Source organism: Pseudomonas sp. R3-52-08 (genome assembly GCF_003851745.1).
Classification (GTDB): Bacteria; Pseudomonadota; Gammaproteobacteria; order Pseudomonadales; family Pseudomonadaceae; genus Aquipseudomonas.
Genome location: NZ_CP027730.1, coordinates 859,749 through 915,398 on the forward strand (window position 1 = coordinate 859,749; position 55,650 = coordinate 915,398).

A 55,650-nucleotide genomic window follows, 5' to 3' on the forward strand; every position below is an offset into this window, starting at 1 on the left:
GGCGTAGGCGGGGTCGAGCAGCAAGCCTAGGGCCAGGCCGGCCAGGGGCGCAAACTTTTGAGACGGCATGATAGAGCGTTCCAATGTCGGTATTGAAACAATATAACATGTCTAATGAGATAAATTGTTATGTAATATCATCTTGTAAGTGCCCGCGAACGGGCACCTGGGCGATGCCGCTTATTCCTCTTCTTTTACCGGCGCCGTGGCCGGTGGTGGGCGCAGGCCGATTTCCGCCGACAGCTTGATTTCCTTGCCGTTGCGCATCACCTGGATCGCCACCTTGTCGGTCGGCTTGATCCGCGCCACCTGGTTCATCGACTTGCGGCCATCACCGGCCGGAGCGCCGTCGATGCTGAGGATCACGTCGCCCAATTGCAGGCCGGCTTTTTGCGCCGGGCCGTCGCGGAAGATCCCCGCGACTACGATGCCAGGGCGCCCGGTCAGGCCGAACGACTCGGCCAGTTCCTTGGTCAAGGGTTGCACTTCAATGCCCAGCCAGCCGCGAATCACCTGGCCGTGCTCGATGATCGACTTCATCACCTCCATCGCCAGCTTCACCGGGATCGCAAAACCGATGCCCTGGGAACCGCCGGACTTGGAGAAAATCGCCGTGTTGATTCCCGTGAGGTTGCCATTGGCATCCACCAGCGCGCCGCCGGAGTTGCCGGGGTTAATCGCCGCGTCGGTCTGGATGAAATCTTCGTAGCTGTTAAGTCCCAACTGGTTACGCCCGGTGGCGCTGATGATGCCCATGGTCACCGTCTGGCCAACGCCGAACGGGTTGCCGATGGCCAGCGCGACGTCGCCTACGCGCAGGCCATCGGAGCGGCCGAGGGTAATCGAGGGCAGGTTCGTCAGGTCGATTTTCAGTACCGCAAGATCGGTTTCCGGATCGCTGCCCACGACGCGGGCCAGGGTCTCGCGGCCGTCACGCAGGGCTACCACGATCTGGTCGGCGCCGGTGGTCACGTGATTGTTGGTGAGGATGTAGCCTTCGGGGCTCATGATTACCCCGGAACCGAGGCTCGATTCCATGCGGCGTTGCTTGGGCCCGTTGTCACCGAAGTAGCGGCGGAACTGCGGGTCTTCGAACAACGGATGCGCCGGCTTGTTGATGACCTTGGTGGTGTACAGGTTGACCACGGCAGGGGCGGCGATGGTCACGGCGTCCGCATAGGTCACCGGGCCTTGCACCACGGTGCTGGTTTGCGGAGCCTGTTGCAGGTTCACATCAAGGCTGGGCAGGCCAACCCACTGTGGATAACGCTGAATGATCAGCATCGCGATCAGCACGCCAGCCAGCAATGGCCATCCAAAAAAACGCAGCGCCTTGAGCATCAAGTAAGTCCTGACAGGTTGCAGGGGGCGCGGGAGCGCCCATAATGACGCGCATTATACGAGGCTGCGACGCCAGCGAACGGGATATTTAGGAGTCTTTTATGGCCGTCCCCCTTACCACCCTCGTCGAGGAAGCGGACCGCTACCTTGGCAGCTTGAAAATCGCCGATTATTGCCCCAACGGCCTGCAAGTGGAGGGCCGGCCACAGGTGATGCGCATCGTCAGCGGCGTCACCGCCAGCCAAGCCTTGCTGGACGCCGCCGTCGAAGCGCGGGCCGACCTGATCCTGGTGCACCACGGGTATTTCTGGAAGGGCGAAAGCCCCTGCATCACCGGCATGAAGCAACGTCGCCTGAAAACCTTGCTCAAGCATGACATCAGCCTGCTGGCCTACCACCTGCCCCTGGATCTGCACCCTGACGTCGGCAATAACGTGCAGCTTGCCAAGCAACTGGACATTACCGTCGAAGGCCCGCTCGACCCAAGCAACCCCAAGGTCGTCGGCCTGGTCGGCTCGCTCGCCGAGCCGCTGTCGCCGCGCGACTTTGCCCGTCGCGTGCAGGACGTGATGGGCCGAGAGCCGCTGCTGATCGAAGGCAGTGAAATGATCCGCCGCGTCGGCTGGTGCACCGGGGGCGGGCAGGGGTATATCGACCAGGCAGTGGCTGCCGGTGTCGACCTGTACCTGAGCGGCGAAGCCTCGGAGCAGACCTTCCACAGCGCGCGGGAAAACGACATCAGTTTCATCGCCGCCGGCCACCACGCCACCGAGCGCTATGGCGTGCAGGCGTTGGGGGATTACCTGGCACGACGCTTTGCCTTGGAGCATATCTTCATCGATTGCCCGAATCCGATCTAAGCCACACAGCCGAGGCAAATGTGGGAGGGGGCTTGCCCCCGATAGCGGTGGATCAGTAACAGATGGATTGCCTGACATACCGCTATCGGGAGCAAGCCCCCTCCCACACTTGACCGAGTTTCAGGCCAAACTTGGGGGTATATTCATATACCGTTTCGATCTAGTTGGCGCCCTGAATAGAAGCAGGTGCTGTGCTAGCATGCCCCGCTCGAACACGGCCCGCTGGCCGTCCACACGATCGTTTTTCCGTGAGTAGCCATGGTCGACAAACTGACGCATCTGAAACAGCTGGAGGCGGAAAGCATCCATATTATCCGCGAGGTCGCTGCCGAGTTCGATAACCCGGTAATGCTCTACTCGATCGGTAAAGACTCCGCCGTGATGCTGCATCTGGCCCGCAAGGCCTTCTTCCCGGGCAAATTGCCGTTTCCGGTGATGCACGTCGACACCCGCTGGAAATTCCAGGAAATGTACAAGTTCCGCGACAAAATGGTCGAGGAACTGGGCCTGGACCTGATCACCCATATCAACCCCGATGGTGTGGCGCAGAACATCAACCCGTTTACCCACGGCAGCGCCAAGCACACCGACATCATGAAGACCGAAGGCCTCAAGCAGGCCCTGGACAAGCATGGTTTCGACGCAGCCTTCGGCGGCGCCCGTCGCGATGAAGAGAAATCCCGCGCCAAAGAGCGCGTGTACTCATTCCGCGACAGCAAGCACCGCTGGGACCCGAAAAACCAGCGCCCGGAGCTGTGGAACGTCTACAACGGCAACGTCAACAAGGGCGAATCGATCCGGGTATTCCCACTGTCCAACTGGACCGAGCTGGACATCTGGCAGTACATCTACCTGGAAGGCATCCCGATCGTGCCGCTGTACTTCGCCGCCGAGCGCGACGTGATCGAGAAGAACGGCACGTTGATCATGATCGACGACGACCGCATCCTCGAGCACCTGTCCGACGAAGACAAAGCCCGTATCGTCAAAAAGAAAGTCCGTTTCCGCACCCTTGGCTGCTACCCGTTAACGGGCGCGGTGGAGTCCGAAGCCGAAACGCTGACGGACATCATTCAGGAAATGCTCCTGACGCGAACTTCCGAGCGCCAGGGCCGGGTCATCGACCATGATGGCGCCGGCTCCATGGAAGATAAAAAACGTCAGGGTTATTTCTAAGGGGTTGTCATGTCGCACGTATCTGATTTGATCAGCGAGGACATCCTCGCCTACCTGGGCCAGCACGAGCGCAAGGAAATGTTGCGCTTCCTGACCTGCGGCAACGTCGATGACGGCAAGAGCACCCTGATCGGGCGACTGCTGCACGACTCCAAGATGATCTACGAAGATCACCTGGAAGCCATCACCCGCGATTCGAAGAAGTCCGGCACCACCGGTGACGACATCGACCTGGCGCTGCTCGTTGACGGCCTGCAGGCCGAGCGTGAACAGGGCATCACCATCGATGTCGCCTACCGCTACTTTTCCACCGCCAAGCGCAAATTCATCATTGCCGATACCCCAGGCCATGAGCAGTACACCCGCAACATGGCCACCGGCGCGTCCACCTGTGACCTGGCGATTATCCTGATCGACGCGCGCTACGGCGTGCAGACCCAGACCCGTCGCCACAGCTTCATCGCCTCGTTGCTGGGCATCAAACACATCGTGGTGGCCGTCAACAAGATGGACATCAATGGTTTTGACCAGAGCGTATTCGAGTCGATCAAGGCCGATTACCTGAAGTTCGCCGACGGTATCGCGTTCAAGCCGAGCACCCTGGCCTTCGTGCCAATGTCGGCGCTCAAGGGCGACAACGTGGTGAACAAGAGCGAGCGTTCGCCGTGGTACACCGGGCAGTCGCTGATGGAGATTCTCGAGACCGTCGAGATCGCCAACGACCGCAACTACACCGACCTGCGTTTCCCGGTGCAGTACGTCAACCGGCCGAACCTGAACTTCCGTGGTTTCGCCGGCACCCTGGCCAGCGGCATCGTGCACAAGGGCGACGACGTCGTGGTGCTGCCGTCGGGCAAGAGCAGCCGCGTCAAATCCATCGTCACCTTCGAGGGCGAGCTGGAACAGGCGGGCCCGGGCCAGGCCGTGACCCTGACCATGGAAGACGAGATCGACATCTCTCGTGGCGACCTGCTGGTGCATGCCGACAACGTGCCGCAAGTGACCGACGCCTTTGACGCCATGCTGGTGTGGATGGCCGAAGAACCGATGCTGCCGGGCAAGAAGTACGACATCAAGCGCGCCACCAGCTATGTGCCAGGCTCCATCACCAGCATTGTGCACCGCGTGGACGTGAACACCCTGGCCGAAGGCCCGGCGAGTTCGCTGCAGTTGAACGAGATTGGCCGGGTCAAGGTCAGCCTTGACGCGGCTATTGCGTTGGACGGTTATGACAGCAACCGCACCACCGGCGCGTTTATCGTCATCGACCGCTTGACCAACGGCACCGTGGCCGCCGGCATGATCATCGCACCGCCAGTCAGCCATGGCAGCGCGGCGCAGCACGGCAAGTTGGCCCATGTAGCTACCGAAGAACGCGCCCTGCGTTTCGGCCAGCAACCGGCCACCGTGCTGTTCAGCGGCCTGTCCGGCGCCGGCAAGAGCACCTTGGCGTATGCGGTCGAGCGCAGGCTGTTCGACATGGGGCGTGCGGTGTTCGTGCTGGACGGCCAGAACTTGCGTCACGACCTCAACAAAGGTCTGCCGCAGGACCGCGCCGGGCGTACCGAGAACTGGCGCCGTGCCGCTCACGTGGCGCGCCAGTTCAACGAAGCCGGCCTGCTGACCCTGGCCGCGTTCGTCGCCCCGGATGCCGAAGGCCGCGAACAGGCCAAGGTGCTGATCGGCAGCGACCGTTTGCTGACCGTGTACGTGCAGGCGTCGCCGCTGGTGTGTGCCGAGCGTGATCCGCAAGGGCTGTACGCCGCCGGTGGGGATAACATCCCGGGTGAGTCGTTCCCGTATGACGTGCCGTTGAATGCTGATCTGGTGATCGACACCCAGGCGTTGTCGCTGGAAGACAGCGTCAAGCAAGTGCTGGAGTTGTTGCGCCAGCGCGGCGCGATCTAAGCCGCGCCGCAATCAAATGTGGGAGGGGGCTTGCCCCCGATGGCGGTGTGTCAGTCAGTACATCTGTCACTGATCCACCGCTATCGGGGGCAAGCCCCCTCCCACATTTTGATCAGTTGCGGTCTGGGAAATCGGTGTGCAGCTTGTCCAGCAGCGCATCCTTCTCTTCCCACAACCGGTTGATCCAGCCCTGGAACGCCAACCGATATTCCCCATCCTGCTCATAATTCTTGCCGATAAACTCGACCGGAATCTGCACCTCTTCAAACTGCACCACCACATCCTTCACATTCCCGCACAGCAAATCCCAATAACCAGGACGCCCGCCAGGATAGTGAATGGTCACGTTGACCAGCGACTTCAGCTGTTCTCCCATCGCATCCAGCACAAACGCGATACCACCCGCCTTGGGTTTAAGCAGGTGACGAAACGGCGAGTTCTGCTGTGCGTGCTTGCCCGGCGTAAACCGTGTGCCCTCGGCAAAGTTGAAGATGCCCACCGGGTTGTTGCGAAACTTCGCACAGGTCTTGCGGGTGGTTTCCAGGTCCTTGCCTTTCTTTTCCGGGTGTTTTTCCAGATACGCCTTGCTATAGCGCTTCATGAACGGAAAGCCCAGCGCCCACCACGCCAAACCAATCACCGGCACCCAGATCAGCTCCTGCTTGAGGAAAAACTTCAGCGGGCGAATGCGTCGATTGAGCACGTATTGCAGCACCATGATGTCGACCCAGCTCTGGTGGTTGCTGGTGACCAGGTACGAGTGCTGATAATCCAGGCCTTCAAGGCCGCTCAGGTGCCAGCGGGTGCGGCATACCAGGTTCATCCAGGCCTTGTTGTTGCTGACCCAGGCTTCGTGCGTGTGGTTCATCAAGCCTTCGCTCAAGCGCTTGGCGAAGGGCAGGGCCTTGAACAGCGCCACGATAAACAGGAACGAGCACAGCAGGATCGTGTTCAGCGCCAACAGCAGCGAGGCGATCACCCCGCGTACGGCGGCAGGTAGAAAATCCAGCATTTAGATATCCATAGGTCGGTTGGCGGCTTGGATCGCGGTCAGGGCGATGGTGTACACGATGTCGTCCACCTGGGCGCCGCGCGGCAGGTCGTTGACCGGTTTGCGCAGGCCCTGGAGCATCGGCCCCAGGCTTACGCAATCGGCGCTGCGTTGCACGGCTTTGTAGGTGGTGTTGCCGGTATTGAGGTCGGGGAACACGAACACCGTGGCCTTGCCGGCGACCTGACTGTTAGGCGCCAGTTGCCGGGCCACGCTTTCATTGGCGGCGGCGTCGTATTGCAGCGGGCCGTCGATCAGCAACGAGCTCTGTTGTTCGTGGGCGAGCAGGGTGGCTTCGCGGACTTTTTCCACTTCCTCACCGCTGGCCGAGTCGCCGCTTGAATAGCTGATCATCGCCACGCGCGGGACAATGCCGAATGCCGCCGCCGAGTCGGCGCTCTGCAGAGCGATTTCCGCCAGCTCCGCAGCGCTTGGGTGCGGGTTCATCACGCAGTCGCCATACACCAGCACCTGCTCGGGGAACAGCATGAAGAACACCGACGATACCAGGGTGCAGCCCGGCGCCGTCTTGATCAGCTGCAGGGCCGGGCGGATGGTGTTGGCGGTGGAGTGGATCACCCCGGACACCAGGCCGTCCACCTCGTCGAGGGCGAGCATCATGGTGGCGATCACCACGGTGTCTTCCAATTGCTGCTCGGCCATTGGCGCGTTCAGGCTCTTGCTCTTGCGCAGTGCAACCATCGGTTCGACGTAGCGCTGGCGGATCAGGTCCGGGTCAAGTATCTCCAGGCCTTCCGGCAGTTCGATGCCCTGAGCCCGCGCCACCGCTTCCACGTCCGCCGGCTTGGCCAGCAGCACACAGCGGGCGATGCCGCGGGCCTGGCAGATCGCGGCGGCCTGCACGGTCAGCGGCTCGCTGCCTTCGGGCAGCACGATGCGCTTGTTGGCGGCCTGGGCGCGCTGGATCAACTGGTAGCGAAACACCGCCGGTGACAAGCGCATCTCCCGTGGGGTGCCGCAGCGTTGGTGCAGCCAGCGCGCATCGAGGTGGCTGGCGACGAAGTCGGTGATGATCTCCGCGCGCTCGCGGTCATCGATGGGGATTTCCTTGTTGAGGCTGTTGAGCTGGTTGGCGGTGTCGTAGGAACCGGTGCTCACCGACAGTACCGGCAACCCGGCCTGGAACGCGCCACGGCACAAATCCATGATGCGCGGGTCGGGCAGGGTGTCGCTGGTCAGCAACAGGCCGGCCAGCGGTACGCCGTTGATCGCGGCCAGGCTGACGGCGAGGATGATGTCGTCGCGATCGCCCGGCGTCACCACCAGCACGCCGGGCTTGAGCAGCTCCACGGTGTTGCGCATGGTGCGCGCGCAGATGATGATCTTGGTCATGCGCCGGGTTTCATAGTCGCCGGCGTTGAGGATCTGCGCGCCCATCAGGTCGGCCACGTCGCGGGTACGTGGCGCGTTGAGTTCGGGCTGGTAGGGAATGCAGCCGAGCAGGCGGAAATCACCGCTGCGCAATAACGGCGAGTGCTCTTTGAGACGCGCCGAGAAGGCCTCCATGCTTTCGTCGGTGCGCACCTTGTTGAGGATCACGCCCAGCACTTTCGGGTCTTTCGGGCCGCCGAACAATTGGGCCTGCAGTTCCACGCGGCCGGACAGTTCGGTGAGCACTTCGTTTTCCGGGGCCGAGACCAGGATCACTTCTGCATCCAGGCTTTTGGCCAGGTGCAGGTTGACCCGTGCCGCATAGCTGGCGCTGCGGGTCGGCACCATGCCTTCTACGATCAGCACGTCCTTGCCCACGGCGGCTTGCTGGTAAAGCGTGATGATTTCTTCGAGCAACTCATCGAGCTGGCCGTCGCCGAGCATGCGCTCAACATGGGCCAGGCCCAGGGGTTGCGGCGGCTTCAGGCCGTGGGTGCGCGCCACCAGTTCGGTAGAACGCTCGGGGCCGGTATCGCCAGGGTGTGGCTGGGCAATCGGTTTGAAGAAACCGACTTTCAGCCCGGCCCGTTCCAGGGTGCGCACCAGCCCAAGGCTGATGGAGGTCAGACCCACACCAAAATCGGTGGGCGCGATAAAAAAAGTCTGCATGCGAATTCTCTGGAGGTGCATGGCTGGGGTGGCACTCTATGCGTGAGTGCCTACCGCGAATCAGGCGCCAAGGTTATCGTTATTCGGGGTGTTGCGCACACCAGCCGCACGCAAAGGGCTGGCCGATTTTTTCAAGGCGCTGCGCGGGGTCGAGCACCCAGGCGCGCGACTGCCATGGCGGCTGGTGGCGCAGATGCTGGGTGTGGCCGCAGGTCAGCTCGACGACCCAGTGCAGGTCGTCGTCCTGGTGGAATCCGCTGATCGTCGAGACCGTTGGTCGGCCCCGTCTGTCCGGGTTCTGTTCGCTTTCGGGCAAATCCTTGTTTAGACTTGTCCGTTCTTCATTCTTATGCAAAAGGTCTCGCCCCATGACGATCGCCGCTAACAAGGCTGTCTCCATCGACTATACCCTGACCAACGACGCTGGTGAGGTCATCGACAGCTCCGCCGGCGGCGCGCCGCTGGTCTACCTGCAAGGCGCGGGTAACATTATCCCAGGCCTGGAAAAGGCTCTGGAAGGCAAGGCAGTTGGTGATGAACTGACCGTTGCCGTAGAACCTGAGGATGCCTACGGCGAATACTCCGCCGAACTGGTCAGCACCTTGAGCCGCAGCATGTTCGAAGGTGTTGATGAGCTGGAAGTGGGCATGCAGTTCCACGCTTCCGCCCCGGACGGCCAAATGCAGATCGTGACCATCCGCGACCTGGACGGTGACGACGTGACCGTTGACGGTAACCACCCGCTGGCTGGTCAGCGCCTGAACTTCCAAGTGAAGATCGTTGCCATCCGCGACGCTTCCCAGGAAGAAGTGGCTCATGGTCACGTCCACGGTGAAGGCGGTCATCACCATTGATTGTGGTTTGATCAAGCGGTAGCAAAAACGCCCCGACTGGTTCGGGGCGTTTTTTTATCTGAAATTCACCGCGATCCAAATGTGGGAGGGGGGCTTGCTCCCGATAGCTGAGTGTCAGCCACTGCATCTGGTTACTGGTCCACTGCAATCGGGGGCAAGCCCCCTCCCACATTTGGATGTTTAGATTCCAGAAAACAAAAATGCCCCGCACCTTTCGGTACGGGGCATTTCTTAACTGTTTCGCAACCTGGGCTGCGTAGCAGTTGTTACCACTTAGGCTGCAGCAGGAACGCTCAGAGCCTTGATGTGGCCATTCAGGCGGCTCTTATGACGAGCGGCCTTGTTCTTGTGGATGATGCCTTTATCGGCCATACGGTCGATAACTGGCACGGCCAGAACGTAAGCAGCTTGAGCTTTTTCAGCGTCTTTGGTGTCGATGGCTTTAACTACATTCTTGATGTAGGTACGAACCATGGAACGCAGGCTGGCGTTGTGGCTGCGACGCTTCTCAGCCTGTTTTGCACGTTTTTTGGCGGAAGGTGTGTTGGCCACCGTCGAGCTCCTCGAAAGACTTTTTAGGAAATAGCAAACAAAATAGGCCGCGAATCATGCCGATGACTTGATGGGTTGTCAAGGGCGGCTGATGCGAACTGCTGAGTGGTCGATCTGAAGAGGCGGGTGATTTATTTCCGGCGCTTGACCTGTAAACTCGCGAGCTTTGGCTCTGTGCTGTTGCAGGCGCGCAGTATCGCATAAGTAGGCGCTTTGTTCGCCTGCTCTTTATCTATAGGCGCAAACTCTTTCAATGAATCTGCTCAAATCGTTGGCTGCCGTCAGCTCTATCACGATGATCTCCCGGGTTTTGGGGTTTGTGCGTGACACCCTGCTGGCGCGCATTTTTGGCGCCAGTATGGCCACGGATGCCTTCTTTATTGCCTTTAAATTGCCCAACCTGCTGCGCAGAATCTTCGCCGAAGGCGCGTTCTCCCAGGCCTTCGTGCCGATCCTGGCCGAATACAAGACTCAGCAGGGCGAGGAGGCAACCCGCACGTTCATTGCTTACGTTTCGGGCCTGCTGACCCTGGTGCTGATGCTGGTGACCCTGGTCGGCATACTCGCCGCGCCCTGGGTGATCTGGGCCACGGCGCCGGGCTTTGCCAACACCCCGGAAAAGTTCGCGCTGACCACCGACCTGCTGCGCGTGACCTTTCCTTATATAGTGCTGATCTCGCTGTCATCCCTCGCCGGGGCAATCCTCAATACCTGGAACCGTTTCTCGGTGCCGGCCTTCGTGCCGACGCTGCTCAACGTCAGCATGATTATCTTCGCGCTGTTCCTCACGCCGTACTTCGACCCACCGGTGATGGCCCTCGGCTGGGCAGTCCTGGCCGGCGGCCTGGCGCAATTGCTCTACCAACTGCCGCATCTGAAAAAAATCGGCATGCTCGTGCTGCCGCGCCTGAACCTCAAGGACACCGGCGTCTGGCGCGTGATGCGCAATATGTTGCCAGCAATCCTCGGGGTGTCGGTCAGTCAGATTTCCCTGATCATCAATACGGCGTTCGCTTCGCTGCTGGTGTCCGGTTCGGTGTCGTGGATGTATTACGCCGACCGCTTGATGGAATTGCCGTCCGGCGTACTCGGGGTGGCCCTTGGGACGATCCTGCTGCCGACGCTGGCGCGCACCTACGCAAGCAAGGACCGCCAGGAGTATTCGCGCATTCTCGACTGGGGCCTGCGCCTGTGCTTCCTGCTGGTGTTGCCCTGCGCCTTGGCCTTGGGAATCCTGGCTGAGCCCTTGACGGTCTCGCTGTTTCAATACGGCCAGTTCGACGCCCATGACGCCTTGATGACCCAGCACGCGCTGGTGGCTTACTCCGTCGGCTTGCTCGGTATTATCGTGATCAAGGTGCTGGCGCCGGGCTTCTATGCCCAGCAAAACATCCGCACGCCGGTAAAGATCGCGATTTTCACGCTGATCGTCACGCAACTGCTCAACCTGGTATTTATCGGCCCGCTGGCCCATGCCGGCCTGGCGTTGGCGATCAGCGCCGGTGCGTGCATCAATGCCGGCCTGCTGTTTTATCAACTGCGCAAACAACAGATGTACCAGCCGCAGCCAGGCTGGGGAGTGTTCACCCTCAAGCTGCTCGTGGCGGTCGCCGCGATGTCCGCCGTGTTGCTGGGCCTGATGCATGTCATGCCGGCCTGGGACCAGGGCCATATGCTGGAGCGCTTCATGCGCCTTGGCGTGCTGGTGGTGGCGGGCGTGGTGGTGTACTTCGGGATGTTGCTGCTGCAGGGTTTCCGCCTGCGCGATTTCAATCGCAAGTCCCTGGGGTAGAGAGTTTGTCGCGATAAAACGGCTGTTTTATCGAATCGATCCATTTGGCCTGTGCTGTTGCCTGTCGTCCGGGGCCGGGTGTGGTTATAATCGACCACTTTATGAGCAAGAAGCGCGTTATGCAGCTGGTTCGAGGTCTCCACAACCTGCGCCCCGAGCATCGGGGCTGCGTCGCCACTATTGGCAACTTTGACGGTGTTCACCGTGGTCACCAGGCTATCCTGGCCAGGCTGCGCGAGCGTGCGGTCGAGTTGGGCGTGCCCAGCTGCGTGGTGATTTTCGAGCCGCAGCCGCGGGAATATTTCACTCCCGAGACCGCGCCAGCCCGTCTGGCCCGCCTGCGCGACAAGCTGCAACTGCTGGCTGAAGAAGGCGTCGACCGTGTGCTCTGCCTGGCCTTCAACCAGCGTTTGCAAAGCCTGAGCGCTGCCGAGTTCGTCGACCGCATCCTCGTCGATGGCCTGGGCGTGCAGCATTTGGAAGTCGGCGACGACTTCCGTTTTGGTTGCGACCGCGTCGGAGATTTCGATTTCCTGCAACACGCCGGCGTCAACCAGGGGTTTACCGTCGAAGCCGCGCAAACCGTCGAACTGGACGGCCTGCGCGTGAGCAGTACCCAGGTGCGTAACGCCCTGGCCGCTGCCGACTTCGCCTTGGCCGAGCGTTTGCTCGGTCGCCCGTTCCGCATCGCCGGGCGGGTATTGCACGGCCAGAAGCTGGCGCGCCAACTGGGCACGCCAACCGCCAACGTGCAACTCAAGCGCCGTCGTGTGCCACTCACCGGGGTTTACCTGGTGAGCGTCGACATCGATGGCCAATCGTGGCCGGGAGTCGCCAACATAGGCGTCAGGCCCACGGTTGCAGGTGATGGCAAGGCCCACCTGGAAGTTCACCTTCTGGATTTTGCCGGTGATTTATACGACCGGCGTTTAACGGTGGTTTTCCACCAGAAGCTGCGTGAAGAGCAGCGTTTCGCCTCCCTTGAGGCGTTGAAAACGGCGATCAATGCGGATGTCGCCGCCGCCCGTGCACTAGCCGCACCTAGCGCCCATCGCTAACCGAAGAGCCTTAAATGACCGACTATAAAGCCACGCTAAACCTTCCGGACACCGCCTTCCCAATGAAGGCCGGCCTGCCACAGCGCGAACCGCAGATCCTGCAGCGCTGGGACAGTATTGGCCTGTACGGAAAGTTGCGCGAAATTGGCAAGGATCGTCCGAAATTCGTCCTGCACGACGGCCCTCCTTATGCCAACGGCACGATTCACATCGGTCATGCGCTGAACAAGATTCTCAAGGACATGATCCTGCGCTCGAAAACCCTGTCGGGCTTCGACGCACCGTATGTCCCGGGTTGGGACTGCCACGGCCTGCCGATCGAACACAAAGTCGAAGTGACCTACGGCAAGAACCTGGGCGCGGATAAAACCCGTGAACTATGCCGTGCCTACGCCACCGAGCAGATCGAAGGGCAGAAGTCCGAGTTCATCCGTCTGGGTGTGCTGGCCGAGTGGGACAACCCGTACAAAACCATGAACTTCAAGAACGAGGCCGGTGAAATCCGCGCCTTGGCCGAAATCGTCAAGGGCGGTTTCGTGTTCAAGGGCCTCAAGCCCGTGAACTGGTGCTTCGACTGTGGCTCGGCCCTGGCCGAAGCAGAAGTCGAGTACGAGGAAAAGAAATCCTCGACCATCGACGTGGCCTTCCCGATCGCCGACGACGCCAAGCTGGCCGAGGCCTTTGGCCTGGCATCGCTGGCCAAGCCCGCTGCCATCGTGATCTGGACCACCACGCCATGGACCATCCCCGCCAACCAGGCACTGAACGTGCACCCGGAGTTCACCTACGCGCTGGTCGATGTTGGCGATCGCCTGTTGGTGCTGGCCGAAGAAATGGTCGAGTCGTGCCTGGCGCGCTACGAGCTGCAAGGTTCGGTGATCGCCACTACCACCGGCTCCGCGCTGGAATTGATCAACTTCCGTCATCCGTTCTATGACCGCCTGTCGCCGGTATATATGGCTGACTACGTCGAGCTGGGTTCGGGCACGGGCATCGTTCACTGCTCGCCTGCCTATGGCGTGGACGACTTCGTGACCTGCAAGAAGTACGGCATGGTCAACGACGACATCATCAACCCGGTACAGAGCAACGGCGTGTATGTGCCGTCGCTGGAATTCTTCGGCGGGCAGTTCGTCTTCAAGGCCGACCAGCCGATCATCGACAAGCTGCGTGAAGTCGGCGCGCTGATGCAGGCCGACACCATCAAGCACAGCTACATGCACTGCTGGCGCCACAAGACCCCGTTGATCTACCGCGCCACCGCGCAGTGGTTTATCGGCATGGACAAAGAGCCGGCCAGCGGCGAAACCCTGCGCATACGCTCGCTCAAAGCCATTGAAGACACTCAGTTCGTCCCGGCCTGGGGCCAGGCGCGCCTGCACTCGATGATCGCCAACCGTCCGGACTGGTGCATCTCCCGCCAGCGTAACTGGGGCGTGCCGATCCCGTTCTTCCTGAACAAGGAAAGCGGCGAACTGCACCCGCGCACCGTCGAACTGATGGAAGAAGTGGCCCAGCGCATTGAACAGGAAGGCATCGAAGCCTGGTTCAAGCTGGACGCCGCCGAGCTGCTGGGCGATGAAGCGCCGCAGTACGACAAGATCAGCGACACCCTCGACGTGTGGTTCGACTCCGGTACCACCCACTGGCACGTATTGCGCGGCTCGCACCCGATGGGCCACGACAGCGGCCCGCGTGCCGACCTTTACCTGGAAGGTTCCGACCAGCACCGTGGCTGGTTCCACTCGTCGCTGCTGACTGGCTGCGCCATCGACGGCCATGCGCCGTACCGCGAACTGCTGACCCACGGCTTCACCGTCGACGAAAACGGTCGCAAGATGTCCAAGTCGCTGAAGAACGTGATCGAGCCGAAAAAGATCAACGACACCCTGGGCGCCGACATCATGCGCCTGTGGGTAGCGTCGACCGATTACTCGGGCGAAATCGCCGTGTCGGACCAGATCCTGGCCCGCAGCGCCGATGCCTACCGTCGCATCCGTAATACCGCACGCTTCCTGCTGTCGAACCTGACCGGCTTCAACCCGGCCACCGACCTGCTGCCGGCCGAAGACATGCTCGCCCTCGACCGTTGGGCCGTGGACCGTACCCTGTTGTTGCAACGCGAGTTGCAGGAGCATTACGGCGAGTACCGCTTCTGGAACGTCTATTCGAAGATCCACAACTTCTGCGTGCAGGAGCTGGGTGGGTTCTACCTCGACATCATCAAGGATCGCCAGTACACCACCGGCGCCAACAGCAAGGCGCGCCGCTCGGCGCAGACCGCGCTCTACCATATCAGCGAAGCGCTGGTGCGCTGGATCGCACCGATCCTGGCGTTCACCGCCGACGAACTGTGGGAATACCTGCCGGGCGAGCGTAACGAGTCCGTCATGCTCAATACCTGGTACGAAGGCCTGACCGAACTGCCGGCCGACTTCGAACTGGGTCGCGCGTACTGGGAAGGCGTGATGGCCGTGAAGGTTGCGGTGAACAAGGAGCTGGAAGTGCAGCGCGCGGCCAAGGCCGTGGGGGGCAACCTGCAAGCCGAAGTCACCCTGTTTGCCGAGGACGGCCTGACCGCCGACCTGGCCAAGCTGAGCAACGAACTGCGCTTTGTGTTGATCACCTCCACCGCCAGCCTGGCGCCATTCGCCCAGGCTCCGGCAGACGCCGTGGCGACTGATGTACCGGGCCTGAAGCTCAAAGTGGTCAAGTCGGCATTCCCTAAATGCGCGCGTTGCTGGCACTGCCGTGAAGATGTCGGCGTGAACCCGGAGCATCCGGAAATCTGCGGTCGTTGCGTGGATAACATCAGCGGTGAAGGCGAGGTTCGCCACTATGCCTAGTAAAAGCATGCCTGACGCCAGCCGTTTCGGACGTCTTGGCTGGCTCGTACTGAGCGTGCTGGTCCTGGTCATCGACCAGGTCAGCAAGGCTCATTTCGAAGGCACCCTGGAAATGTTCCAGCAAATCGTGGTGATCCCGGATTACTTCAGCTGGACCCTGGCATACAACACTGGCGCGGCCTTCAGCTTCCTCGCCGATGGCGGCGGCTGGCAGCGCTGGCTGTTCGCACTGATCGCCGTGGTGGTCAGTGCAGTGCTGGTGGTCTGGCTCAAGCGCCTGGGCCGTGATGACACCTGGTTGGCCATCGCTCTCGCCCTGGTGCTGGGCGGCGCGCTGGGCAACCTGTACGACCGCATTGCCTTGGGCCATGTGATCGACTTCATCCTGGTGCACTGGCAGAACCGCCATTATTTCCCGGCGTTCAACTTCGCCGACAGTGCCATCACCGTTGGTGCAATCATGCTGGCGCTGGATATGTTCAAGAGCAAGAAAACCGGAGAGACCGTCAATGACTGATCAGGTATTGGCTGAGCAACGCATCGGCCAGAACACGGAAGTCACTTTGCACTTTGCATTGCGCCTGGAGAATGGCGACACGGTCGACAGCACTTTCGATAAAGCCCCGGCGACCTTCAAGGTCGGCGATGGCAACCTGTTGCCGGGTTTTGAGACGGCGCTGTTCGGATTCAAGGCTGGCGATAAGCGCAACCTGCAGATCCCGCCGGAAAATGCCTTTGGCCAGCCCAACCCGCAAAACGTGCAGATCATCCCGCGTTCGCAGTTCGAAGGCATGGACCTGTCGGAAGGCCTGCTGGTGATCTTCAATGATGCGGCAAATACGGAATTGCCCGGCGTGGTCAAAGCCTTCGATGACGCGCAAGTGACCATCGACTTCAACCATCCGTTGGCCGGCAAGACACTGACCTTCGACGTCGAGATTATCCACGTCAAGGCGCTGTAACTGACCGTACACGGTCTAAAATGTGGGAGGGGGCTTGCCTTAATGCCAGTCAGTTAAGGCTTTTTGTAGGAGCGAGCTTGCTCGCGAAAAACGTCAACGATAACGCGTGCTTCCTGAATAAACGCGGTGCCTGTGAGTTTTTCGCGAGCAAGCTCGCTCCTAGAGAGGGTGGTGTACGCTTAACTGACTGGCATTAGGGCTTGCCCCCTCCCACCTTTGATCCCCATTGTCCTTTAGGTCAGCACAAACCTGGCCAAAAGTGGCTGCAAGACACGAGGCACAGCATGCAAATCAAACTCGCCAACCCCCGTGGCTTCTGCGCCGGCGTGGACCGGGCGATCGAAATCGTCAACCGCGCCCTGGAAGTCTTCGGCCCGCCGATTTATGTGCGGCATGAAGTCGTCCACAACAAGTTCGTGGTCGAAGACCTGCGTGCTCGCGGAGCCATCTTCGTCGAAGAGCTCGACCAGGTGCCCGATGATGTCATCGTTATCTTCAGTGCCCATGGCGTGTCCCAGGCAGTACGCACCGAAGCGGCCGGCCGTGGCCTGAAAGTGTTCGACGCCACTTGCCCGCTGGTGACCAAGGTGCACATCGAAGTGGCGCGCTACAGCCGTGATGGCCGCGAATGCATCCTGATCGGCCACGCCGGCCATCCGGAGGTCGAAGGCACCATGGGCCAGTATGACGCCAGCAATGGCGGCGCGATCTACCTGGTGGAAGACGAAAAAGACGTTGCCAGCTTGCAGGTGCAAAACCCTGAACGCTTGGCCTTCGTCACCCAGACCACCTTGTCCATGGACGATACCAGCCGCGTTATCGACGCACTGCGCACGCGATTCCCGGCCATTGGCGGCCCGCGCAAGGACGACATCTGCTACGCCACGCAAAACCGCCAGGATGCAGTCAAGCAGCTGGCCGATGAGTGTGATGTGGTGCTGGTGGTCGGCAGCCCTAACAGCTCCAACTCCAACCGTTTGCGCGAGTTGGCTGAGCGCATGGCGACGCCGGCGTACCTGATCGACGGCGCCGAGGACATGCAGCGTAGCTGGTTCGACGGCGTAGAGCGCATCGGCATTACGGCAGGGGCCTCGGCCCCGGAAGTTTTGGTGCGCGGCGTGATCCAGCAATTGCACGCCTGGGGTGCCACCGGCGCCGACGAATTAGCGGGCCGGGAAGAAAACATTACGTTTTCAATGCCCAAGGAATTACGGGTTCGCTCGCTGCTCTGAACCCCTGGAGGCTGGATTAACTTTGGCATAACGCCTGCTCGGTCTTATCACTTCGCAGGCTGATACGCCCGCTGGGGGCGAGCACGACCTGATACAGGCTCTGGGCCTGTTGTGTGTCGCACACATGCACGGTGCCGGCACGAAATCCCCCGCCCGCAAACACCGGTTCCCCCAAACCGCTGAAACGAACCTGGCTGCTGACTGGGCCATTGCCGGCAACCGGTACTTGCCCGCTGTCCTGTCGCTCCAGTAGCACCGGATTATCGTCGTCCAGGTGGCCGCGCCCACTGATATCCAGTATCACCCGCCATCCTTGGCTCCAGTCTTCATCCCGCGCATGGATCACCACCGCACGATTGCGTGCAATCGCCTCGGTGCGCGCGTAACGCAGCCCGTCGGCCAGTGCCTGGGCCACGCTTTGTCGCTGCTGCGATTCCAGCAAACCTTTGAAGTTGGGTATGGCCAGTTGCGCCAGAACACCCGTCACGATCAATCCCAGCAGTAATTCGATCAGGGTAAAACCTCGTTGTGTCATGTGTGCTCCCTCCGTGGATGCGAGTGATCGTCAAGTGGCAGGCATAGGTATAGCGCCTGGTTCCTGGTGCTGAATGATGGCCTTTACGTCCAATGTATTTCCCTTTGTTCCGGTAGCGGCAGCGGCCGAAAACCGACGCTAGGCTTGGGGCACACAGCAGGTTTTTCCTGTTTTCCTAAGGCCTTCGACATGGATGACGACGGTATGCCTTTCTGCCGGAATACATTTTCTCTACGCGCTTTTTATCGGCTCCAATCCGGCATGACGCTGATCGAGGTGCTGGTCGCGGTGCTGGTCCTGGCGCTCGGACTGCTGGGGGCCGCGGCGATCCAGCTCAACGCGCTCAAGACCACCGACAGCGCAAGGATAACCAGCCAAGCCAGTTTTATTGCCTACGACATGCTCGACCGTATTCGCGCCAACGCCGCTGTCGATTACTCCCAGGCTCGCACCGGCAGCACCTCGGCTACCAGCGTGCGTGACCTGGACCTGCGTGACTTCGAGGCCAATATCACTGGTTTTGCCGGCAAGGACGCCAAGGGTGCGATAGCGGCCAGCGGCGATGAGGTCACTGTCAGCATCAGTTGGGAGGATGTCAGGAGCAGACTGGGTGAGCGGCAAACCTTCACCCTGACCAGTCGGATCGCCAATGGGCAAGGGCGGTTGCAATGATCCGCCCTGCGCGAGGTTTCGGGCTGGTGGAGTTGCTGCTGGCGCTGGCCGTCGGGCTGGTGGTAGTGCTCGGGGCGAGCCAGGTGCTGATCGGTTCGCGGTTGACCCAGGCCAGCCAGCAGGCCGCCATGGTGCTGCAGGACGATGCGCGGTTCGTCCTGAGCAAGATGACCCAGGATATTCGCCAGGCGGGCATGCTGGGGTGTCTGGCCACGGCTTTTATCGACAACGCCCCGGCGGCCTTTGATCGGCCGATTGGCTGGGAAGTGTCGGCAAGCGCAAAGTCACTGACACTGGTGACCGCCAATGCCAGCGACGGCGCAGGCAAGCCTGACTGGACGGTGGTGTCCGACTGCAAGGAGGCCGCTCAGGCCTTCACCGGGGCGCCGTCTGGGATTGCGCCCGGGCAGATTCGTTTCGCCATACGCGAGCTCACCTACACCTATGAGACGGGCCAGTTGAAGATCAGTACCCCGTCGGCACCGGCCAAGGCCGTACTGATGGATAACGTACGGGCCTTCGAGATCAGTTTTGGTGTGGCGGCCAGGCCTGAATCGACCGGCGTGGTGCGTTACGACAGCCATCCGGCCGACGCATCGTTGATACGCAGCGTGCGCATCCTCATGACCCTGCAAGACCCCACCGGGCGGGTGAAAGACCAGGCCTACGCCGTCGTGGCGGCACTGCGCAACCGGCTGGAGTAGGGCGATGACAATGATGCGGTGTAGCCAGGTGCGGCAGGCGGGGATGGTATTGCTGATCAGCCTGGTATTTCTGCTGTTGTTGTCACTGGTGGGGTTGTCATCGATGCAGGGCGCGCTCGCTCAGCAGAAGGCGGCTAATAGCCTGTGGCAGCGTAATCAATCGTTCCAGACGGCCGAAAGTGGCCTGCGGCTGGGGGAGTCGGCGGTGCGCAGGGGCGGGCAGGTGATGCCGGTTTGCCAGTCGATCATCAGTTGCGCGCCGCCCGACGAAGCTTCATCGGTGGTGGGCGCCGGACATAATCCGGTCTCGGCGGTGACGTGGGTGAAGTTCAAGGACGGGGTGTATGGCGTTCAATCCCTGGGCGTGGGTTCGGGCCAGGCACATTTGCCGCCGTATGCCGCAGGCGCGCTCTTTCGGGTGACGGCCGTCGGGCTTGGTGGCCGATCGCGCACCGTGCTGGAGACTGTGTATGCGCGGGTGGAGGAGGGCGACGGCGAACGGTTTCGGCGAGTCTTATGGCGGCAACTTCAATAAGGAGCAATCGAATGGGCATGGATAGCCAGGGCTTTACCCTGATCGAATTATTGATCGCCGTGGCGATCATTGCGTTGCTGGGCGGGATCGCTTACCCCGCCTATATCGTCCAGGTGAAAAAGGTCTACCGGGTGCAGATCGTCGCGCTGCTGGCCGAGCAAGCTCAGTACCTGGAGCGCTTTTACACGCGCAACGGCACTTATATTGACGCAAGCGGCGTCAGTACGGGCAACGATCACTATAGAATCAGCGCAGTCTTGAACCCTCAGGATTTTGCCTTGCTGGCCACGCCTGCCACGGGCTCTGTCATGGCGGACGACGCCTGTGGCCGGTTCAGCTTGACCAGCACCGGCATGCGGAGCAATCCGGGAGCGCCGCCAGAGATGTCGCTCAAGGCATGCTGGGGGCAGTGATGAGAGTACTGGATGAATGGGCGCCGGGCGCGCTTTTCCCTTTTTATCGGCTGGATCAAATGATGGCTAAGCAACAGCGAGTAGTGATTGTCGGCGGCGGAGTGATTGGCTTGTTGACGGCATACAACCTGGCGAACCGGGGGCTGGCGGTCATATTGCTGGAGCGCGCCGGGCTTGGGCAGGAATCATCCTGGGCCGGCGGCGGAATTGTTTCGCCGTTGTATCCGTGGCGCTATAGTCCGGCGGTGACCGCTTTAGCCCACTGGTCCCAGGATTTCTACCCGCAACTGGCGCAACGGCTGTTCGCCGCGACCGGGGTTGATCCTGAGGTTCACACCACGGGCCTGTATTGGCTCGACCTGGATGACGAAGCCGAGGCTCTGGCCTGGGCTGCGCGTGAAGGCCGGCCCTTGAGTAAAGTGGACGTGTCGGCCGCCCATGACGCGGTCCCGGTGCTGGGCGGCGGTTATTCGCGGGCGATCTACATGGCCGAAGTGGCCAATGTGCGCAATCCGCGCCTGGTCAAATCACTCAAGGCGGCGTTGTCGGCGCTGCCCGGTGTGACGATTCACGAGCAGTGCGAGGTCGCTGGATTTATTGTGGAAGGCGGCACTGTGGTGGGCGTGAATACGTCTGCTGGCGCCATCACGGGTGATCAGGTGGTGCTTGCGGCCGGTGCCTGGAGCGGGGCCCTGCTGGGAAAACTGGGTCTGGCGCTGCCCGTGGAGCCGGTAAAGGGCCAGATGATCCTCTACCAATGCGCGCCTGATTTTTTATCGAGTATGGTCCTGGCCAAGGGGCGCTATGCGATCCCGCGACGTGATGGGCACATTCTGATTGGCAGCACCCTGGAGCATGAGGGGTTCGATAAAACGCCGACCGAAACCGCACTGGAAAGTCTCAAGGCTTCTGCGGTGGAGCTGCTTCCCGCCCTGGCGGACGCCGAGGTGGTGGGGCATTGGGCGGGGTTGCGGCCCGGCTCGCCGGAAGGCATCCCTTATATCGGCGAGGTGCCCGGCTTCAAGGGCCTGTGGCTCAATTGCGGGCACTACCGCAATGGCCTGGTGCTTGCCCCGGCGTCCTGCCAGTTGTTTGCCGACTTGTTGCTGGGGCATGCGCCGATCATCGACCCGGCACCTTACGCGCCCGCCGGTCGACTCAACGCTGGATAGACTTCGGCCCTTGCTGCAGGTGCGCCTGGGTGCAATACCATTGCTGGCCCGAGCTCAGCGCGCGATCCTGCGGCACATGCACGCCGCAATGGGCGCAACGCACCATCAGTGCGGCATTGGGTTCGCCGGTACGGGGTTGGCCGGCCGCGGGGCTTTTAAATTTGCGCCAGAGCCATACCGCAGCGGCAATGACGGCGATCCAGAACAATAGACGAAGCATGATGGGCAGTTTCTCGATGAGGAATGCGCCAGTTTAGCCAAGGTCGTCATGGGCGCACAGCGCAATAAATACTCGCCCATGAAAAAGGGAGCTCCTGAGAGCTCCCTTTTGCGTTGCGTCGAACGATCAGTCGAACACACCGAAGGTCATGTAGCTGAACCACGAGCGGTCCTGGTTGTTGCCCAGGGCTTGCGGCTCTTCCTCTTCGATCACGTCGCCGTTCTCGTCGTGCGGCTTGAGATCCGAAGGAATCGCGTCCTTGGCGTCCTGGTACTGCTTGATCACGTCCTGGTTGGCGCGTGTTTCACCCGGTGGCAGCGGTGGACGGGACTCGATCAGGCCCAGGGTGTACTTGCTCAGCCACGAACGGTTGTCGGCTTCGTCAACCTGAGGCACGAACTGGCCGTCTTTCAGGCTTGGGTGGTCCGGGTAGTTGAGCTTCAGGGTTTCCAGGCTGGTGCTTGCCAGTTCGTCCAGATGCAGGCGCTGGTAAGCCTCGGTCATCACGGCCAGGCCGTCGCCCACCGAAGGGGTTTCCTGGAAGTTCTCCACCACGTAGCGGCCACGGTTGGCGGCGGCCACGTAAGCCTGACGGGTCAGGTAGTAGTGGGCCACGTGGATCTCGTAGGAAGCCAGCAGGTTGCGCAGGTAGATCATGCGCTGCTTGGCGTCCGGCGCGTAGCGGCTGTTCGGGTAGCGGCTGGTCAGCTGGGCGAACTCGTTGTAGGAGTCGCGGGCAGCGCCCGGGTCACGCTTGGTCATGTCCAGCGGCAGGAAGCGCGCCAGCAGGCCGACGTCCTGGTCGAACGAGGTCAGGCCCTTCATGTAGTAGGCGTAATCCACGTTCGGGTGCTGCGGGTGCAGGCGGATAAAACGCTCGGCAGCGGACTTGGCAGCTTCCGGCTCGGCGTTTTTATAGTTGGCGTAGATCAGCTCGAGCTGGGCCTGGTCGGCATAGCGTCCGAACGGATAGCGCGACTCCAGGGCCTTCAGCTTCGCTGTGGCGCTGGTGTAGCTATTATTGTCCAAGTCAGTTTGAGCTTGCTGGTACAGCTCGACTTCGCTCAGGTTTTCGTCGACGACGTCCTTGGTTGACGAGCAAGCAGCAGTCATGGCGAGGATGGCGATCAGCAGCAGGTGTTTCACTTGCATGGCGGCTTGCGTCCCTATGACGGCCGCTGTCTTGGGCGGGGCCGTCCTGTTATGATGAGCGCCCCGTTGAAAGCCTCGGGGCAAAAGACGCCGTATTTAACCACAAGCGCGCAGCCGAAACCAAAGGCTGTGCCACGCCTAGTCTGAGCATGTCCGATAAAATTGAACTTCGCGCAGAGGTGCCGTCCGAATTGGGCGGCCAACGCCTCGATCAAGTCGCCGCACAATTATTCGCTGAGCACTCGCGCTCGCGCCTTTCCGCCTGGATCAAAGACGGCCGCCTGACTGTGGATGGAGCGGTTATCCGCCCGCGAGACATAGTGCATGGCGGTGCGATTCTTGAGCTGACTGCCGAGCAGGAAGCCCAGGGAGAATGGGTCGCCCAGGACATCGAGCTGGATATCGTCTATGAAGACGACGACATCCTGGTCATCAACAAACCCGCAGGCCTGGTGGTTCACCCGGCTGCCGGGCACGCTGATGGCACCTTGCTCAATGCCCTTTTGCACCACGTGCCGGACATCGTCAATGTGCCGCGCTGCGGCATCGTGCACCGTCTGGACAAGGACACCACCGGCCTGATGGTGGTGGCCAAGACCATTCAGGCGCAGACGCAACTGGTTACTCAATTGCAGAGTCGCAGCGTCAGCCGGATCTACGAGTGCATCGTGATCGGCGTCGTGGTGGCCGGGGGCAAGATCAACGCACCTATCGGTCGCCACGGCCAGCAGCGCCAGCGCATGGCGGTGATGGAAGGCGGCAAGCAGGCCGTCAGCCACTATCGCGTGCTGGAGCGTTTCCGTTCCCACACGCACGTGCGGGTCAAGCTGGAAACCGGTCGTACCCACCAGATCCGCGTGCACATGGCCCACATCAACTTCCCGTTGGTCGGTGATCCGGCCTACGGTGGTCGCTTCCGCATTCCGCCGGCGGCCAGCCAGACCATGGTTGAATCGCTCAAGACGTTCCCGCGCCAGGCGCTGCATGCACGCTTCCTGGAACTGGATCATCCGACGAGCGGTAAGCGCATGAGCTGGGAATCGCCGCTTCCAGACGATCTGGTCTGGTTGTTGTCGCTGCTCAAGCAGGATCGCGAGGCGTTTATCGGATGAGTGACTGGCTGATTCCTGACTGGCCCGCGCCGTCTCAGGTCAAAGCCTGCGTCACTACCCGTGCGGGCGGCGTCAGTGTGGCGCCGTTCGACAGCCTCAACCTGGGCGATCACGTCGAGGACAGCCTTGAGGCCGTCCTGGAAAATCGTCGCCGTCTTACCGATGCCTTCGGTATCCAGCCGGCCTGGTTGCGCCAAGTCCACGGGACCACTGTGGTCGAGGCCGACCCGGGCCGTATCGCCGAAGCGGATGGCAGTTGGACCAGCACCCCTGGTATCGCCTGCACCGCGATGACGGCCGATTGCCTGCCTGCATTGTTCTGCAATCGAGCGGGCACCCATGTGGCGGCGGCGCATGCCGGTTGGCGTGGGCTCGCGGCCGGGGTGCTGGAGGCTGTCTTCGACAGCCTTGGTTGCGACCCCGCCGACGTGCTGGTATGGCTCGGCCCGGCCATCGGCCCGCAGGCCTTTGAGGTCGGACCCGAGGTGCGTGAAGCCTTCATGCAACAACTGCCTGCGACTGCCCGAGCCTTCGTGCCCAGCTGTAATCCCGGCAAGTTCATGGCCGATATCTATCAGCTCGCCCGTCTGCGCCTGTCTGCGCGGGGCATTAGCGCTGTGTATGGTGGCGGTTTGTGTACCGTGACCGACCCGCGCTTCTTTTCCTATCGCCGCAGCCCACGCACGGGCCGATTCGCCTCCCTTATCTGGCTCGAACGCTAGACTGTCCTGATCTGTATCAACCATCCGCTGCTTGAATCCCCCAGAATCCACCCCATCTATAGGGGTATCTGGCAGGTTTCTTCATTCAGGATGTTTCTACAGCTCCGGCCTGCTCATAAGGAAGGTGACTCATGCGTATTGATCGTTTAACCAGCAAATTGCAGTTGGCCTTATCGGACTCCCAATCCCTGGCGGTCGGTCTCGACCACCCGGCAATTGAACCTGCGCACTTGATGCAGGCGCTCCTGGAGCAACAAGGTGGTTCTATCAAGCCCTTGTTGATGCAGGTGGGTTTTGACATTAACAGCCTGCGCAAGGAACTGAGCAAAGAGCTCGACCAACTGCCGAAAATCCAGAATCCTACCGGCGACGTGAATATGTCCCAGGACCTGGCGCGGCTGCTGAACCAGGCCGACCGCTTGGCCCAACAGAAAGGTGACCAGTTCATCTCCAGCGAGCTTGTGCTGCTCGCCGCCATGGACGACAACAGCAAGCTTGGCAAATTGTTGCTGGGCCAGGGCGTGAGCAAGAAAGCCCTGGAAAACGCCATCAATAATCTGCGCGGCGGCGAGGCGGTAAATGACCCCAACCACGAGGAGTCGCGCCAAGCCCTGGATAAATACACCGTTGACCTGACCAAGCGCGCCGAAGAGGGCAAGCTTGACCCGGTCATCGGCCGTGACGACGAAATTCGTCGCACCATCCAGGTGCTGCAACGCCGTACCAAGAATAACCCCGTGCTGATCGGTGAGCCTGGCGTGGGTAAAACCGCCATCGCCGAAGGCTTGGCCCAGCGCATCATCAATGGTGAAGTGCCGGACGGCCTTAAAGGCAAGCGCCTGCTGTCCCTGGACATGGGCTCGCTGATCGCCGGCGCCAAATTCCGTGGCGAGTTCGAAGAACGCCTCAAATCCCTGCTCAATGAATTGTCCAAGCAGGAAGGGCAGATCATTCTGTTTATCGACGAACTGCACACCATGGTTGGCGCCGGTAAAGGCGAGGGCTCCATGGATGCTGGCAACATGCTCAAGCCTGCCCTGGCGCGAGGCGAGTTGCATTGCGTCGGTGCCACCACGCTCAACGAATACCGTCAGTACATTGAAAAGGACGCGGCTCTGGAGCGGCGTTTCCAGAAAGTGCTGGTGGAAGAGCCCAGCGAAGAAGACACCATCGCCATCCTGCGTGGCCTTAAAGAGCGCTATGAGGTCCACCATAAAGTCGCGATCACCGACGGCGCGATCATTGCGGCGGCCAAATTGAGCCATCGCTATATCACGGATCGTCAATTGCCCGACAAGGCCATCGACTTGATCGACGAAGCGGCCAGCCGGATTCGCATGGAGATCGACTCCAAGCCGGAAGTGCTCGACCGCCTGGATCGCCGCCTGATTCAACTGAAAGTCGAATCCCAGGCGCTGAAGAAAGAAGAGGATGAGGCGGCGAAGAAACGTCTGGAAAAACTCCAGGAAGAAATCGTCCGCCTGGAGCGAGAGTATTCGGACCTCGAAGAAATCTGGACCTCGGAAAAAGCCGAAGTGCAGGGCTCGGCGCAGATCCAGCAGAAGATCGAGCAGTCGCGTCAGGAGCTGGAAGCCGCGCGCCGCAAAGGCGATCTGAACCGCATGGCCGAGTTGCAGTACGGGGTGATCCCGGACCTGGAACGTAGCCTGCAGATGGTCGATCAGCATGGGCACAGTGAGAACCAGTTGCTGCGCAGCAAGGTGACCGAGGAAGAGATAGCCGAGGTGGTCTCCAAGTGGACCGGCATTCCTGTGTCGAAAATGCTTGAGGGCGAACGCGACAAGCTGCTGAAGATGGAAAGCCTGTTGCACCAGCGCGTTATTGGCCAGGAAGAGGCCGTGGTGGCGGTGTCCAATGCGGTGCGGCGTACCCGCGCCGGGTTGTCCGACCCGAATCGCCCGAGTGGTTCGTTCATGTTCCTCGGCCCGACCGGCGTGGGTAAGACCGAGCTGTGCAAGGCCTTGGCTGAATTCCTCTTCGATACTGAAGAGGCGATGGTGCGCATCGACATGTCCGAGTTCATGGAGAAACACTCGGTGGCGCGCCTGATCGGCGCCCCACCAGGCTATGTGGGCTACGAGGAGGGCGGTTACCTGACCGAGGCGGTGCGGCGTAAGCCTTACTCGGTGATCTTGCTGGACGAGGTCGAGAAGGCGCACCCGGATGTGTTCAACATCCTGTTGCAAGTGCTCGAGGACGGCCGCCTGACCGACAGCCACGGCCGTACCGTGGATTTCCGCAACACGGTGATCGTGATGACTTCCAACCTGGGCTCGGCGCAGATCCAGGAGTTGGTGGGCGATCGCGAAGCTCAGCGGGCAGCGGTGATGGATGCGCTGACCTCGCACTTCCGGCCGGAATTTATCAACCGGGTGGATGAAGTGGTGATCTTCGAGCCTCTGGCCCGGGATCAGATTGCCGGCATCACCGAGATTCAGTTGGGACGCCTGCGTGCACGCCTGGCCGAGCGCGAACTGGCGCTGGAGCTGAGCAGCGAGGCGTTGGACAAGCTGATCGCGGTGGGTTACGACCCGGTGTATGGCGCACGGCCGTTGAAGCGCGCGATCCAGCGCTGGATCGAAAACCCGCTGGCACAGCTGATCCTGTCGGGCAGCTTTATGCCCGGCACCCCCGTCAAGGCGACGGTGGAGAACGACGAAATCGTCTTCCATTAAGCCTGGCAGCCAGTGCTGTAAGAGGAGGTCCCGCATTGCGGGGCCTTTTTTTTCGATAGGGCGTTGAACTGTAAGGCAAAGGCTTGTAAAGTGCGCCCCGCAGCAACGTCAGCCCACGGGTTTCTTCTCCCCAAGAAGAAATCAGAAAGAAGCGCAAATCATTGTCTTAAAAGCAATTTAAAGGGTTGACAGGGGTTTTTAAGATTGTAGAATAGCGCGCCTCAGAGACGCTAACGTAGCGATACGGACAGGGTCGAAGAGAAGGTTGTAACGCAGTAGAAGTTGTACTTTGAAATATGTAGTTCCGTGATAGCTCAGTCGGTAGAGCAAATGACTGTTAATCATTGGGTCCCAGGTTCGAGTCCTGGTCACGGAGCCAATTTCAAACCGGGGTATAGCGCAGTCCGGTAGCGCGCCTGCTTTGGGAGCAGGATGTCGGGAGTTCGAATCCCCCTACCCCGACCATATTTGGGTCGTTAGCTCAGTTGGTAGAGCAGTTGGCTTTTAACCAATTGGTCGTAGGTTCGAATCCCACACGACCCACCATTTTTGAGACCAGTTGACGCTGGAATCAAATCTTAGAATCAGAGGTTCTAGCTCTGATAGAGGCGGTTTTACGGTTTTGGAAAGTGTTACAGCACTTAGATATCGCCGTAGACATGCAGCCGTCTGAGGCGAACAGTAGTTTCGGTTCGTCATGATGTCAATGTGCATAGGCTTTGCGATGCGCATTCCGGGGTATAGCGCAGTCCGGTAGCGCGCCTGCTTTGGGAGCAGGATGTCGGGAGTTCGAATCCCCCTACCCCGACCATATTTAATGAAAAAGGCGTCTTTATGACGCCTTTTTTTGTGCCTTGAGCAAAGTCGTACCGTTCGTCTGGAAAAAATCCGGATTTCGACCTGGTTCTTTATTCCGGGCATGCGAAAGCCTCTGGCCAACCAGAATTCCCTATAGCCAGTGCGCTTTGATTATGAGCGTACTAGGGCGATGCTCTGGAAAATGATGAGCTTCGCATTGAATGCTCAGTTGAGGTGCGTTTCCTGAATGTGCCGACACCAAGCCCGCTCGCCATTAGCGTCAATAGTAGACTCTGCTCTACTTGATCTACTGGTGGGTCCATAGAGCATGTCATTGACTCGCGATGCAGTTGCGCAGATGCGAGCTCGAGAGCCTTCTGTAGCGCGCTTCGGCCAGTCGACTTGGTCCGCCGATCAATACTGACCTCTGTGCTGCTAGATTGTTGTGGAGCTGGCAGCTTCTTGGGCTCTGGTTGAGCGGTTTCCTGTGAATGCACACCTATTTTGGCGGGTAAGGGGGCAGAGGGTTTGCCACTTGGATCAACCCGTGTCACTCGGCTCAGAGCGCCCTGAGCCCGACTCCGCTCATGTAGAACAGCACGCATATGGTCGTAGTCCGCCTCTATGTAATTCATCGTTGTCGCTAGATTCGAATGATTCAGCAGGCTTTTCGTGAGATGAATGTTTCGCTCAGGCTGCTTCATCAAGTCTGTTGCTAATGTGTGCCTGAAGCGGTGAGGGGTCATGCGCACGCCGATCTTATCGGTGAGCTTGCCGTACATTGACTCCACCTGGTCGATGTTCATTTCCTTGCCATGGAAGTGACGAGAGAATCTGTTGACGTTGAACAGCTGATCGTCTGGTGAAAAACCGATTTTCTCGGCCTCCCCCAAGATCCTGGATAAGTGTGGAGCGAGTCCTTCCATAATGGGGAGGAAAAACTCCCGATGGGTCTTCTCTGTTTCACCGCGGACCAAGATCATCTGGCTGTCCCAGTCGATATCTTTGTAACGCAGGCACAGCAGGGCATTCAGACGTATGCCTGTGTAATAAAACATCTCGAAGACGCTGAGCCAGAACCAGGCAGGTGTGATCTGGCTACGTTCATGCGTACAACGTTCTTGGCCTACAAGGGATATGAGCCAGTTGCGTGCTCGTTGGATGGCGTCTCCATTGATTGTCTTGCTGGCTCGCTTTGGTGGGATAACGCTGGTTTTCTTGAATGGGTTGATCGTGGTATGGGTCATCAGGCCGTGTTCTATGGCGTAGCCCCAAACAGTTCGAAGGTGATTTGAATAGGTGTTCCAGCTGCGTTTGGATAATCCGTTCTCAAGGACTTTTTTTCGCCATGTCAGAACCGCACGATGATCGATCTCCTCAACTGAGGCCGTTCGGAAATGCTTGAGTAGTGCTTTGGTCGAGGCGCGATAGATCTTTGCACTGGCAGGCCGCAGATCATGGGCAAAGATGTATTCCTCCGTCAGATTCGAGGGCGTCGTCATTGTGGCGGCTCCGTTGCTTCTGACTTCAAGGACAGGCTGATATTGTCGAAAGGGACCTCAGAGAAGATTGTTCGCGGGTCTAGTAGTAAGTACCCCTTGAGCTGCTTGGATTTTCGAGGTCCAACAACGTCACAGGTCCAAATATTCAAACTCTTATGCGTTTTTCGATGAAGTTTCTGTTTCTCGAAACTACGTTGAACCAGCTGCCAGGCGCTGACTTGCTGTACTTTGGCTTGCTGTTCGATATGGGGGAATTCAAGGACGTAGCGTTTGAAAATTCCAGGCGTTACCAGCATAGCGGTCCCTGCTACGGTATGAACCAGCGCTTTGGTATCGTTGATAATGATGGTCCGGGATGCGATGCCTTTCTTAAGCCATTCAACAAATCCCTGACCGATCTCGGTGTTATTGCTAGGCATCGGAGTGACTTCTTCGATTATTGCTAAAGGCGCACCTCCTTGATTGGAGGTTTGGGAAGGCTGGATTTCATCCAGTTTCGGAGGCGCGGTATGTGCCGCTGAGACCGCTTTGTTTTTGGTGTCTTCTGATGGCTCATTGATGTTACCAAGGAGCGCCAGTAGCTCGTCAAATTCATCTGTACTGCTCGAGGAATGCTGAGGTAGTTCGAACGGTGATGGCTGTGCCGGTGCTAAAGGCGCCGGCACAGGGCTGGATTGAATTTCCGAAGGCAACTTTTTGGCCGGTGTGGCGACGGTATTTTCAGCTGCAGAGTCTTCTACCGGGTTGCCAGCTTCTACCTCAAGAGTCCCAGCGTAAGCTGTGGGCCGATCACTTGGATCATTCCAGATCAGTGCCGGTGAGAGCTTCAGCAGGGTGAAGGTGTTTCGCCAGCCACGACCATTGTCTATCGTGGCTTTCCAGATTGCCTTGTCTTGGGCATTGGTTTGGATTACCCCCTGATCTTGCAGCATGTTGAAGAAAGGCGCATTCGTACTGGGTACACCTTCAACGCCTTTGGTCAGCAAATAGGCTCGCAATTGATCAGCAATAGGCTTGCTAACCAGCCAAAGAGCATCCTGTGTCAGCCATCCATCTGACGGTCCATCGGGTTGATTCAGTTTGAATGTATCTCGGACCAGGTGACGCAACCCATCTGCTAATTGACGCTGCAAAGACTGTTTGGGCGCGGACAGCGCGCGGGCTGGATTTCCACCGAGCTCCTGTGCGACGGACGCCTGATCGGCCTTGACCACGATCTCTCCCAAAATGCCGGCATGTTCGTACTGACCAGCCAAAATGAAGATTAACTGCGACCACACTTCGGGGAAATTACTGAGCCAATCTAAGATTTCTGAGGAGAGGATCTGCGCGTAGATCAGTGCGGCAGCGGCTCCGTGAAGTTGGTAGTTGCGTCCTTTCACGTAACGGAATCGATAGGGACGATCGATTGGGCCGTGCCACGGGTGCCAGGTTTTACCTCCTGCCAGCTCGACGTGCACGTCGACGGCGATCTTGCCGAGGTCGTGTATCAGAGCGCCGTAAGCCGCGGCGGCAGTCCAGGCCTCAGCCTGTGCTGATTGAGACTCCGGCGGTGCGCCTATAGGAAGCAGGTAGCTCTGTCGAATTTTCAAGGCATAGGCGACGATTTCAAGCCCGTGATCCAGCATGCCGCCAGGGTGTGCATGATGGTGGTTTTGCGAAGCAGGGAGCTGCTGGACCAACTCCGCGTAGCGCTCAAGTGGACGCCTATAGAGCTCGACAAACTGTGAGCGAGATAACGATGCGCGCTGCCAAATGTTCTCCAGTAGTTTCTGACGGCGCGGCGATGCCAGTAGTGCTTGGCTAGAGGCCGGCTGTATAAAACCGTTAGGGGAGGGGCTTTGGGCGGGTAGCGCTTTATTGCGGCGGAAAATAGAGAACATCGCCTGCTCCGTAAATGATTCATGGGGCAGGCTTTTCTCCTATCAAAGGGGGGGCGAGCAAGGGGAAAGGATCACTGGTTGCCTCGGGTATTTCTTTTGGCGAAGAGCCATCTTTCTATGGTGGTGACGGAGAAAGGAATGCAGAATTATCGTCGTTTCGGTCTAAGGGCACGGGGCCGCAGATCGACTATGTGAGGAAAAAATGATGGTTTCACTTCGCTACGCTACGAAATCAACCTCAGATAATGTTTGGGCACTTTGTGATTTGATACGTGACAATAAGTGTGATGAGATCATTCTTTTTGCTAGTGTAGGGAATGATCTTGATGATGAGGAAGCAAGGTGGGACAACAACCTTCCTCTGGTTGTCGCCTTAGCTAAATATATTATTCCTCACGTTGATAGCGTCTTGGTCATTTTTGATGGAGTGTTTCTAACCGCTGCGCGTTCCGCTCGTTATGGTGAAGTACGTGAACTGCTGGATGTAGCTATTGCGTCTGACAAGGTTTATTACTCTGGGCAGAGAGCCCCACTTACTAGCGAAATGACTCCTGACGAGGCTGTTTCAACTCTTATTAATTTAGGTTCTATCCAACCGTTGACGGTTGAGTCCAGAGCTGAATACTTTTCTTTGCTTAGTAATTTTACAGAAGACGAGTTAGTTGAAGTTTATTCGACTCGCGAGATGCGTTGATGAGATTGGACCTTTTTCCCGCTGAAAGCGGCCCTTTCGGGTAAGGCTTTTACCCTTGTGAACCATTCCATTCGCTTCTACAAAACCTTTTACCTTTTGGGCCATTTTTGTTGTGAAAGGGGGGCATCTGGTGCTGAAGGCAAAGGCCGTTTGTCTCATGATCTTGCAGCATAGAAAAATCGGTATTATAAGTAATGTCAAATCGCCCCTAGACCGGGTAAGAAGGAGACGCACCATGACCGCACAGACCTCTCAGGGAGTAGCAAGTCGCTTAGGCTATGGCCTGGGTCAGGCTGCGCGCCTCGTTTGGTGCAGTCAGAACCGTACCCTGCGTTGGGTCAAGCGTCTGGTTGTGGCTGCCGTACTCCTATATTTTTCTGCAGACATTTTCAGCGGGATTATCAGCGTTGCAGTATTTACCTTGGTTTTGGGTGGAGGGCTCTGGGCGTTGAATCACAGACCTACGCCTCGCAGAAACCAGATAGAGTATGGTCAATGCTATGGCCCCGATGGCTATGGGTACTATGTTGCTGGTCAACGTGTAGACGACGATGATTAAGGGTCTCATATCAATGATATGAGACCCTTACGTTACATAACGCTACGTTTGACAGTATTCACCCCTTCCTGACCTGCCTTTTGAACATCTTTTGTTCCGCTGGTAAGGCCTTCCAATGCTTTTCCTGCGCTCACCCCTGCCCATCCCAGCGCGCCCATCCAAAACACTGGCAGGATGATGAACATCGAGCCCATCACGAAGTTTAAGATTGCGTCCTGGGTGGCAGTGTTCAAACCCATCACAGGATCAAATGATAAATGCGGAGAACCGGCTCCATATAAAGCGTCCAATATCGTGGTATCGACCCATCTAGCCAGTTGAAACCAAAAGTCCACGAATATCAGAGCGAAAAAAACAACGGACATAGTCATGGCCACTTTTAGTTGGTAAGCCCCGACGATTAGCACCAAGGGAATGCAAATCACCATCGCCATTTTCAAGAACGCCATGACCATCGGTAGCGCCTGGCGAACCATGTCCATCGCTGGAAAATAGGCCATAGATCCTAATGCAACCCCGAGAGTCCCCGCTGCCCGGGCTGCACCATTCCACACAGTTCCGTCGATTTGTCCCCCGTAGTCCGTATAAACATCCCCTTTCACCTGGTTCGACGGCGAGACCAGTTGCCGGACAAGCGAGTCAGTGACTTCGTCCGGGGACAACCACTTTGCCCAGCCGAGCATTTTGGTCATGAGGTCCGGCGACACTTGAGCCTTGATACGGTCCCGCAGTCCCACTCCGCTATCTGACCACCATTGTTTGCAAGTTGGATAGCCCCCACCTCCACCCACTTGTGGTAAACCCACATCACGAGATGCGTTATAGGGCCATGATGCCCTTGGAGTTTTGGAGTAGTCCGTGTCGTAATAACCCGAGGTGTTCAATAAATAGTGCGAACCAATCCAGCTGAGTTCCTGCGCAAAACGAGGGTCATTCCCTTGCGCTCCCAATTCGGGTTGGCGCATGAATAATCTGGCACGGGAGGGTCCATAGCAATCGTGCGTAAAGTCGCCAATTTCCTGAGCCAATAGCGGGTTGTTGATCTTGGTGTTGCTAACTTCCATGCGTACTTGCCGTAAATCAGTCCCGCAGGGAATTGCTGCTACAGCGCCATTGGTTAATCCCTTTGATAATGCATGCATTAATGCCCACCACATGGGCATCTGGGCACTCTTTCCTGCCAGTGAGCTGAATGTTGTGTTCCAGCCTGTGTCTGTGGGTTTAGGTAAGTTGTATTGACATTGCTGAGCTCTACTCTGGTCAAATGCCAAGGTATCAAAACTCACATTGACGGCTGGTACAGCGAAGAATGCGACTACGATGTAGCCAACGTAGATATTGGTTTCGATACGTGCCAGTGAGAGAACGCCTTTGTTGCCCTCATCGGCCCCCTCACCACGGACTTTCAGCCACTCTCGAATAACGATGATGCAGAAGGGGAGGGCGAATAGACCGGTATCTGAAATCATCGCCCAGATACCATTGTTGATGATCCAACCGACCAACGTCAGGTAGTACTCTAAATAGTCATTGGTGTAGAGCGTCACAGAACACCCCCTGCCTGATACAGCACCTTGCTCAGTTCAACCATCAGAAATAATAAGATCACCATTATCTCGATCTTCAACAGGCCTTTGCGCCGTTTCGAGCGTTCTGAGTTCGATAACCGTACCTTGAATTTGAACCAGGCAACGGTCAGTGCGATATAAAGCATTAGGCGCCAGGTAAAGAGCGGCCAATAGTGGTCGGTGCGCCAGGCTTGCCATTGCTCGGCGCTGTCGAACATGTTCATCAGGACAGCGCTGAGTAGGACTACGAGGGCGGCAGTCGCGAGCAAAACACCCAGAACAAGCAGAATGCTCCTCCCGGTTCGTCGAACCAGCGAACGGTTGGGAGCGGCGACAGGCTCCTGTATTTCGGTCATGGCCTTTCTCACTGTTTGTTCTGGGCGGGTGACTGCAACTGGTCCAATCGATTCGTTTCTGGGGCTCCCGGGGACACGCCACGAGAGTCTTCTGCCCGTGCTTTGCTGCGTTCAATGATGGTCAGAGGCGAGTTCTTCGCGAGCTGCTGACGCATGTCCAGTTCCATTTTGAGGTTGCCGATCTCCTGTTGCAGCGAGGAGCTCTGCTGGCCGACTGCCTGGACGGCGAGGTCATTAGCCGCGACGTTCGGTTCCCGACTGCCTGCCATCAAGGTGCGCTGTAGGGTCAGAGCTTTCTCCAACACATCGGACAACGCGACTTCGGAGGCAAGCCGGCGAGCGAGTACGTCCTGGTCGCGCTCATCCTTGAGTGCTGCTACAACGCCTCGGGTGATGGGTAACGAGTTGCTGCTCGCTGCTTCCAGGTTTTCTAGCGACAGCGTTTTGCTTCCGCTCAGCAGTTCCTGCAGGGCCTTCAGCTTGGTGTCGTACGTTTCCTGGATCAGCGGCGTGAGGCCGACGCCTGCGGCTGTCACCGTTTTAGGGCAACTGTCACAGGTCTGCTGTTGTTGTTCACCCAGGACACGATTGGCAAAGGTGGTGGCTTCCTGGGGCGATGACCAGACATTGCACACCATGCCGTTGTTGCAGTTCGCTTTACTGATGGATGCGGTGTCGCCGGCCGCGCGCTTGTTCAGAAGGTTGTAGCCCGCCTTGGTGACGTCGCCTACGATACGAATTGGCTTCTGACCGGAACCACCTGCTCTATCACCACCAACCCAAGTGACGCCATCGTTTCCACCTTTCTTTTCGACTTGTTCCACCGCCGACACTGCGTCTGTGTTGGATGTTAGCGCCTGACTCATAGCCTGACCTTCAGCAAGCTTGCCCCAGCCCATTTGGTTACCGGCGATATCCGCCATCTTTTCGCCAATGGCGCGGCAGGTGCCTTTGGAGCGGTCGAAGTCCAGGCGGGCCTGCAAAATGCCGTTGGTGATGAGGTTGTATAGCGCCGGGTTCGCACGTTGAAGAATCAGTGCCGGCAGCGAAGCCACGGCGCTGGTGGCGCTCTGTACCACCGAGCTCATGATGTTTTTGAAGCCGGAAGTGGCACCATTCAATTGGTTTTCAAGGGTTGTGCTCAGGCTCATGTTTCCGCAGATTAGATTGGTATTCCAACCGCCTCCCACAGAAATACTATCCATGTTGCCTGCGCTCCCCATGGTGACTGCGTTGCCGCCGCCAATGCTATACAGCACGTTGTCCCCAATGACGCTTCCGGAGGAGGAGACGTTGATTGGATCAGCAGAGAGCGCTATTGCACTGCTGAGGCTGCAGGCGAGCCCTATCGCCAAGGTAGTGAGTTTCATGCTTTGCTCCGATCGCTGTTTCATTGGAAGTCCGTACTGCCGAGGAAGGTCTGTCCTCGACGCTGGCAACACGAATAAGGGCGCCAGAGTGCCCAGGCGTAGCCGCCATCCTGCGCATCGATGTTCGGATCGATGGTGGGAAAGGTTGCGCAAGTCGGGTTGAGGACTGGGGTGAGCTCTTGCCACTTACCAGTGGAGGCGTCACCTTCGCGTAGCGGCCCTGCGGGCCAGTAACCGGGGTAGGGAAGGGCGAGCATCGGCAAGTAGACATGGACCTGGCCTGGGCGGGTAACCACGTCGCCGGCACGCTGCGCAATAACTGCGCCCGTTTTGTAGTCGTCAGTCTGGTTAAGGAAGCCGCTACGCGGGTAGACGTTCCCCCAGCTGCTTGCTGAGAGCAGGCTACCGACTTCGCGCATGCCCGGAATGAGTGCTTCGGGGTATACGGATTCCGGGACGCCGTATCGCCAAGCAATGGGGTCAAGGGTGCTCAGAAAGTAAGGCACAAGCGGTAAGGTTGCGCCTTTGCATACATAGCCCGAGGCGCTGGCAAACTGACTCAACGCCGCACCACCTGGATGGCCGATGACATCGGCTTCCTTAAATTTGATGATGTTGTTCTCTGCAACGTGATTGGTAGTGCCGTCGTTGCCCGCTTGGGCCATCGGATTCGGGGTGCCAAGAGGTGACATCTCTATCCAAGGGTTCATCCCGGTATTCGCATATGCAGACACCACAGCGTCCGGTACGTAGTGACGAACCTTGGTCGAGGTTTTGACTTTGCATCCGAATGGCGTGCAGAGCAGCCAATAGCAGATGCCGACCACTTTGTACTCCAGGCAGGTTGGTGACAGGGTCGAGGCAATAATCGCTGCCGAGTTGATCGCAGCCGATGCACTGAATGACAGGCTGAAAGTGATAGCCAGCGACAAAGGCCGGATCGCAAAACGTGAGCGTCTCATCGTGACAGGCTCCGTGCTCGTTCAATCAACGCGACGGCTTTAGCTGCGTCAGGCTCGCCGTACACGACGTAGCGACGATCTACGACCACGGCTGGGAGTTTTTCGACTCGCAGGCTCCAGGCGTCTATGACGCCCTGCTGGGCTTGGGCCAACTCGTTTTGCAGATGCTTCCCTGCAGGGCTGACAAGGTAGCGTTGAATGGCCGCTTCTGCCTGGCGTGGATCGGCGGGTAGTTGGTTGGAAAGTTGTTCTTCAAGGCGCTGCTGATCATCCAGGAAGATGACGCGAGCGCCAGAAGGTGCGGATACTGGATGTGCTCGGTTTGTAATGACCCACGTCTCCGCGTGGGACGCAGTTGACAAGAACAGTAGCAGTGAAAACAGCCAGCGCCGCGTTTCGCTAATGTGGGTAAGGATCTGGAGCATGGCACCGTACCTGATATGGATTCAGGTACAGAAGACCGGATGGCTGTCTTGAGCGCAGTAAGAAATAGGAATTTGGAAGCTTTGGGTATTTGAGAGCGACGAATTCGTGTGGGTTGGATTAGAGATGGCACTTGGTCGGCTCAAATTGACGACGCAGTGAGTACGCAGTTAACTGGCTATCCACACAGCAAGAGTTCAAGCCAAGTTTATGAGGCGACCCTTCTTGGCCCCATCGCCGCCGATGGTCCACAGTACGCCAGTCGGACGAGTCTCGCCACCGCCCCACGACATAACGAAAAATCACTTCTATTGAAGCTTCGGGCGACATCAACGGCAAAATGCTCGCCCTGCCGATATCGTCAGCGGGTTTGGTCGTGCTGGAGAAAACAACCTCAAGATTCGAAGGCTTTATCTTTATCCTTGGGCAGGCAGTAGTTTGTGCTGTCCTGCTTGAGATCCTTCACGATCAAATGTTGCAAACGGAGCGCCTGCTGCACAGCTTCAATGTCATCTTCGATGACGTTAAGGATAAGATAAAAACCTATCCTCCGAGACCGTATTGCTGTTAAAGACCATCCTGCCGATTGCGTTTTCGGTGCTCTACGTAGTGCCTAATTTCCGCAGCCCATGAGGCTTTTGTGACACGTTCGTAGTCTCATTTAGCTACGCCCAAACGATTCATCCGCCTGTAGCGGTCAAAGCCGCTTTTCATAATAGGAAGATATGCATTTTTATAAAAAATCTCTAGATGCTCCAGGTGGGATACGAGTTGATTTCTGATGGTCGTATGATGCATTCAGCGTGCTCTGCCAATAAAGCTAAACTTTAAATAGTTGAACTCACGAGCTCTACGAGAGGCCTTACAGATATGTAATATTCGCGGCAGCTTCCTGAAAGGCATCACTGGTTATCCTCTAGTCAGAAGTAAGTGAGCACTAGGAGAAAATCATGAAATTATTAAAAGTTGTTTTTGCCGCTTCCATCTTGACCATGTCTTCTTTGGCCATGGCTGAAGGAGGTGGTGACCGTGTTTATGGTCGAATGATGCAAGAGAACCAGAAGGCGATGGAGCAGTACGCCTTAGAAAACGGAAAGGCGACACCTGAAGTTGTTCATTATGAATACGGAATGAACCTCGATGTCCAGAAGGTAATCAGTACCACTCAAGCCAATAAAACCTGTGGCGTAGCCCCTTCGCGCATGACCTATGAAGATTCGGCGGGCAAGCTCAACACCTTGGAATACAAGGTTATGGGTACTAACTGCCCTCACGGAAGTTAATTAGCGTTAGCCCTGACTGCGCAAGGTTGTTCGGTATGTTTTGAGCCTGCTTGCTGTTCGCTGACACAGAAGTAATTTTCAGGTCACGCTGGAGTTATCTATTGTATGAAATTATGTCTGCCGGCACGTAGGAGAAATCCTCACGTGCTGGTGGCTTTTATAATTATAAAAAATATTTCATAAAGAAACTCTGCCAAGCTAAAGCCTGGAGTGTTAAATGAACAATAAAAGCATTTATGGTCTTTCTCTCATTTCCCTTGGCATGAGCATGGGGCAAGTTGCAGTAGCTGTGGAGCAAAAGCCTGAAGGGTTCATTGAGGGGAGCACCTTTAGTATTCTCAATCGGAATCTCTATCTCAATCGTGATTATCGAAAGGGTCAATCAAGCCCCACGGGCAATGGTTACTCAGCCGAATGGGCTCATGGCATCATTGGCCGATTCGAATCAGGCTTTACTCAAGGTACCGTAGGCTTCGGCATTGATGCGTTTGCAATGGAAGGCCTCAAGCTCGATTCAGGTGATGGTCGCTCGGGAGCCCGTAGCTCAGTCGATGTCTTGCCGCACAATAGCAAAGGCCAACCTGAAGACTCCTACTCAAAAGTAGGCGGGGCCGCAAAAGTGCGTTTCCTGGATACAGTCGTCAAGGTAGGCGACGTATTTCCATCGACGCCTGTCGTTGCCTATGGGGATTCCCGACTTCTCCCGGAGAGTTTCCGGGGTGCAACGTTCACTAATACCAGCATCAAAGGCCTGACCCTTCAGGGGGGCCGGCTGCATGCGATGAGCCAACCCAATTCCAGTAGCATGCGTGACGGCTTTTCAACTTTTTACGCCGGTGTAGTAGATGCTCCATGGATCGCTTATCTAGGGGGCGATTACACGGTCAATGAACACGTAGGTGTGAGTCTTTACACCAGCCAATTCAAGGATGTGTGGAACCAATACTACGCGGGCACCACATTGAGCTATCCACTCTCAGAAAGCGTATCGCTAATTGGCGGCTTTAATTACTACCGAGCGGTTGATGAGGGTGAAAAACTTCTGGGAAGCTTCGATAACAAGATCTGGAGCGGCAAGACCGGGGTCAAATTCGGAGCGCACGCCGTGACCGTTGGTTACCAGCGCAATAATGGTAACGACGACTTTGACTACCTTCGCCAGTCCGACTCAATTTTTTTGGATAACTCCATTCAGTACAGCGATTTCAACTCACCGAAAGAGCAATCCTTGCAGCTGCGCTACGATCTAGATATGCAGGCTTTCGGCATCCCCGGTCTGAGCTTCATGACCCGCTACGCTAAGGGTTGGGATGCGGACTATTCCAACGCAAACAGCGTGTACATGCGTCGCGGAGCGGACGGTGCCCCATTGCAGGACCAAAAGCGTTGGGAGCGAGACATCGAGGCTAAGTATGTCATCCAGTCAGGCTCACTGAAGGACATGTCTTTACGTGTCCGCCAAGCAACGACACGAGCTACCGATTTCGAATCTGATTTGGACGAGGTCAGACTGATTGTTGAATATCCACTGCAACTCCTTTAACGGGCATTAGCCATCGGCATCAACTGTCCGGTATCCCCGATACACCCCGTCTCCTTGTTTCTCCTTTGGTTTGGAGACGGCTTAGGCGCCCTAGTGGCGCCTTTTTTTGTGGATTGAAGAAACTGTTGGTATATCCATCCCGGCGGCGAGCGTCCCTGGGGTTGTATGGCTGATTGGAACGTGTGAACATACTCTCAATATAGGTAGGGGGGGTATGGTATGGGTCATATGAGATCAAGCAAAGACAATCTTCTTAAGCGTGTAAAGCGAATCGCTGGGCAAGTCCAGGCGATTGAGCGAGCACTCGACTCTGATGATGACTGCTCGAAAACCCTGCTTTTGGTCGCTTCTGCCCGTGGCGCTATCAATGGGCTGATGGATGAAATTATCGAAGACCACGCTCGTGAACACGTTGCGAATCCGACACTCAGCAACGAAGAAAGAGCGAAAGGCGTCGATGAGCTTCTCGAAGCCATTCGCCGCTATTCCAAATAGGATTTGCCCAGATGAGTAATTCGTACACCGACTATTCCCACGACCATATGTTCCTGGGGAAATCACATGAAGAAAACGCCAAGCGAACCTTGTGGGTAGTGGCTCTGACCGTCGTAATGATGGTTGCTGAAATCACCGCAGGTTATCTCACTGGCTCAATGGCGTTGCTTGCTGATGGATTTCACATGGCAACACACGCTGGAGCACTTGGCATAGCCGCAGCTGCTTACGGTTACGCAAAAAGACATGCCTCAAATGCTCGCTACAGTTTTGGAACTGGCAAGGTTGGAGACTTGGGTGGCTTCGCATCTGCTCTGATTTTGGGACTGGTCTCTTTGGGAATTGCCGGAGAGTCGCTATTTCGTCTCTTTCAACCGACTCAAGTGCAATTCGGGACAGCGACTCTTATCGCAATTGTCGGATTAGCAGTGAATGTGGTGAGCGCGCTTTTGCTGTCTGGCGGTCATAATCATCACCATGGGCATGACCACGGCCAAGATGAATCTCACCATGCACATGGTCATGACAATAATCTGCGCTCTGCTTATATTCACGTCATTGCAGATGCACTGACTTCGGTTCTGGCCATCGCAGCACTGCTTGCTGGTCGTTACCTTGGTTGGGTCTGGCTCGACCCTGCAATGGGGATTGTGGGTGCAGTTGTCATCGCACGCTGGGCTTGGTCGTTGATGCGGGTGACTGCGAGTGTATTGCTAGACCAGACAGATGATCATGTCGCTGAAGAGATTCGTGAACTGGTTGAGCGACAGGGAGATGCTTCGATCATAGATCTTCATGTCTGGCAGGTAGGGCCGCAAGCCCGCGCCGCTATTGTGAGTGTTCTAGGCAGCCCAGCAGTGAATGCACAAAACATACGAGAACGGCTTGCGACAGTTCATGAGATCACTCATCTGACAGTTGAGTACCGCACGAAGCCGGGCGCTGTTTCACCCGATCAGGTCGCCGTTCAGGCTTAGCAATGAGCCCGTAGTTCGCATAAGTTCGCCGAGGAATTGACCAATGGCCAAGGACATCGAGAATCCGTGTACTTCTGTCTGCCAGTTGAACAGCGAACTGTGCGTCAGCTGCGGTCGCACCAAGGAAGACATCAGAAAATGGAAACGAATGAAGCGTCCAGAAAAAATGGCCGCTGTACAACGCGCGACCCTGCGTCTGAAAAGCCTGCAAAAAAAGAACTCTCAAACCACTGTAATTTAACTTTTCTACGCTTTCAGCCGAGACAGATGTCCAGATTCGGAAAGGCAAGCTGAGTGGCAACGCCACCCGAACTTAGCACTATCGTGGTCAGATGCGCAGTGCTTGTCAGCAGACGGAGCATGGCGTCATCTCAAATTGTTATTGAGGACAGCGGTACGGGGTTATCCGATTCGGCGCAGGCGCGCCTTTACAGCTTGTTGCTGATCGTCCTTTGCGTATTGCTTGAGAATGAAATCAACATAGCATGTCCCGCTGCATGGCCATGAGCTGGGACCATGCTGTGGCCGAATGGATGAGGTGGGATTAGTTTGCGGGGTATTCAGCAATGACCTGATCTACGCCGGCTTTGGTCAGGCCGATTATTTGGTAGGTCTCATGTACTCCGTCGACTTCCATTCCTGGAGAACCTGCTGGCATTCCAGGAGCAGCGATCCCGAGAAGGTCGTCACGCTTACTCATCGCAATTATTTGCTCAACTGGCACATGACCTTCAACAAACTTCCCGTTGATCATCGCAGTGTGACAAGACGAGAGTCGTGGAGCGACACCTAGATCTTGTTTGACAGCACTCATGTTGGTTTCTACATGATCAATGACGGTGAAGCCATTGGCCTCAAGATGCTGAATCCATTTTTTGCAGCATCCGCAGTTTGCATCTCGATGCACATCGATGGTCAGGGCCTGCGCCGCTTGAGCCGTTGAGCCGATGAACAGCGCAGCGAATGTTGCAATACGCAGAAATCGACTTGAAAGTCGGAAGCTACCTGTCATGAATATTTCCTTTTCCCTTGGAGACGGCGAGATGTTCTACGAAGCAATAGAACCCCACTCAAGCGTTCATGCCGCTGCAAAGGTTACATTGAAGGATCTACTTTAGAGTCGGGGAGCCAACTCCCCGATCATTTGAATTCGTAGGGCTAGTGCTCAAATCGCTCAGAACCACATCCGAATACCAGCTACAAACCGGGCCTCGTTTGTCTTTTCCCCTTCATCGCTGGCTAGGTCAGCCGTCTTACCATATGAGCGATTCCAGCTAACACCAATGTAGGGTGCGAATTGACGAGTAATTTCGTAGCGCAACCGCAGGCCTAGTTCGGTGTTGGCCAATCCAGATCCTATGCCGCGCTGAGGATCATTTTTCCCGTACAAGTTTACTTCGGCGGTCGGCTGCAAGATCAGGCGATTGGTCAACAGGATGTCGTAATCGCCTTCAAACCGAGCTGCGGTTTGACCGTTCTCACCAATATAAGCAGTCGCTTCAGCTTCAAAGTTATAGAGGGCCATGCCCTGAATACCGAGCGCTCCCCATGTTTGAGGTGACCCAGGTTTGAAGTCTTGTCGAATGCCGGTGACGACATCCCACCAAGGACCGATGGCGTGTCCCCACAGAGCCTGAAGTTCAGCGTTCTCGGTTACGCCATTGGTACGTTCGCCTTCCGAACGCAACCATAGGCGATCGACGTCACCGCCGATCCACCCTTTTGCATCCCAAGCCAGCGCACTACCGTTGTCAGCGTCTTGGTACTCAAATTTATCCAGGAGGATGAACGAGTTAATTTTTTTATCGTGCACACCATGGCCTGGTAAGTCTGGAAAAGCGGCGGCCCGGTCAGCGTCGGTAAGTACGGGGATTGGGGTTCGGCTTGTGGTAGTCGCCCCTCCATCCATGCTTTCCATACCGTCCATTTGCCCGTTATCGCTGTGATCCATAGCCCCCATCTTGCTATGGTCCATGGCTCCCATTGAGCCGTGGTCCATCTTGGAGTGATCCATCGCGGCATCTTTCGGTTTGGCGGGTTTGGATTTTTGTGCAGTTGAAGACTTTGCGTCCGCACTTGATGGCATCGCCATCGACGGATCCATCTCTTCAGCGGCTTGAGCCATGAAAAAGAATGCTGGACCGGTAGAGACTGCAAGTGCCATCAGCGTTGGGCGTAAAAACTTACTGGTCATGATCTCAATCTGCCTTTTTGGTTTTTTGGTCATGATCCATCGACTCATGGCTCATCTGGCTATGGTCCATCGCCCCGTGATCTAGCTTCGAATCGTTTGCCGTTGCTGGCTTGTCCGTTGCTGTAACAGGAACAGTGGTTGAATGGTCGCTGCCATTTTCCTCTGCCAGCACCGTGGACGAGAGTCCACCCAGCAGGACAGCGGCAAAGAGGCAACCCACGAGGGAATTACGATTTCGGTATGTGCTCACAGATCGTCTCCTTTACTCATCAACCCGTACTTCACGGAACATGCCCATTTCCATATGGAAAAGCAGGTGACAGTGATATGCCCAACGGCCTAAGGCATCAGCGGTGACTCGATAGCTGCGTTTGGTACCTGGTGGCATATCGATCGTGTGCTTGCGCACCATGAACTTGCCGTTCTCGTCCTCAAGGTCACTCCACATGCCGTGAAGGTGGATGGGGTGTGTCATCATGGTGTCGTTCACCAAGGTGATGCGCAGACGCTCGCCATACTTCAGGCGCAGCGGTTCGGCGTCAGAGAATTTGATGCCGTTGAACGACCACGAAAACTTCTCCATGTGACCGGTCAAATGAAGCTCGATGGTACGATTTGGCTCGCGGCCGTCAGGGTCTTGGAAAGTGCTTTTCAAGTCGGAGTAAGTGAGCACTCGACGACCATTGTTCCGCAAGCCTATGCCCGGATCACTTAGCTTTGGCGTTGGATTCATGGCTTGCATATCAACCAGGGGATTGTTGGTTTCAGAGGCAGGGTGTGTCTGCATTTCTCCACCCATACCACCCATGCCAGCCATCCCTGACATATCACCATTGCCCATCCCAGCCATCTTGCTGTGATCCATGCCCGCCATGTTAGTCATGTCACCGCTGTCCATGCCGGTCATCCCGGTCATGTCACTTTGGTCCATACCGGTCATCTTGCTGTGGTCCATGCCCGCCATGCCCGCCATGCCGGACATGTCACCTGGTGTCTTCTCTGCGCCGCCCATACCAGCCATGCTGCCATGGTCCATACCAGCCATACCGCCCATCCCCATGTCATCCATAGTGACGATTGGACGTGGATCTATAGCAGGTACCTGAGCAACTAGCCCTTCACGAAGAGCGAGGGTTCCGCGTGCATAACCCGTCCGATCCATAGACTGGGCGAAGATGGTGTAAGCCTCTTCACTGGCAGGCTCTACGATCACGTCATACGTTTCAGCTACGGCGATGCGGAATTCGTCAACACTCACTGGGTTGACGTGTTGGCCGTCGGCGGCCACAACGGTCATTTTCAAACCAGGAATGCGGACGTCGAAATAGCTCATCGCCGAGCCGTTGATAAAGCGTAGTCGTAGCTTCTCACCCGGCTTGAAAATACCGGTCCAGTTACCGTTTGGCGCCTGGCCATTCATGAGATAGGTGTAAGTATCTGCGCTGACGTCTCCAAGGTCGGTTGGGCTCATGTTCATTTCAGCCCACATCTTCCTGTCAGCTACTGTAGCTGACCAACCTTGCTTACTGACATCGTCGATAAAATCACCAACGGTGCGTTTATGGTGGTTGTAGTAGCCCGACTGTTTCTTAAGCTTGGCCATGACGCGACTAGGATCTTCATCGGTCCAATCAGTCAACATCACCACATAGTCGCGGTTGTATTGAAAAGGTTCAGGCTCTTTCGAGTCGATAACGATTGGCCCGTAAACCCCTGCCTGCTCCTGTAAGCCCGAGTGGCTGTGGTACCAGTACGTACCATTCTGATGAACCTTGAACTTGTACTCGTACATGCCGTCGGGTGCGATGCCATGGAAACTCAAGCCAGGTACACCGTCCATATTGGCCGGCAGAATGATCCCGTGCCAATGGATTGAGGTGTCTTGGTCCAGGCGGTTTTTTACACGCAGGGTGACTGTCTCTCCTTCGCGCCAACGCAGCAAAGGTCCTGGCAATGATCCATTGATGGTCATGGCTGTTCGCGGCGAGCCGGTAATGTTTACAGGTGTTTCACCAATAAACAGATCAAATTCATTGCCGGTGAGTACGCTCGGCAGACCTGGACTTGTCACCGCCCATACTGGAGTGCGCCAAAGGCCAAAGCCGCCGAGAATGCCACCAGCGGCCAAGCCTTTTACGAATGTCCGTCTAGAGGTTTTGGAATGCATGCCGTTTATTTCCAATCAGTCAAAAGGGAAGCCGTGCGAAACAACCGATCATGAGTTGCCCGGATCAGCTTTGCCCACCGTCACAAAAGACAAACTCTTACGGCAAGCGAGCTCAGAAATTGCCACATTTAAACCACCGCAGTGATTACATTTCTGTCAGCTTGGAGGGCTAGCTATTTAGCAATTCTTGTGATCCATCGCCTTGGCTTTGCTTTCAGCGACGGGATGTTGGGCATTTTGCGTTTGAGCTACTCGGTACGATTCCATCGAATTATTCCTGGCCACTTCCATGCGTGCGAAAGTCCGGTCACCACCCCCTTCAGCCATAGCCAAAGAAGAGACGGTCAGAGCCGCGATGACGAACAAGGTTTTGATAGGGTTCATTTGGGGGGCCTCGGATGATTATTGGTGACCCCTGAATCCACATCAGTCGTTGACTCTAGGGGGTGAGCTTGAGGCTCAATAGGACTATAAGACTCATCCCCTGTCAGGAAGCTTAGGCCAATATTACAGTTGTGTCAGGTTGCGATATTTCTCTTGAGATGCAGAGTGATTAGTCCGTAAGGTCTAAGCTATCCAACGACACATAACCTCCATCCACCATCTAAAATTTACCTGTGCGGCGTTGTAAGTTTCCGGTCACTGCACGATGGCGTGGCGTTTTTTGAGTTTTTCGCTGAAATCATACATCGGCTCGGACGCACTACGTTAAGCACTTGAGTGTTCGATAGGTGGGAATTAAATGGCAGCGTAACTAAAGGTGGCCACCGGTGAGTATTAATTTTGACAAAGCGCTTGGCTCCGCAGAAAGAGCATTACGTTTTCGCAGCCAACGAGCTGAGGTACTTAGCAATAATATCGCTAATGCCGACACTCCTAACTTTAAGGCCAGGGACTTGGACTTTTCTGCTGTACTGGCTAGCCAAACAAAAGGAGGTTTGGCTACTCCGTTCTCTTTAAAAACAACAAACCCAAAACATATTGCCGTAAACGAATTAGTAAGTGATATTCACGGCGGTGCTTTGCTTTACAGTACGCCGAACCAACCTTCCATTGATCAAAATACTGTGGATCAACAGGTCGAGGTCGCAAAGTATACGGAAAATGAAATTCATTTCGAAACCGCCTTTACTAGATTAAATGGAGCATTTAAGGGGCTACTTAAAGCTCTGCGAGGTGAATAATAAACTTTACCCAGCGAGGGAATCAGCGCCTCAGGCGCTGATTTGGGAAGGGAAACCGAGTGCTTCGACAGTTTTACGGACTTGCTCTGGGTTTTCACTGCTTTCAACGCTTACCTTACCTGCTGCGCGATCCACGGAAATCATAGCCTCGCTGTCCAGTGACTGAATTGCTTTGGTGATTTTGCTGACGCAGCTACCGCAACCAATGCCTGATACGTTTAAGACGAACATGGTTATTCCTCTTGTGCTGAGCAGTCTATTTTCACCGCAACAACAAGATCAACGTTGACACCACGGTAAGGTCAAGAGTTATGTATAGCGGGCTGTGAGCATCGGTTACGCTCATTCAATTCGGGTATTCCTCAGCCTCAAAGCATTGAAAACTACAGACGCAGAACTGACGCTCATGGCTAACGCAGCAATCATTGGAGACAGAAGGTGCCCCGTCAGTGGATAGAGCAGGCCTGCGGCGAGGGGAATACCCATTGAGTTGTAAAGGAAGGCGAACCCCAAGTTTTGCCGCATGTTTTTTACCGTTGCAACCGAAAGTGCCCGTGCCCGTAAAATCCCCATCAGGTCGCCTTTTACCAGCGTGAGCTGCGCGCTATTCATCGCGACGTCAGTCCCTGTACCCATGGCAATGCCCACATCTGCTCGCGCCAAGGCCGGTGCGTCGTTGATACCGTCGCCGGCCATGGCAACCTTTCGACCGGATTGCTGGAGGTCCGCCACCAGGCGCTCCTTGTCCTGAGGTTTCACTTCACCATGAACCTCTTCAATACCCATCTCCTTGGCGACAGCACGTGCGGTGGTGAGCCCGTCTCCCGTGGCCATGATGATTTTTACGTTATCAGCCTTAAGCTTGGTGACTGCTTCTTTAGAGGTCGGTTTTATCGGGTCTGAGACCGCTAGTAATCCTGCCAAGACCCCGTCAACTGCTAGATAGATGATGCTGATGCCTTCAAGGCGCAACAACTCTGCACGTTCTTGTAAGACCTTTGTGCTCACGCCGGCAGCTTCCATCAGTGCAGTGTTGCCCAGCTGTACTTTCTTGCCATCAACGAGACCACTCACCCCAATCCCTGAGCCGGACTCAAACGATTCAGGCTTGGTGAGCGCAATATTTTCAGTTCGGGCGTGATCGACGATGGCGTGTGCCAAAGGATGTTCGCTGCCTTGATCAAGGCTAGCGGCCAGTTGAAGCACATCGCGTGGGTTGAAATCTGGTGTGGCCTCCACACTGTGAAATACCGGCCGTCCCTCTGTCAGGGTTCCCGTTTTATCGACAATCAGTGTGTCGATCTTGCAAAGGTTTTCGATGGCACTGGCATCTCTGAACAGCACACCCATACTGGCGGCTTTACCCGTCGAAACCATGATCGACATGGGCGTTGCCAGACCCAGAGCACAGGGACAAGCGATGATAAGCACGGCGACAGCGTTGATCAGGCCGAAGACCCAGCTGGGTTCCGGGCCGAACAGTCCCCAACCTATGAGGGTCAGCAACGCAATCGCGATAACCGCCATCACAAAGTAGCCGGCGATCGAGTCGGCCATTCGTTGCATGGGCGCTTTGGAGCGTTGGGCTAGTGCGACCATTTGTACTATCTGCGACAGCATGGTGTCAGCGCCGACCTTTCGCGCCTCCATCACCAAGCTTCCATGAGTATTAAGCGTGGCACCGATCAGACTATCCCCTGCTCTTTTCATGACCGGCACAGGTTCACCAGTGAGCATGGATTCATCCACCGCACTTTCTCCCTCGAGTACAGAGCCATCAACTGGCACTTTTTCACCAGGTCTGACCCGCAAATGGTCTCCCAAGTGAACATGGGTAAGAGGAATGTCTTCCTCCTGACCATCGGCGTTGATCCTGCGTGCAGTCTTGGGAGATAGGCCAAGAAGGGACTTAATGGCGGCGGAGGTTTGTGACCGTGCTTTGAGCTCAAGAATCTGCCCAAGCAAGGTGAGCGAGATGATGACCGCAGCGGCTTCGAAGTAGACGCCGATGCGTCCATCTTGCATGAAGGTGGTGGGAAAACTTTGGGGAAATAGGGTTGCCGCGACGCTGTAAAGATAGGCTGCGGCAGTACCTAAACCAATCAGAGTCCACATGTTTGGACTGCGATTTCTAACGGATGCTATGCCTCTTACAAAAAAGGGCCAACCTGCCCATAAGGTGACCGGAGTGGCAAGAGCGAACTCGATCCAGTTTTGAACCGAACCATGGAAGATTTGTAATGAGTGACCCGCCATGGCTAGAAGGGCCACCATTACGGTTAAAGGCAGCGACCACCAAAAGCGGCGGGTGAAATCCAGGAGCTCGGGTTTGTCATCGTCATCAAGCGCGGGCATGACGGGCTCTAATGTCATGCCACATTTAGGGCAATTGCCGGGCCCTGGCTGTCTTATTTCCGGGTGCATAGGACAGGTAAACTCAGTGGCTACCTGTAGCGTGGGCTCTATAGCGGCGCTGCTGGGTTCAGCGCTGGGATGATTACCAATGTAGCGTTCTGGATCTGCCCGAAATTTCTCTTGGCATTTCTGGCTACAAAATTGATACGTCTGTCCTTGGTAAGACTCGCCAAATTTACTTGGAGGTATAACCGCCATACCGCACACCGGGTCGCGTAGACCACCGTCATTGGGTGAGGCAGCGTGGGCGGGACCGTGATCGTGGTGGCTCGGTGGAGTGGGCATAGCTATTTCTCTTCCTTGTTGGTTCCTGCCTGATCGCCATGGTCATGTCCGCCATGTCCATGTCCAAAAAAATGCATCAATGGACAGATCAACAGGATGAGGTAGGGCAAATACGGATAAACGTGGGTGAAATGTTCCCGCACCCCGTAAAAGGCACCGATCGCAATGAGCATGATCAGTACAACGCCTGTTTTGCGCCTCCAAAATGGTGGGGAGGTGCTTCCAGCCGGATGCTGATGCTTATCCATGATCTAGACCCCGTGTGTGAGCGTGTTGCTCTGATCTCTGCCTCAGAGCATAGCGAACTCTTGCGTCGACGCGGTTTTAGCGGTCGGTTCAGGCTTACTTCAAGTCAAATTGACCGACCATCCCCGACTGGTAATGACCTGGCACGTTGCAGGCAAATTGAAGTCCAGTTGTGTTGTTGAAGGTCCAGATCAACTCCTTGGTTGCCCCTGGCTCGATCAGCACGCTATTCGGGTCGTTGTGTTCCATTCCAACCATCTTCATGCCTCCCATGCTATGGCCCATGTTGCCCCACATTTTTCCAGTTCCGGTGGGTGTAAGCGTTCCATTCTGGAACATGCTCGCCATTTCTTTTTGGTGCGCCGCGTGAGCAGCGGCTTGGCCGATATTGAACTCGTGCAGCAACGCCCCTTTGTTGTGAAGTACAAAGCGAACCGTTTCACCGGGCTTTACGTCGATGCTTTTAGTTTTGAAGAAAATATCACCCATCTCTACATCAACCGTGCGAGTGACCTCTGAGGCGACTCCAGGCTGACCGATATCCTCTTTCCCATGACCTACGCTGGCCATCGCCGTAGCGCCGAGGAGTAGGGTGATTGCCGCAATAACTGGAGTAATGAGCTTAGTTTTCATGGTGACCTCGAGAGCCAGTGGAAAATACTAGCTATGCTAAAGGGATAGAGCTGAGCGTTAACTGACTTGAACACTACATTTCTGTCAGTTTTCCTGAGAAAACACGGCGCCCAGATGACGCCGTGTCTAGTGGGCGGTTCAGAGAGCCCCGTAGGAGTTATTCGGTTACTGATGGTTCTCAGAAAGCATCAGTTTGTGCTCGCGCTGCATTTGGTTCAAAACGTCATCAACCATGGCGTCGTGTTTTTCCATCCAGGCGAGATGTTCCTGAGGTGACATTGATGCTTTTGGATGATCTAGATGAAGCTGGCCCATGATCTCGCCCAGTATTTTCATATGCTCGGCCATGTGAACATGGCGCTGCCCTTCAGGAGCTTTTTCAGCTTGTACCAAGGTCGCTTCGGCTTTATCGCGCAGGCTTTCCATGCGCTCCATAATCCGATCTGCACCACCTTCAGCCAACGCAGATGCTGAGATGAGTATCGAACTAGCAAAGAATAGGACTTTTAAACGGTTCATGAGGAAGCTCCTTTTTGATTTGTTTTCCGGCTCCTCTAGCTTTCATGGTTAAGAGTCGGTCGAGCACCAGAAAGTACTCATGCTCGAACCCTAGACAGCACTCGCTGACATCTACCTGAAGCCAATATTACTTTTCTGTCAGTTGCTGGTTGGCAGAGGCATTTCATTGCAGACTCAGCCTCACAATTATTCGAGAGCCATCCCCATGAGACTTCTGGTTGCGGAAGACGAACCCAAAATAGGTATTTATTTGCAGCAAGGACTCACCGAGGCGGGGTTCAATGTTGATCGTTTTACCAATGGCAAAGACGCGCTTCAGCACGCCTTGAGCGAGGCGTATGACCTGCTGATTCTCGATGTGATGATGCCTGGGCTGGATGGCTGGGAAGTACTTCAGAAAGTGAGAGCATCCGGAAAAAATGTCCCTGTGCTTTTCCTCACGGCGCGAGACCGAGTTGAGGATCGGGTAAAAGGACTTGAGCTGGGGGCTGACGATTACCTGATCAAACCCTTCGCATTTTCTGAATTGCTGGCTCGCGTCAGAACGCTGCTGCGTAGAGGTACCACTGCCCCCTCCCAAACCCATATGAAATTGGCTGATTTGGAGGTGGACCTCCTCAAACGCAGGGTTATCCGCGCAGGCAAACGTATAGATCTAACGGCCAAAGAGTTTGCGTTGCTCGAATTGCTGCTCCGTCGTCGAGGTGAGGTTCTGCCCAAGTCGCTTATTGCTTCCCAGGTCTGGGACATGAACTTTGACAGCGATACTAACGTCATCGAGGTTGCTGTCAGGAGGCTCAGAGCAAAGATTGATGATGATTTTGAGGTCAAGCTTATCCACACCTCTCGAGGCATGGGGTACATGCTGGATGCGCCGGATTCGGGGACGGGGTCGGAATGAAGCGAATGTCCCTGACTACGCGCATGAGCCTGATGTTCATGCTAGCTGTAACGGCTGTGCTCACCGTCGCTGGACTCAGTTTTAACAACCTCAGCCGGCATCATTTCAAGATGCTGGATCAGCAGGCGCTGAACGAAAAGCTTCACTCGACGCAAAGAATTTTGACTGGGTTGAACAGCATTGATCAATTCAGTGATGTTAAGCCTGAGCTGGAGGCACTGCTTGGTGCTCATCGTGATTTGACAGCTCTTATCATCGATGGTGACGGTAAGCTCCTGTTTGCTGACCCAGGTCCGATCGTAGTTCCTGAAGACTTCCGAACGGTCACAAACAGCAATGTCTGGGAGTGGCGAGACCAGGAGCAGATATTTCGAGGCGTGACGGCGCAAGCCATAGTGACGGGGCAGGACAAGCCATTGACAGTGATGTTGATCTTTGATGTTACTCAACATATGGCCTTCTTCGAGACGCTTGAACGATGGTTTTGGATAGGACTGGTGATAAGCGCGCTGGTCAGTGCTGCACTGGGCTGGATGGTAGCGCGTAGTGGACTACGACCTATTCGCCTAGTCACTCAGGTAGCAGCTTCGATGTCAGCTAAATCGCTCAAAGAGCGTATTCCATTAGGTCCCGTTCCCCAAGAGCTCCAGCAGATGGTGCTCTCGTTCAACGCAATGTTATCTAGACTGGACGATGCGTTTGTTCGTTTATCGAACTTCTCTGCGGACATTGCTCACGAATTACGGACACCCGTTAGCAATTTGATGACTCACACTGAAGTGATTTTATCTAGAAAAAGAAATATTGAGGACTACGAGGACAATCTGTACTCAAATCTTGATGACTTGAAACGTATGGGACGTATGATTGATGACATGCTTTTTCTAGCGAAATCAGATAACGGTCTAATTACACATGAAAACAAACCGATTGACCTGGTAGCAGTAGTAGAGAAATTACTCGAGTACTACCGTTTGCTGGCTGATGAGCGAGGGATCGACCTGAAGGTCACAGGCAGGGGTAGCGTCCGAGGTGACGTACTCATGCTCGACAGGGCCATCTCTAATCTGCTCTCAAATGCGCTCCGGTACACCCCCGAAGGAAAGTGTATTACTGTCGATATTCGGCAGAAAGGAACTTCAATATCAGTCTCTGTGGAGAACCCGGGAGAGCCCATTGCGTCCGAGCATCTTGAAAAGCTGTTTGATCGATTTTATCGCGTGGACCCAGCTCGCAGAGAAGGAAGTCCAAGTAATGCAGGGCTAGGTTTATCGATTACTCGATCTATCATTGAAGCGCATGACGGAAAAATATGGTGTACGTCGTTAAACGGAATAACAGCCTTTCATATTGAACTCCCATGTGCTGATGCAAGAAAGGTCTAAGACACCTTGTTCATATGTATGCAGGCAACATGTGGTTAGCTCAATAGGATCGTTTTTGGATGAGAGAAAACTCTTGGAGCGTTCCAAAGAAAGTCGCGTATTTGGCGCCGTATCCGGGCAGATCAGTGCCAAAAACCCGCCCCAAGCTGACTGAAATGTAATCGAACAGTTTGCGTTCATGTGGCATCGTGTACTCGCACTGTGACGTTGGAAATCTTGTGATTCCTCCCTGTCCAGCCGGCCCTAGAACACGGAATTTGCTAGGTATTCGTCAGTGGTTTTAACGAGCGTCAAAAAGTAAAAAACTAGATATTCCCTAAAAACCTAGAACCAACAGCTTTTGCTGTCAGGAGTCTTGCATGTCATTCCTTAAAACTACCACCGTAGCTGTTGCGCTGACTGCGGGTTTGCTTCTGAGTGCAGTTGCTCAGGCGCATCCAAAGCTGGTTTCTTCTACTCCCGCTGAAGGATCGGATGCGGCGGCTCCGTCTAAAATCGAACTGCACTTTTCTGAGAATCTAACGACTCAGTTCTCTGGTGCAAAGCTGATTATGACCGATATGCCTGGTATGCCGAATTCACCTATGGGCGTAAAAGCTAACGTGGCAGGTGGCGGTGATCCGAAGACGATGGTTATTACACCCGCATCGCCATTGACCACGGGTACTTACAAAGTCGAATGGCGTGCCGTTTCCTCGGACACTCACCCGATTACCGGCAACTTTTCTTTCAAAGTGAAATGATTCATGAGCGACTCATTAAATATCGTTGTTCGCTTTGCTCTTTATTTCGACCTGATGCTGTTATTTGGACTGGCAATTTTTGGTCTTTATAGCCTCAGGGGAAAAGAAAGAATATCGGGAACAGTTTTGAATTTTGAGTCGCTTCTTTACAGTACTTCTGCTGTAGGTGTAGCTCTGTCCCTTGCCGCCATGTTGTTACTTGCGAAAGCAATGAGTGGCGTGTCGGGTTTCATGGAGCTACATCACCATATCTTTCAAATGGTTCTCATGGGGACTGACGTCGGTTTGACCTGGATGGTCCGTATAGGGGCGTTGGTGACGGCCATTATTGGCGTTTCCCTGAACAAGCGCTTTCCAACACTGAGTCTTTGGATTGTCACTGTCTGTGGCGCGATTGCGCTAGCGACGCTGGCATGGACAGGGCACGGAGCAATGGACGAGGGGAGCCGTCGCTACTGGCACTTTATTAGCGATATCTTCCATCTTTTGGCCGCAGGCGGTTGGTTGGGTGCGCTAGCGGCATTTGCCCTGCTGCTGCGTTTGAAATCACTGAAAGGTGAGCGAGAAGCACGAATTCTTGCTCGGGTACTGACAGGGTTTGAATCGGCCGGCGCGGTGATTGTAGTGATCATCAGCATTACGGGAGTGGCGAACTACCTATTTATCGTTGGGCCAAATCTCGATGAGGTGATGCTCAGCACTTATGGCGAGTTGCTATTTTTGAAGGTCCTGCTCTTTGCCGGGATGATCGTATTAGCGACGCTCAACCGTTTTCACCTAAGCCCGCTCTTGGAACGTTCTGTTCGAAATGGAGACTATGCTGTCGCGGTCAATGCCTTGCGCCGTAGCATGAAGCTCGAATTTTCAATGGCAGTCATCATTATTTGTCTAGTCGCATGGTTAGGTACTTTAAGCCCGGTCATGGAAATGAGCGCGGCA

Annotated in this window: 56 protein-coding genes and 4 tRNA genes (2 of these 60 running past the window's edge); 34 read left to right on the forward strand and 26 right to left on the reverse strand. The window is 56.3% G+C overall.

What is annotated here, in order from left to right:
* Both C4J91_RS03745 and algW read right to left on the reverse strand, forming a co-directional pair.
* On the reverse strand, positions 1-69 hold the 5' end (the start) of the coding sequence (locus tag C4J91_RS03745; RefSeq protein ID WP_124361217.1) for a TonB-dependent siderophore receptor. The gene continues 2,025 nt to the left of window position 1, outside the view; 69 of the gene's 2,094 nt are visible here — the first part of the coding sequence; its start codon is at positions 67-69; the stop codon falls past the left edge of the window.
* A gap of 111 nt (positions 70-180) precedes the next feature.
* A complete protein-coding gene (algW, locus tag C4J91_RS03750; RefSeq protein WP_124361218.1) occupies positions 181-1,341 on the reverse strand; it encodes a Do family serine endopeptidase AlgW in 1,161 nt (386 codons plus the stop codon).
* A 101-nt stretch (positions 1,342-1,442) separates the two neighbouring features.
* Here algW and C4J91_RS03755 point away from each other — a divergent pair, with 101 nt between their 5' ends.
* The 3 genes from C4J91_RS03755 to cysN all read left to right on the forward strand — a co-directional run bounded on the left by C4J91_RS03755 (position 1,443) and on the right by cysN (position 5,285).
* Complete coding sequence (locus C4J91_RS03755; RefSeq protein ID WP_124361219.1) at positions 1,443-2,201, forward strand: Nif3-like dinuclear metal center hexameric protein; 759 nt, start codon at positions 1,443-1,445, stop codon at positions 2,199-2,201.
* Positions 2,202-2,459: 258 nt separating this feature from the next.
* Positions 2,460-3,377 carry a sulfate adenylyltransferase subunit CysD gene (gene cysD / locus C4J91_RS03760; protein ID WP_003171640.1) on the forward strand — a complete coding sequence of 306 codons (918 nt, stop codon included), beginning with the start codon at positions 2,460-2,462 and terminating at the stop codon, positions 3,375-3,377.
* A gap of 9 nt (positions 3,378-3,386) precedes the next feature.
* Positions 3,387-5,285, forward strand: a complete 1,899-nt coding sequence (gene cysN, locus C4J91_RS03765; protein ID WP_124361220.1) for a sulfate adenylyltransferase subunit CysN — start codon at positions 3,387-3,389, stop codon at positions 5,283-5,285.
* Between the two features lie 112 nt (positions 5,286-5,397).
* Here the strand turns inward: cysN and C4J91_RS03770 are convergent, their stop codons facing one another.
* The 3 genes from C4J91_RS03770 to C4J91_RS03780 form a co-directional block, all read right to left on the reverse strand.
* Positions 5,398-6,297: an acyltransferase gene (locus C4J91_RS03770; RefSeq protein ID WP_124361221.1), complete on the reverse strand. Its 900-nt coding sequence runs from the start codon at positions 6,295-6,297 to the stop codon at positions 5,398-5,400.
* Complete coding sequence (gene pta / locus C4J91_RS03775) at positions 6,298-8,397, reverse strand: phosphate acetyltransferase (RefSeq protein WP_124361222.1); 2,100 nt, start codon at positions 8,395-8,397, stop codon at positions 6,298-6,300.
* A gap of 79 nt (positions 8,398-8,476) precedes the next feature.
* Entirely contained in the window at positions 8,477-8,767 is a 291-nt protein-coding gene (locus C4J91_RS03780) for a DUF3565 domain-containing protein (RefSeq protein WP_164484577.1), read from the reverse strand.
* Between C4J91_RS03780 and C4J91_RS03785 the strand changes: the two genes are divergently transcribed.
* Positions 8,766-9,251: a peptidylprolyl isomerase gene (locus C4J91_RS03785; RefSeq protein ID WP_003171645.1), complete on the forward strand. Its 486-nt coding sequence runs from the start codon at positions 8,766-8,768 to the stop codon at positions 9,249-9,251. The two genes, C4J91_RS03780 and C4J91_RS03785, sit on opposite strands and share 2 nt — an antisense overlap.
* A 273-nt stretch (positions 9,252-9,524) precedes the next feature.
* On the opposite strand, the gene rpsT is transcribed toward C4J91_RS03785, so the two are convergent.
* Entirely contained in the window at positions 9,525-9,803 is a 279-nt protein-coding gene (rpsT, locus tag C4J91_RS03790; RefSeq protein ID WP_003188401.1) for a 30S ribosomal protein S20, read from the reverse strand.
* A 253-nt stretch (positions 9,804-10,056) separates the two neighbouring features.
* Here rpsT and murJ point away from each other — a divergent pair, with 253 nt between their 5' ends.
* The 6 genes from murJ to ispH all read left to right on the forward strand — a co-directional run bounded on the left by murJ (position 10,057) and on the right by ispH (position 17,693).
* A complete protein-coding gene (gene murJ / locus C4J91_RS03795) occupies positions 10,057-11,595 on the forward strand; it encodes a murein biosynthesis integral membrane protein MurJ (RefSeq protein WP_124361224.1) in 1,539 nt (512 codons plus the stop codon).
* 119 nt (positions 11,596-11,714) lie between these two features.
* Entirely contained in the window at positions 11,715-12,653 is a 939-nt protein-coding gene (ribF, locus tag C4J91_RS03800) for a bifunctional riboflavin kinase/FAD synthetase (protein WP_010213269.1), read from the forward strand.
* Positions 12,654-12,667: 14 nt separating this feature from the next.
* Positions 12,668-15,499, forward strand: coding sequence for an isoleucine--tRNA ligase (gene ileS / locus C4J91_RS03805; protein WP_124361225.1), 2,832 nt, complete (start codon positions 12,668-12,670; stop codon positions 15,497-15,499).
* A gap of 7 nt (positions 15,500-15,506) precedes the next feature.
* Positions 15,507-16,016: a signal peptidase II gene (gene lspA / locus C4J91_RS03810; RefSeq protein WP_124365100.1), complete on the forward strand. Its 510-nt coding sequence runs from the start codon at positions 15,507-15,509 to the stop codon at positions 16,014-16,016.
* A 7-nt stretch (positions 16,017-16,023) separates the two neighbouring features.
* Positions 16,024-16,461, forward strand: coding sequence for a peptidylprolyl isomerase (locus C4J91_RS03815; RefSeq protein ID WP_177412845.1), 438 nt, complete (start codon positions 16,024-16,026; stop codon positions 16,459-16,461).
* A gap of 284 nt (positions 16,462-16,745) precedes the next feature.
* On the forward strand, positions 16,746-17,693 hold the full coding sequence (ispH, locus tag C4J91_RS03820) for a 4-hydroxy-3-methylbut-2-enyl diphosphate reductase (protein WP_124361227.1): 948 nt from the start codon (positions 16,746-16,748) through the stop codon (positions 17,691-17,693).
* 16 nt (positions 17,694-17,709) lie between these two features.
* Here the strand turns inward: ispH and C4J91_RS03825 are convergent, their stop codons facing one another.
* Positions 17,710-18,228: a GspH/FimT family pseudopilin gene (locus C4J91_RS03825; protein WP_124361228.1), complete on the reverse strand. Its 519-nt coding sequence runs from the start codon at positions 18,226-18,228 to the stop codon at positions 17,710-17,712.
* Positions 18,229-18,432: 204 nt separating this feature from the next.
* Between C4J91_RS03825 and pilV the strand changes: the two genes are divergently transcribed.
* The 5 genes from pilV to thiO all read left to right on the forward strand — a co-directional run bounded on the left by pilV (position 18,433) and on the right by thiO (position 21,724).
* Positions 18,433-18,900, forward strand: a complete 468-nt coding sequence (pilV, locus tag C4J91_RS03830; protein ID WP_124365101.1) for a type IV pilus modification protein PilV — start codon at positions 18,433-18,435, stop codon at positions 18,898-18,900.
* On the forward strand, positions 18,897-19,604 hold the full coding sequence (locus tag C4J91_RS03835) for a prepilin-type N-terminal cleavage/methylation domain-containing protein (RefSeq protein ID WP_124361229.1): 708 nt from the start codon (positions 18,897-18,899) through the stop codon (positions 19,602-19,604). Before pilV ends, C4J91_RS03835 begins: the two co-directional genes overlap by 4 nt.
* A gap of 43 nt (positions 19,605-19,647) precedes the next feature.
* A complete protein-coding gene (locus C4J91_RS03840) occupies positions 19,648-20,139 on the forward strand; it encodes a PilX N-terminal domain-containing pilus assembly protein (protein ID WP_124361230.1) in 492 nt (163 codons plus the stop codon).
* A gap of 11 nt (positions 20,140-20,150) precedes the next feature.
* Positions 20,151-20,552, forward strand: a complete 402-nt coding sequence (locus C4J91_RS03845) for a type IV pilin protein (protein ID WP_124361231.1) — start codon at positions 20,151-20,153, stop codon at positions 20,550-20,552.
* 62 nt (positions 20,553-20,614) lie between these two features.
* On the forward strand, positions 20,615-21,724 hold the full coding sequence (gene thiO, locus C4J91_RS03850; protein ID WP_124361232.1) for a glycine oxidase ThiO: 1,110 nt from the start codon (positions 20,615-20,617) through the stop codon (positions 21,722-21,724).
* Here thiO and C4J91_RS03855 read toward each other — a convergent pair.
* Together C4J91_RS03855 and C4J91_RS03860 are read right to left on the reverse strand one after the other, a co-directional pair.
* A complete protein-coding gene (locus C4J91_RS03855) occupies positions 21,711-21,944 on the reverse strand; it encodes a PP0621 family protein (RefSeq protein ID WP_124361233.1) in 234 nt (77 codons plus the stop codon). The two genes, thiO and C4J91_RS03855, sit on opposite strands and share 14 nt — an antisense overlap.
* Before the next feature lie 126 nt (positions 21,945-22,070).
* A complete protein-coding gene (locus C4J91_RS03860; RefSeq protein WP_124356980.1) occupies positions 22,071-23,096 on the reverse strand; it encodes an outer membrane protein assembly factor BamD in 1,026 nt (341 codons plus the stop codon).
* A 149-nt stretch (positions 23,097-23,245) separates the two neighbouring features.
* Between C4J91_RS03860 and rluD the strand changes: the two genes are divergently transcribed.
* The 7 genes from rluD (at position 23,246) to C4J91_RS03895 (ending at position 28,437) form a co-directional block, all read left to right on the forward strand.
* Positions 23,246-24,208 carry a 23S rRNA pseudouridine(1911/1915/1917) synthase RluD gene (gene rluD, locus C4J91_RS03865; protein ID WP_076951100.1) on the forward strand — a complete coding sequence of 321 codons (963 nt, stop codon included), beginning with the start codon at positions 23,246-23,248 and terminating at the stop codon, positions 24,206-24,208.
* Positions 24,205-24,930 carry a peptidoglycan editing factor PgeF gene (pgeF, locus tag C4J91_RS03870; protein WP_124361234.1) on the forward strand — a complete coding sequence of 242 codons (726 nt, stop codon included), beginning with the start codon at positions 24,205-24,207 and terminating at the stop codon, positions 24,928-24,930. Before rluD ends, pgeF begins: the two co-directional genes overlap by 4 nt.
* 131 nt (positions 24,931-25,061) lie before the next feature.
* Positions 25,062-27,626, forward strand: a complete 2,565-nt coding sequence (gene clpB, locus C4J91_RS03875; protein WP_124361235.1) for an ATP-dependent chaperone ClpB — start codon at positions 25,062-25,064, stop codon at positions 27,624-27,626.
* 303 nt (positions 27,627-27,929) lie between these two features.
* Positions 27,930-28,005 (forward strand) — tRNA-Asn (locus C4J91_RS03880).
* Positions 28,006-28,014: 9 nt separating this feature from the next.
* Positions 28,015-28,091, forward strand: a tRNA-Pro gene (locus C4J91_RS03885).
* 5 nt (positions 28,092-28,096) lie between these two features.
* A tRNA-Lys gene (locus C4J91_RS03890) sits at positions 28,097-28,172 on the forward strand.
* Positions 28,173-28,360: 188 nt separating this feature from the next.
* Positions 28,361-28,437: transfer RNA gene (locus C4J91_RS03895), tRNA-Pro, on the forward strand.
* 169 nt (positions 28,438-28,606) lie between these two features.
* Here the strand turns inward: C4J91_RS03895 and xerC are convergent.
* Both xerC and mobH read right to left on the reverse strand, forming a co-directional pair.
* Complete coding sequence (gene xerC, locus C4J91_RS03900; RefSeq protein ID WP_008432853.1) at positions 28,607-29,926, reverse strand: tyrosine recombinase XerC; 1,320 nt, start codon at positions 29,924-29,926, stop codon at positions 28,607-28,609.
* Positions 29,923-31,809, reverse strand: a complete 1,887-nt coding sequence (gene mobH, locus C4J91_RS03905) for a MobH family relaxase (RefSeq protein WP_008432854.1) — start codon at positions 31,807-31,809, stop codon at positions 29,923-29,925. Before mobH ends, xerC begins: the two co-directional genes overlap by 4 nt.
* A 205-nt stretch (positions 31,810-32,014) precedes the next feature.
* Here mobH and C4J91_RS03910 point away from each other — a divergent pair, with 205 nt between their 5' ends.
* On the forward strand, positions 32,015-32,503 hold the full coding sequence (locus C4J91_RS03910) for a hypothetical protein (RefSeq protein ID WP_019821334.1): 489 nt from the start codon (positions 32,015-32,017) through the stop codon (positions 32,501-32,503).
* Positions 32,504-32,738: 235 nt separating this feature from the next.
* Positions 32,739-33,062 (forward strand): hypothetical protein, encoded by a 324-nt coding sequence (locus C4J91_RS03915; protein WP_008432855.1) that lies wholly within the window; start codon positions 32,739-32,741, stop codon positions 33,060-33,062.
* Between the two features lie 32 nt (positions 33,063-33,094).
* On the opposite strand, the gene C4J91_RS03920 is transcribed toward C4J91_RS03915, so the two are convergent.
* Genes C4J91_RS03920 through C4J91_RS03940 form a run of 5 tightly spaced genes read right to left on the reverse strand, consistent with a single transcriptional unit; the run spans position 33,095 to position 37,743 of the window.
* The gene (locus C4J91_RS03920) at positions 33,095-34,609 is read right to left on the reverse strand and encodes a conjugal transfer protein TraG N-terminal domain-containing protein (protein ID WP_008432856.1); all 1,515 of its coding nucleotides are present in this window, start codon (positions 34,607-34,609) and stop codon (positions 33,095-33,097) included.
* Complete coding sequence (locus C4J91_RS03925; RefSeq protein WP_008432858.1) at positions 34,606-34,986, reverse strand: hypothetical protein; 381 nt, start codon at positions 34,984-34,986, stop codon at positions 34,606-34,608. Before C4J91_RS03925 ends, C4J91_RS03920 begins: the two co-directional genes overlap by 4 nt.
* An 8-nt stretch (positions 34,987-34,994) precedes the next feature.
* Positions 34,995-36,356 carry an integrating conjugative element protein gene (locus C4J91_RS03930; RefSeq protein ID WP_024073345.1) on the reverse strand — a complete coding sequence of 454 codons (1,362 nt, stop codon included), beginning with the start codon at positions 36,354-36,356 and terminating at the stop codon, positions 34,995-34,997.
* Between the two features lie 20 nt (positions 36,357-36,376).
* Positions 36,377-37,318: a TIGR03756 family integrating conjugative element protein gene (locus tag C4J91_RS03935; RefSeq protein ID WP_008432863.1), complete on the reverse strand. Its 942-nt coding sequence runs from the start codon at positions 37,316-37,318 to the stop codon at positions 36,377-36,379.
* The gene (locus tag C4J91_RS03940; protein WP_008432865.1) at positions 37,315-37,743 is read right to left on the reverse strand and encodes a TIGR03757 family integrating conjugative element protein; all 429 of its coding nucleotides are present in this window, start codon (positions 37,741-37,743) and stop codon (positions 37,315-37,317) included. The genes C4J91_RS03935 and C4J91_RS03940 overlap by 4 nt, the downstream gene beginning before the upstream one ends.
* A 948-nt stretch (positions 37,744-38,691) precedes the next feature.
* Between C4J91_RS03940 and C4J91_RS03950 the strand changes: the two genes are divergently transcribed.
* The 5 genes from C4J91_RS03950 to C4J91_RS03970 all read left to right on the forward strand — a co-directional run bounded on the left by C4J91_RS03950 (position 38,692) and on the right by C4J91_RS03970 (position 42,280).
* Positions 38,692-39,024 (forward strand): DUF2790 domain-containing protein, encoded by a 333-nt coding sequence (locus C4J91_RS03950; RefSeq protein ID WP_008432869.1) that lies wholly within the window; start codon positions 38,692-38,694, stop codon positions 39,022-39,024.
* A gap of 217 nt (positions 39,025-39,241) precedes the next feature.
* Positions 39,242-40,567, forward strand: coding sequence for an OprD family porin (locus C4J91_RS03955; protein WP_008432871.1), 1,326 nt, complete (start codon positions 39,242-39,244; stop codon positions 40,565-40,567).
* A 219-nt stretch (positions 40,568-40,786) separates the two neighbouring features.
* Entirely contained in the window at positions 40,787-41,062 is a 276-nt protein-coding gene (locus tag C4J91_RS03960; RefSeq protein ID WP_024073346.1) for a metal/formaldehyde-sensitive transcriptional repressor, read from the forward strand.
* 11 nt (positions 41,063-41,073) lie between these two features.
* Positions 41,074-42,039, forward strand: a complete 966-nt coding sequence (gene dmeF / locus C4J91_RS03965) for a CDF family Co(II)/Ni(II) efflux transporter DmeF (RefSeq protein ID WP_008437453.1) — start codon at positions 41,074-41,076, stop codon at positions 42,037-42,039.
* Between the two features lie 43 nt (positions 42,040-42,082).
* Positions 42,083-42,280, forward strand: a complete 198-nt coding sequence (locus tag C4J91_RS03970) for a DUF1289 domain-containing protein (protein ID WP_008437450.1) — start codon at positions 42,083-42,085, stop codon at positions 42,278-42,280.
* A gap of 303 nt (positions 42,281-42,583) precedes the next feature.
* On the opposite strand, the gene C4J91_RS03975 is transcribed toward C4J91_RS03970, so the two are convergent.
* From C4J91_RS03975 to C4J91_RS03995, 5 genes are all read right to left on the reverse strand, one after another.
* On the reverse strand, positions 42,584-43,051 hold the full coding sequence (locus tag C4J91_RS03975) for a DUF411 domain-containing protein (protein WP_008437448.1): 468 nt from the start codon (positions 43,049-43,051) through the stop codon (positions 42,584-42,586).
* 162 nt (positions 43,052-43,213) lie between these two features.
* Positions 43,214-44,266 (reverse strand): copper resistance protein B, encoded by a 1,053-nt coding sequence (locus C4J91_RS03980; RefSeq protein ID WP_008437443.1) that lies wholly within the window; start codon positions 44,264-44,266, stop codon positions 43,214-43,216.
* A complete protein-coding gene (locus C4J91_RS03985; protein ID WP_024073347.1) occupies positions 44,238-44,483 on the reverse strand; it encodes a hypothetical protein in 246 nt (81 codons plus the stop codon). Before C4J91_RS03985 ends, C4J91_RS03980 begins: the two co-directional genes overlap by 29 nt.
* Before the next feature lie 12 nt (positions 44,484-44,495).
* Positions 44,496-46,400: a copper resistance system multicopper oxidase gene (locus C4J91_RS03990; RefSeq protein ID WP_008437439.1), complete on the reverse strand. Its 1,905-nt coding sequence runs from the start codon at positions 46,398-46,400 to the stop codon at positions 44,496-44,498.
* A gap of 177 nt (positions 46,401-46,577) precedes the next feature.
* Positions 46,578-46,784 carry a co-regulatory protein PtrA N-terminal domain-containing protein gene (locus tag C4J91_RS03995; RefSeq protein WP_019821302.1) on the reverse strand — a complete coding sequence of 69 codons (207 nt, stop codon included), beginning with the start codon at positions 46,782-46,784 and terminating at the stop codon, positions 46,578-46,580.
* A gap of 386 nt (positions 46,785-47,170) precedes the next feature.
* Here C4J91_RS03995 and flgB point away from each other — a divergent pair, with 386 nt between their 5' ends.
* A complete protein-coding gene (gene flgB / locus C4J91_RS04000; protein WP_008437437.1) occupies positions 47,171-47,584 on the forward strand; it encodes a flagellar basal body rod protein FlgB in 414 nt (137 codons plus the stop codon).
* 30 nt (positions 47,585-47,614) lie between these two features.
* Here flgB and C4J91_RS04005 read toward each other — a convergent pair whose 3' ends face one another.
* From C4J91_RS04005 to C4J91_RS04025, 5 genes are all read right to left on the reverse strand, one after another.
* Complete coding sequence (locus C4J91_RS04005; protein WP_008437435.1) at positions 47,615-47,815, reverse strand: heavy-metal-associated domain-containing protein; 201 nt, start codon at positions 47,813-47,815, stop codon at positions 47,615-47,617.
* Positions 47,816-47,926: 111 nt separating this feature from the next.
* Positions 47,927-50,284: a heavy metal translocating P-type ATPase gene (locus tag C4J91_RS04010; protein ID WP_024073349.1), complete on the reverse strand. Its 2,358-nt coding sequence runs from the start codon at positions 50,282-50,284 to the stop codon at positions 47,927-47,929.
* 2 nt (positions 50,285-50,286) lie between these two features.
* Entirely contained in the window at positions 50,287-50,532 is a 246-nt protein-coding gene (locus C4J91_RS04015; RefSeq protein WP_032899631.1) for a DUF2933 domain-containing protein, read from the reverse strand.
* Positions 50,533-50,626: 94 nt separating this feature from the next.
* Positions 50,627-51,163, reverse strand: coding sequence for a plastocyanin/azurin family copper-binding protein (locus tag C4J91_RS04020; protein ID WP_008437431.1), 537 nt, complete (start codon positions 51,161-51,163; stop codon positions 50,627-50,629).
* 165 nt (positions 51,164-51,328) lie between these two features.
* Positions 51,329-51,682, reverse strand: coding sequence for a co-regulatory protein PtrA N-terminal domain-containing protein (locus C4J91_RS04025; protein ID WP_008437430.1), 354 nt, complete (start codon positions 51,680-51,682; stop codon positions 51,329-51,331).
* Positions 51,683-51,887: 205 nt separating this feature from the next.
* Between C4J91_RS04025 and C4J91_RS04030 the strand changes: the two genes are divergently transcribed.
* The 4 genes from C4J91_RS04030 to copD form a co-directional block, all read left to right on the forward strand.
* Positions 51,888-52,583, forward strand: coding sequence for a heavy metal response regulator transcription factor (locus C4J91_RS04030; protein ID WP_008437429.1), 696 nt, complete (start codon positions 51,888-51,890; stop codon positions 52,581-52,583).
* On the forward strand, positions 52,580-53,968 hold the full coding sequence (gene copS / locus C4J91_RS04035; RefSeq protein WP_008437425.1) for a copper resistance membrane spanning protein CopS: 1,389 nt from the start codon (positions 52,580-52,582) through the stop codon (positions 53,966-53,968). The genes C4J91_RS04030 and copS overlap by 4 nt, the downstream gene beginning before the upstream one ends.
* Before the next feature lie 359 nt (positions 53,969-54,327).
* Entirely contained in the window at positions 54,328-54,711 is a 384-nt protein-coding gene (gene copC / locus C4J91_RS04040; RefSeq protein ID WP_008437424.1) for a copper homeostasis periplasmic binding protein CopC, read from the forward strand.
* A 3-nt stretch (positions 54,712-54,714) separates the two neighbouring features.
* Positions 54,715-55,650, forward strand: the 5' portion of a protein-coding gene (gene copD, locus C4J91_RS04045) for a copper homeostasis membrane protein CopD (RefSeq protein WP_008437423.1). 3 nt of this gene lie beyond the right edge of the window; only the first 936 of its 939 coding nucleotides appear in the window; it begins with the start codon at positions 54,715-54,717; its stop codon lies beyond the right edge, outside the window.

Coding starts and splice junctions, on each gene's coding strand:
- clpB (WP_124361235.1), top strand. CDS start 25,062: ATGCGTATTGATCGTTTAACCAGCAAATTGCAGTTGGCCTTATCGGAC.
- ispH (WP_124361227.1), top strand. CDS start 16,746: ATGCAAATCAAACTCGCCAACCCCCGTGGCTTCTGCGCCGGCGTGGAC.
- C4J91_RS03840 (WP_124361230.1), top strand. CDS start 19,648: ATGGTATTGCTGATCAGCCTGGTATTTCTGCTGTTGTTGTCACTGGTG.
- C4J91_RS03755 (WP_124361219.1), top strand. CDS start 1,443: ATGGCCGTCCCCCTTACCACCCTCGTCGAGGAAGCGGACCGCTACCTT.
- cysN (WP_124361220.1), top strand. CDS start 3,387: ATGTCGCACGTATCTGATTTGATCAGCGAGGACATCCTCGCCTACCTG.
- C4J91_RS03935 (WP_008432863.1), bottom strand. CDS start 37,318: ATGAGACGCTCACGTTTTGCGATCCGGCCTTTGTCGCTGGCTATCACT.
- xerC (WP_008432853.1), bottom strand. CDS start 29,926: ATGACGACGCCCTCGAATCTGACGGAGGAATACATCTTTGCCCATGAT.
- C4J91_RS03910 (WP_019821334.1), top strand. CDS start 32,015: ATGGTTTCACTTCGCTACGCTACGAAATCAACCTCAGATAATGTTTGG.
- pilV (WP_124365101.1), top strand. CDS start 18,433: ATGCCTTTCTGCCGGAATACATTTTCTCTACGCGCTTTTTATCGGCTC.
- C4J91_RS03960 (WP_024073346.1), top strand. CDS start 40,787: ATGGGTCATATGAGATCAAGCAAAGACAATCTTCTTAAGCGTGTAAAG.
- C4J91_RS03950 (WP_008432869.1), top strand. CDS start 38,692: ATGAAATTATTAAAAGTTGTTTTTGCCGCTTCCATCTTGACCATGTCT.
- thiO (WP_124361232.1), top strand. CDS start 20,615: ATGGCTAAGCAACAGCGAGTAGTGATTGTCGGCGGCGGAGTGATTGGC.
- C4J91_RS03995 (WP_019821302.1), bottom strand. CDS start 46,784: ATGAACCCTATCAAAACCTTGTTCGTCATCGCGGCTCTGACCGTCTCT.
- C4J91_RS03770 (WP_124361221.1), bottom strand. CDS start 6,297: ATGCTGGATTTTCTACCTGCCGCCGTACGCGGGGTGATCGCCTCGCTG.
- pta (WP_124361222.1), bottom strand. CDS start 8,397: ATGCAGACTTTTTTTATCGCGCCCACCGATTTTGGTGTGGGTCTGACC.
- C4J91_RS03930 (WP_024073345.1), bottom strand. CDS start 36,356: ATGAAACTCACTACCTTGGCGATAGGGCTCGCCTGCAGCCTCAGCAGT.
- C4J91_RS03825 (WP_124361228.1), bottom strand. CDS start 18,228: ATGACACAACGAGGTTTTACCCTGATCGAATTACTGCTGGGATTGATC.
- dmeF (WP_008437453.1), top strand. CDS start 41,074: ATGAGTAATTCGTACACCGACTATTCCCACGACCATATGTTCCTGGGG.
- ileS (WP_124361225.1), top strand. CDS start 12,668: ATGACCGACTATAAAGCCACGCTAAACCTTCCGGACACCGCCTTCCCA.
- C4J91_RS03975 (WP_008437448.1), bottom strand. CDS start 43,051: ATGACAGGTAGCTTCCGACTTTCAAGTCGATTTCTGCGTATTGCAACA.
- lspA (WP_124365100.1), top strand. CDS start 15,507: ATGCCTGACGCCAGCCGTTTCGGACGTCTTGGCTGGCTCGTACTGAGC.
- copC (WP_008437424.1), top strand. CDS start 54,328: ATGTCATTCCTTAAAACTACCACCGTAGCTGTTGCGCTGACTGCGGGT.
- C4J91_RS03970 (WP_008437450.1), top strand. CDS start 42,083: ATGGCCAAGGACATCGAGAATCCGTGTACTTCTGTCTGCCAGTTGAAC.
- C4J91_RS03915 (WP_008432855.1), top strand. CDS start 32,739: ATGACCGCACAGACCTCTCAGGGAGTAGCAAGTCGCTTAGGCTATGGC.
- C4J91_RS03980 (WP_008437443.1), bottom strand. CDS start 44,266: ATGACCAAAAAACCAAAAAGGCAGATTGAGATCATGACCAGTAAGTTT.
- C4J91_RS04020 (WP_008437431.1), bottom strand. CDS start 51,163: ATGAAAACTAAGCTCATTACTCCAGTTATTGCGGCAATCACCCTACTC.
- pgeF (WP_124361234.1), top strand. CDS start 24,205: ATGAGTGACTGGCTGATTCCTGACTGGCCCGCGCCGTCTCAGGTCAAA.
- rluD (WP_076951100.1), top strand. CDS start 23,246: ATGTCCGATAAAATTGAACTTCGCGCAGAGGTGCCGTCCGAATTGGGC.
- algW (WP_124361218.1), bottom strand. CDS start 1,341: ATGCTCAAGGCGCTGCGTTTTTTTGGATGGCCATTGCTGGCTGGCGTG.
- copS (WP_008437425.1), top strand. CDS start 52,580: ATGAAGCGAATGTCCCTGACTACGCGCATGAGCCTGATGTTCATGCTA.
- C4J91_RS03990 (WP_008437439.1), bottom strand. CDS start 46,400: ATGCATTCCAAAACCTCTAGACGGACATTCGTAAAAGGCTTGGCCGCT.
- C4J91_RS04015 (WP_032899631.1), bottom strand. CDS start 50,532: ATGGATAAGCATCAGCATCCGGCTGGAAGCACCTCCCCACCATTTTGG.
- C4J91_RS03940 (WP_008432865.1), bottom strand. CDS start 37,743: ATGCTCCAGATCCTTACCCACATTAGCGAAACGCGGCGCTGGCTGTTT.
- murJ (WP_124361224.1), top strand. CDS start 10,057: ATGAATCTGCTCAAATCGTTGGCTGCCGTCAGCTCTATCACGATGATC.
- mobH (WP_008432854.1), bottom strand. CDS start 31,809: ATGTTCTCTATTTTCCGCCGCAATAAAGCGCTACCCGCCCAAAGCCCC.
- cysD (WP_003171640.1), top strand. CDS start 2,460: ATGGTCGACAAACTGACGCATCTGAAACAGCTGGAGGCGGAAAGCATC.
- C4J91_RS04030 (WP_008437429.1), top strand. CDS start 51,888: ATGAGACTTCTGGTTGCGGAAGACGAACCCAAAATAGGTATTTATTTG.
- C4J91_RS03925 (WP_008432858.1), bottom strand. CDS start 34,986: ATGACCGAAATACAGGAGCCTGTCGCCGCTCCCAACCGTTCGCTGGTT.
- C4J91_RS03855 (WP_124361233.1), bottom strand. CDS start 21,944: ATGCTTCGTCTATTGTTCTGGATCGCCGTCATTGCCGCTGCGGTATGG.
- C4J91_RS03785 (WP_003171645.1), top strand. CDS start 8,766: ATGACGATCGCCGCTAACAAGGCTGTCTCCATCGACTATACCCTGACC.
- C4J91_RS03780 (WP_164484577.1), bottom strand. CDS start 8,767: ATGGGGCGAGACCTTTTGCATAAGAATGAAGAACGGACAAGTCTAAAC.
- C4J91_RS04005 (WP_008437435.1), bottom strand. CDS start 47,815: ATGTTCGTCTTAAACGTATCAGGCATTGGTTGCGGTAGCTGCGTCAGC.
- C4J91_RS04010 (WP_024073349.1), bottom strand. CDS start 50,284: ATGCCCACTCCACCGAGCCACCACGATCACGGTCCCGCCCACGCTGCC.
- C4J91_RS03835 (WP_124361229.1), top strand. CDS start 18,897: ATGATCCGCCCTGCGCGAGGTTTCGGGCTGGTGGAGTTGCTGCTGGCG.
- C4J91_RS03845 (WP_124361231.1), top strand. CDS start 20,151: ATGGGCATGGATAGCCAGGGCTTTACCCTGATCGAATTATTGATCGCC.
- C4J91_RS04025 (WP_008437430.1), bottom strand. CDS start 51,682: ATGAACCGTTTAAAAGTCCTATTCTTTGCTAGTTCGATACTCATCTCA.
- C4J91_RS03955 (WP_008432871.1), top strand. CDS start 39,242: ATGAACAATAAAAGCATTTATGGTCTTTCTCTCATTTCCCTTGGCATG.
- ribF (WP_010213269.1), top strand. CDS start 11,715: ATGCAGCTGGTTCGAGGTCTCCACAACCTGCGCCCCGAGCATCGGGGC.
- C4J91_RS03860 (WP_124356980.1), bottom strand. CDS start 23,096: ATGCAAGTGAAACACCTGCTGCTGATCGCCATCCTCGCCATGACTGCT.